The sequence below is a fragment of the Legionella sp. 39-23 genome (genome assembly GCF_001897665.1).
Lineage (GTDB): Bacteria > Pseudomonadota > Gammaproteobacteria > Legionellales > Legionellaceae > Legionella > Legionella steelei.
In genome coordinates this window covers 173,015-230,685 of sequence record NZ_MKTO01000038.1, presented here as the reverse complement: position 1 = coordinate 230,685, position 57,671 = coordinate 173,015, and the positions used below count along the sequence as shown (strand labels likewise).

The window sequence follows — 57,671 nt, the reverse complement described above, 5'->3', positions numbered from 1 at the left end:
TGCCGATCTCTTTAACATCGCACAAGAGATTGGTGTCGAGAATCCTTCGCGTATGCGCAAACAAGAAATTATTTTTGCCATTCTTAAGGCCCACGCCTTAAAGGGTGAAGACATTCACGGTGATGGTGTTTTAGAAGTCCTGACTGATGGTTTTGGTTTCTTGCGTTCTGCCGACGGTTCTTATTTGGCAGGCCCTGATGATATTTATGTATCACCCAGTCAAATCAGACGTTTTGGTTTGCGTTCCGGAGATACGATTTCAGGTAAAATCCGTCCTCCCAAAGACAGCGAACGTTATTTTGCTTTGTTGAAAGTTGATGAAATCAATTATGATTCACCTGATAGTGCTAAACGGAAAATTTTATTTGAAAACCTTACTCCTTTATTTGCAACAGAGCGCTTGGTTATGGAGCAAGGAAATGGCAGCACTGAAGATTTGACGGCGCGAGTTGTTGATTTATGTGCTCCTTTCGGTCGAGGACAACGTGGTTTGATTGTTTCTCCACCCAAAGCAGGTAAAACATTAATGCTGCAAAACATCGCACGTTCTATAGAAAAAAATTATCCTGAATGTTACCTGATTGTCTTATTGATTGATGAGCGTCCTGAAGAGGTGACTGAAATGCAACGCTCGGTAAAAGGGGAAGTGGTTGCCAGTACCTTTGATGAGCCTGCTAACCGTCATGTGCAAGTTGCCGAAATGGTTATTGAAAAAGCTAAGCGTTTGGTTGAGCACAAGCGTGATGTGGTCATTTTACTTGACTCGATTACGCGTTTGGCTCGAGCGTACAACACGGTGATTCCTTCATCTGGTAAAGTACTCACCGGGGGGGTTGATGCCAATGCATTGCAAAGACCTAAGCGTTTATATGGTGCTGCACGTAATATAGAAGAAGGCGGTAGCTTGACCATTATTGCTACGGCACTGGTAGACACAGGCTCTAAAATGGATGAAGTGATTTACGAAGAATTCAAGGGAACCGGTAATATGGAAATCCATTTGAGTCGTAATATTTCTGAACGTCGTGTTTTCCCTGCAATTAACATTAACCGTTCAGGTACACGTCGTGAGGATCTGTTATTAAGCCCAGAAGACCTACAACGCACTTGGATATTGCGCAAAATTCTGCAATCTATGGATGAGTGTGATGCGATTGAATTCTTACTTGAGCGCATGAAGAATCATAAAACCAATGCTGAATTCTTTGATGCAATGAAACGTCAAGAGTAGCATCTGTTATAAAAATTGTAGCCTGGGTGAAGGCGCAGCCGTAACCCGGGAATGGTTGAGTTCTTTTCAAACTGCCATTTGAAACAATAAGTCAGATAAAAAACTGAATTAGCAAAGCAGTTTTTGGCTTTGAAAGAAGGTTTATTTTTTAGTTTTGGTATAAACTTTCCCCGGATTACGGCTGCGCCTTCACCCAGGCTACTCACCATCATTAAGTTAAGAGTCCCTCCCACGCTTGTGAGGAGAGGCTTAAACTTTCTTCCTTATAGGAGGAAGGGAAATTTCTTGATTCAATGGCAGCTAGGTTACTAGGGGATAATTAATGAAATACTCTGACTTAAGAGATTTTATTGCACAACTCGAATCGCGTGATTTATTAAAACGCATATCCTATCCTGTATCACCTTATCTTGAAATGACGGCAGTCAGTGATCGAGTGCTCCGTGCTGGCGGTCCTGCGCTTCTTTTTACGAATACTCCAAACCATCACATGCCAGTTTTAACTAATTTATTTGGTACTGTTGAACGTGTGGCTATGGGCATGGGTGAAGACAGCATTAGTGCCTTGCGTGAGGTGGGTAAATTATTGGCTGCTTTAAAGGAGCCGGATCCCCCCAAGGGATTTAAAGATGCTTTTAATAAACTCCCATTGTTAAAGCAGGCATTGAATATGGCACCAAAATATGTGAGTGGTGCAGAGTGTCAAAATCATGTTTGGGAAAAAGATGAGGTTGATCTTACCTCGTTACCGATTCAAACCTGCTGGCCTAAAGATGCTGCTCCATTAATTACCTGGGGACTCGTAACGACCAAGGGACCTCAGCAAACGCGTGAAAATATGGGGATATACCGTCAGCAATTGTTGAGCAAAAATCAATTGATTATGCGTTGGCTCTCCCATCGAGGAGGGGCATTGGATTATCAAGCATGGCAAAAAGCTTATCCAGGCGAGCGTTTCCCTATTGCAGTGACTCTTGGAGCAGATCCCGCAACAATACTTGCAGCAGTTACACCTGTCCCTGATACTTTGTCTGAATATGCTTTTGCAGGATTATTACGCGGCCAACGTACCCGTTTAACACGGTGTATTGGCAATGATCTGCATGTCCCTGCGAGTGCTGAGATCATTTTGGAGGGTTATTTAGAGCCTGGAGTTGAGGCGCCTGAAGGACCTTATGGCGATCACACTGGCTATTATAATGAAGTACAATCGTTTCCAGTGTTTACTGTGGAACGCATGACCCATCGAGATAATCCTATTTATCATAGTACGTATACTGGTCGTCCGCCCGATGAGCCTGCCATTTTAGGTGTAGCATTAAATGAGGTGTTTATTCCCTTATTGCAGAAACAGTTCCCAGAAATTGTTGATTTCTATTTGCCGCCGGAAGGATGTTCTTATCGTTTGGCGGTAGTTACTATGAAGAAGCAGTATCCTGGGCATGCGAAGCGAATTATGATGGCGGTGTGGTCATTCCTAAGGCAATTTATGTATACCAAATTTGTGATCGTCTGTGATGATGACATTGACGCGCGCAACTGGCAGGATGTAATTTGGGCGATGACGACACGTATGGACCCTGCACGAGATACGGTGATGATGGAAAATACTCCAATTGATTATCTGGATTTTGCTTCACCAGTTTCCGGGTTAGGCTCAAAAATAGGAATGGATGCAACCAATAAATGGCCAGGAGAAACGCAAAGAGAATGGGGAGAGCCCATTGTGATGGATGAAGAGATCTTAAAAAAGGTCAATGGTTATTGGTCTTCTTTGGGGTTAGATAAATGAAGGAACGAACGATCAAAGCGCTTGTCGAAGATATTTCGCCGTTGACAGATAGCATTATGCGCTTGGTTTTAACACCAGAAAACTATTTAGCTTATCAAGCAGGACAATACTTACAAATTGTTTTTGGTGAAGAAGCGTTTAGCTATTCTATTGCTAATGCACCATTAGGCTCTCACAAATATGAACTGCATATTCGCCATAGTTTAGATAACCCTTATAATCAGCGATTATTTGCCCATATTAAAAAGTATGGTTCGGTGAATATTCGGTTGCCTTTTGGCACATGTTCCATTGAACATTTGCATCCGCAACGCCCTATATTATTTATCGCAGGCGGTACTGGGTTTGCGCCTGTAAAAGCAATGATAGAGCACTTATTATCAACATCGGATGTCCGACCTTTCGAACTGTTTTGGGGGGCTCGCTTGCAAAATGATTTATATATGGATGAAAAGGTAACGAGTTGGCAAACACACGTGAGTCGTTTTAACTATTTTTCTTCTGTATCGGAGGATAATAGTGTGCCTCTTGTTTCCTTTGTACTTGCCAAGCATCCACATGATCTTGGTGCCTGGCAAATAGTCATTAGTGGACCTTTTGATATGGTGTACAGTACACGTGATGCATTAGTAAATAATGGTGTTTCACCGGCTCATTTATTTTCAGATGCATTTAGTTTTGAAGCAAAATAAGGAAGTATTCTATGGAGACTTTGTACCAGGTTCTAGGACTTATTGGTGCCGGATTGATTATTTTCATTTTATACCGCACGATAAAAGGAAAACCCGAGCAATTTAGTAAAGAAAGTTTAAATAAAAGTTTTTTTACGATGGGCGTCTTGGCACTTGTTTTGATTGGCTTTATTGCACTACTCATTTTAATTTTAAGAAATACATAGATTGTAGCCTGGCTGCAAGCAACCAGGCTACGCATTGTATTGCGTCTAATGTGAAGGCGTTGCCTTACGATAATGTCCTTCATTTTCTTTTAAATAAAAGGCAACATGTGGATTGTTGATGGGCACTCGACTGGTGTCCGCAATCAGCATACATTCTTCCACATAAGTAATTTGACTGCTGTCATCAACCAATAAACGATACCAAGGATTTCGCGTAGCAAATTCACGTTTATGTGCTTGCGGATTATAACGACCGGAAGCCTGAAATAGCGGATCAACGTCCACTACAATTGCTCTGTAGCGGCTGTGTTTATGAATGACTAAATCCCCAATATTGAATTGTGCAATTTTATCCATATAAGCCTCTTTGTTGGGCATCTTGAACAATATATCGGTAGAAATCAAATAAGCTTGAAGGTTATGGGAGACGGCAAGGAAGAAAATAAAATAATTGCGCGCGATCGCCTGTTGTATTCCTGTGCCCATCGCATAGTCAGCTAAAATTGTTCATATTTCTCGTGGATTAAAGACTCTATTCAGTATGTTCTTTAATAACGATGGCGAACATTTTTATTAACATAAATAGAACGAGTAACACAGCGAACAAACTGGCAAGTTCATAAAAAACTTTAGGGTAGGCTGGACTATCTGGTGTAATAGGTTGAGTCGTGCGTATTAAGCTATTTTCAGACGTATGCATATTCCACAGAACATATACTTGTTGCGTCATATCAAATTCTGCTTGGGCAAATTTTAAGAGTAGTTTTTTTTCTTCCCAAATATTATCGTGTACCGGCATTTCAGGTTGTTTTTTTATTTGCTGTAATTCCCATGCCGCAGCAATTAATTTTTTTTTGGCTAAATCTAATCGTTTTTGAATTAACTGCTTTTGGGCCTCTGCCCCTTCTTGTTCAATTCTATGAAACAAATTGCTTGTTTGCTGCATGATGGCATCAAGTAGCATTTTGGCTTCTTGCGCAGAAAAAGCACGTACAGTAACGGTTAATTCATTAGTAATTGGATTAATATTGGTTATTACTTTTTTATTGTAGTAATTAAGCAGTTCATTTTGAGATGCATTTGTTTTTAAGCGGGATAAAAAATCAATATGATGAGCGCTATAACGATTTTTTATTTCCACCATCTTTTGTAATTGTAAAAGTAAATTAAGCGAATGAATGTATTCTTCCAGTAAAAAAATACTGGTTTCTTTTGGTTTTGAGTTAAATTGGATATTTTTATTAAAAAAACTACTTAGTCTATTAATAGGGACCAGTTTATTATTTTGTTTGAATAAAATACCGGCGCTGGATTCATACTCTGGTGATTTGATAAATTCCAGGTAAGTTGCTGTAGATACCCATGGAGCAAGCACGACAAGGAAAAATAATACATTTTTACGAAGCCACGAAGTGAGGTAATGAAAATGAATTTTTTTTAAGCGTTGATATATCAAGAAAATTACGGCAGCTTTATTATAAGATTTTGATTTATCAATCGGTTGCAAACACTCCATTCTTTTAGCCCTTTCTAGTATAAGGTATTAATCATTTCTTAATTGGTTTTTAATTTGTTGGTTGAGTGGCCGCCAGATGTTAAACATATAAAAATGTGAGGTTATTAATCAATGTACTTACAAATACCTTGAAATTTTAATGTTCCATAATTTCTATCATCAGTTTATTACGAAAAACAGTATACATCCCTAAGCCTAGAGTCATCGAGATGGTAGCACATTTAAATAGGTAAAAAACATCACCAAATGTATTGTACTCTAGAGCGCTGTTAGAAAAGCATTCTCTGGATATAGTAATAAATTGAAACATAGGATTCAGCGCAAAATAGATTTTATATTGTTCAGGAAGCATCTGGGCACTAAAGAAAATGCCCGAAAATAGATACATAATGCGCATAAAGGTTTTAACTGTTTTTTTCACATATTTTATAAAAAAAGCGGATACCGCTATAAATAATCCTAGTCCTGCGATAAAAAGAACATAGAGCGCAACCGCAGTTAGCCAACGTAAGGGATCTTGTATTTGCCAACCGATCCCGAGCAAGGAGAATACTAAAAGAGTGCTACAAAAAACTAATCCCATAATCCCCAGCTCGGTAATAAGTAAAGCAAAAACAGGATCTAGGGGTTTAATCTGCCTGAAAAAAAATAGCCCTCTATTTTCCGCAATGATTATGGAGCAAGAATTAAATATATTATAGGTAAACAACCAGGGGATAGTGCCTAATAAAATGAATGTTGCTAGTGATAAGTTGTTATAAATTTCCTGATTACGAAATACTCTAATCATAGTCCACACTAGAACATGTACCCCAGGCTCTAAAAAAATACCTAATAAATCAAATATTCGTTTGTTACTGGCATTCATTGTAAAACGTTGCTGAAGATTACGAATAATTAAGGCGTACACCGATGATTTCATTACTGCCCAAGAGGTTTTGTTGCGAGTAGAAAGATTGGAGCTGATCATTGCGAGTCATTTTCGTCAGTTGCTGTAATGCCTTATGATACCTATTGCTCGACTCATTTTCTATTTTAATTAGGTTATGCCAGCTTACTATCGAGATCGTGAGAAGCAAGATGTTCTGCAAGACACAATTTTTCTATATAAAGGTTAAGGATTTTGCCAGTGTCGAGATGGATGTCTGATTATTCATCGTATATACTACCTCGTTTATTAGGCTAAACTGATTTAAAAAAGCCGGATTATATGGATTTTTCCACTAACATCGAGACATTTTTATCTGACAATATATCGGATACGGTATTCATCCAAAAAGCCTATTACTATCTTTTAGGCAGAGAACCAGATCCTCACGGAATGCAGCATTATCTTTCTTTGCTTCATGATGGCGCAGATAGGATGTCGATCTTGTCTTCTTTACGTTTTTCTGCGGAGGGTAAGAGAAGATATAAAAGAATCAAACAGTTTGATCAAGCCATCATACGTTATAAACGGCGCTCTCGCATTCGACGTTTAATCATTCGTTTAATAGGACGGAAAAAAAAGAGTCCTTCCACTAATATTCAACCGCTGTTATCAGCACGGGAACAAGTAATTTATTTACAACTTCAACAGGCACTTCATTCAAACAGGGAGTAGTTATTATAAATGCGCATTGTATTGGATTTGCAAGGGGCACAAACAGCGAGCAGCATCCGTGGTCTTGGTCGTTACTCACTTTCACTTGCTAGGGCAATTGCCCAGAATCCTCGTGGGCATGAAATAATCATAGCACTTAATGGCCACTTTGAAAAAACAATTGAACCTATACGTGGCTTATTTTCTGGAATACTTCCTCAAAAAAATATTCAAGTTTGGACTCCTCCCGTTTATCCTGCTTCTAGTGACAATTCTCTATTACAACAAAAAATATCGGCACACATTTATGAAGCATTTTTGGCTAATTTAGCCCCTGATTTAATTCATTTTCTCAGTTTCTTTGAAGGATATGGTAATCCGGCTACAACCAGTATTGATCAGTTTATTTCTGTATGCCCTATCGTAGTGAGCCTACATGATTTAATCCCTTTAATTTATACTCAGGATTATTTAGAGCCTAATACACACTATAAAGAATTTTATCTGCGTAAAATAGAACAGTTTAAACAAGCAACAGCATGGTTTGCAGTATCTAATTCAGCGGCACATGAAGGCGAATCACTATTAAAATTAGACAAAGAAAAAATAGTTAATACTTATGAAGGTTGTGACTCCATTTTTAAAAAAATAACGATTCCTCACGTTGAAGAGACAATTCTGCGTAAAAAATTTCATTTGGCTCAAGCGTTCATCATGTGTGCCGGTGCAACAGATGTACGTAAAAACCATTTAAGTTTAATCAAGGCATATGCGAAGTTACCTGCGCTGCTTCGTAAACAGCACCAACTCGCGATTGTTGGGGATTTGCCTGAACATGATAAAACAACCTTTTTAAAGCTTGCCAAAACTTGTGGTTTAAAAGAGCATGAATGTGTCATCACCGGCAAGGTTACTGATCTTGAGATGGCCAAGCTTTATAACCTATGCCATTTATTTGTTTTTCCTTCGTGGCATGAAGGATTTGGACTGCCGGTATTAGAGGCAATGAGTTGTGGTGCAGCAGTTATTGGTTCTAATACCTCAAGCATACCGGAGTTAATTAATGATGCAGACGCTTTGTTCAATCCTTTTGATGAATTAGCGATTACCAATAAAATGGAGGAAGTACTTACTAATGAATCCTTTAGATTATCGTTGATTGAAAATGGATTAACACAAGCGCAATTATTTTCATGGGATAAAAGTGCTCAATGTGCTGTGACGGAGTATGAAAAAATCCATGCCATGATGCTAGAAAAAAAACAGCCATTAAACGTCGGGAGTAAATCTCGTCCTCGATTAGCATTTGTATCTCCTTTGCCTCCGGAAAAGACGGGTATTGCTGATTACTCTACGTCATTACTGTCAGTTTTAGCGTGTTACTATGATATTCATGTAATCGTCGAACAAAAAAAGGTCGATTCGGCGATAAAAGCAAAGTTTCCAGTACATGATGCGGCTTGGTTTATGAAGCATTCTAAAGAGTTTGACCGCATAGTCTATCAGTTTGGTAATTCACCATTTCATCAATACATGCTTTTTTTGTTAAAAAAAGCCCCAGGAATTGTAGTACTGCATGATTTTTTCTTGAGTGAGTTGTTTGCTTGGGACACTGCAAAAGATGAGAGTGCTTGGTTACAAACTCTTTATCAGGCTCATGGTTATTTGGCTTTAAATTGTCACTTAGCACAGAAAAACATTAAGAAAAAATATCCTCTTAATCTCAGTGTATTACAACAAGCACAAGGAATAATTGTTCATAGTGAACATGCACGCCAATTGGCGAATCAATGGTTCCCTAAAAATAAAACTGCTCATTGGGCGGTCATTCCTCATTTCGCAGCGCCTCAATCTGCACCGGTAAATCGTATCCAATCACGGGCGTTCTTAGGTCTAGAAATGAATGAGTTGGTGATCTGTAGTTTTGGATTTATTGCACCAACTAAACTGCATCAGCAAATAATAGAAGCCTGGAGTCATTCAACTTTAGCACGGAATAAAACGTGTAAATTGATTTTTGTGGGCGAAAATCATGGTGGTAACTACGGTAGCAATTTATTGCAAATGATAAAGCAATCACCCAATGCAGAAAATATTCTTATAACAGGATGGGTTGATAAAGCGATCTTTGAGCATTATTTGGCCGCTGCAGATATAGGAATACAATTGCGAACTGATTCTCGAGGAGAGACTTCCGGCGCTACCCTTTATTGTATGAGTTATGGGATCCCCACCATTATTAATAAGCATGGTTCAATGGGAGAGTTCCCAGATGACGCATTCTGGGCTTTGCCTGATGAGTTTACCAAAGAACAACTCGTCGAGGCATTAGAGCGATTGCACGATGATCTCGATTTACGGATCAGTTTAGGAAAAAATGCGCGAAACATTAGTGAAACTCAGTATGCTCTTAATCTGTGCGCTAAACAATATGAGACGGCGATAGAGGGTTTTTACAAAAAATCAAAAGCCAATACTCCTCAATTAATTCAATCATTAGTACATATTGAGCCAGGTAATTTTTTTATGGATCCTCAAGAGGAGCTAGCTGTTGTGCGTTCAATAGCACAAAATAGTTCTTTACCTGTTGCCAGTAAACTATTATTTCTTGATATTTCAGGAACAGTTGGTACGCAACTAAAAACAGGCATAGAACGGGTATCCCTTGCTTTAACCCGCACACTTATTTTGTCTCCTCATTCAGGATATCGAGTAGAACCGGTATATTTAAGTAATCAAAATGGTCAATGGCATTATCGGTATGCACGTCAGTATACAGCGACGCTTTTGGGATTACCTGCTCATACCTTTGTTGATGATATTGTTGATTTTAATAAAGATGATATTTTGTTAGGGCTGGATCTGGATCGAGATAAAGTGATTCAGGCTAGTCAACAGGGTTTATACCGTCAATTAAGAAATTGGGGATTATCCGTTTATTTTATTATCCACGATTTATTGCCTATTTTACTTGAGCAACATTTTCCACCAAATACATATGAGACTCACTTTTTATGGCTAAAAGCAGTAGCACAATTGGATGGCGCCATCTGTATTTCAAAGACCGTGATGAGTGAGATGCAGCAGTGGCTTGAAGTGAATCAGCCAGAACGTTACCTTGCTTTTAAACTGGCATATTCTTATTCTGGGGCTAATTTTGCGAACCCTTTGGCCACCTTATCGATACCTAATGGCCAATCTTCAATAGTCGATACAGTCAATTCTCAACCTGCTTTTTTAATGGTGGGAACAGTTGAGCCACGCAAAGGACATTTACAAGTAATCGAGGCCTTTAGTTTATTATGGCAACAAGGCTATGAGGTGAATTTAATTATTATTGGTGCAGAAGGCTGGTTAGATTTACCAGATAATCAACGGCGTACTATCCCTCATATTGTTCATGTCTTAAATACGCATCCAGAAAATGGGAGACGGTTATTTTGGTTTAAGAGCGTAAGCGATGAGGCATTGCAAGAAATGTATCAACATGCTTCCTGTTATATTGCTGCAAGTGAGGGAGAGGGGTTTGGTTTACCTTTAATGGAGGCTGCAAGCTATCACCTTCCAATTTTAGCTCGAGCAATTGCGGTATTCAAAGAAATTTTGGGAGACAATGCGACTTATTTTGAGACGCGAGACAGTCAGAAACTAGCTAAAGTTATCATCAATTGGCTCGATGAATTTGATAAAGGATCATGCCCTACGCCACAATTGCTCAAAAGCCTTACTTGGGAAGAAAGTGCCAAAAATTTACTAGAAATACTAGGAGGTGATCAATGGCCAATCCGCTGGATGCCAAGACCGATAACCAAGGTGCATGATGTACAGGAAGAAACAGTCAGTTGAGTATATGTAATCTATTTTAAACGGCGAGCTCATGATTAATACCGATGCTAATAATGCAAAAGAGTATATAAGAACTTTATATCGAGGCGTGCTTCATAGGGAGCCAGATGCGGAAGGTTTTAACAATTGGCTACATCAGCTAAATTCGGGAGCTATGCAGCCCTATGAAATTTTTGAATGTTTTTTAGCTTCGGATGAAAAAAAAATGTTAGCCAGTAAGCTTGCTGGGGCTAATTATCATGTTCCTGATGAGCTCATGATAACTTCTTATCCTATCAATCGAGTTCTTTGTATTGGTTCTTGTCTTATCGAATCATGGATTAACATCATTGCTCATGTCGGAGGCGGGACGGTTTGTGATCATATTTTGTATAATAATGTTGCCGAATTGCCTGAACAACCACCAGTGCCAATCGATGAATATAATTTTCAAGTGATTCAGATACCGTTAAGATCCGTTTTACCAGAGACTGCTTTTTGGGGCTTGGACTATACCACAGAAGAGCCTTTTCAGGCTTTATTTGCAGAAACGAAACAAAGAGTAATTTATTTTCTGCAAGCCGCATTGCGCTGGAATGTGCAGTATGGATTATTAACTTTTGTATGTAATTTTCTTACACCACAACAAAATCCTATGGGAAGACTATTTCCGCGTCATGATTATCGTAATATGCTTTATTTTATTGAACAGCTAAATGTTTTTTTGTCACGAGAATTGTGTTCTTACCAACAGGTATATTTTCTGGATATCAATCAAATTTCTTTTATTCATGGACAAAAAAACGCTCGAGATGATGTGTTGTGGTTATCAGTACATAGTTCTATCTTATCTGATTGGGACTATCAGTTTGATCAAGATAGAGTTCAACCAATACAGCCAGCGAGTTATTCATTTATCACCAGACAAAAAGAATATATTGAAGCAATCTGGTTGGAACTGGTTGCCATGTATCGTTCAATCCGACAAGCTGATGCAATTAAATTAGTGGTTTTTGATCTGGATAATACGCTTTGGCGAGGCGTTGTTGCAGAAAGCGAGCAAAAGGGGTATTTAACTTTGGAAGGCTGGCCACTTGGCCTGATTGAAGCAATTCATGTGTTAAAAAAGCGAGGTATTTTGCTGGCCATAATTAGTAAGAATGACGAACAGCATATCCGTATGCTCTGGCCGGAAATTATGGGTGGCTTAATTGATTTAGATAGTTTTGCTTCCATCAAAATCAATTGGAATTCTAAAGTAAATAATATGCAAGAGATTCTTAATGAGCTTAATTTACTTCCGGCCAATGTTCTTTTTATCGATGATAACCATGTTGAGCGGGCGCATATTAGGAATAGTTTCCCAGAAGTTCGTCTATTAGGTGATAATCCCTATTTGATTCGACGAGTTTTATTGTGGAGCCCTGAGCTGCAGGTTGCCCAATTGACGAAGGAGTCTGCGCGTCGCACAGAAATGGTGCAAGCGCAAATGCAAAGAGCACGGGATCATCAAAAACTATCCCGGTCTGAGTTTTTATCATCATTGAATATCCAAATAACTCAGAATAAAATTCACACTACAAATCATCAACGCTTCTCTAGAGTTCTCGAACTTTTAAATAAAACGAATCAATTTAATACAACCGGTCAGCGTTGGACTCATGAGCAATGTGTGGCGCATTTTTCCTCTGGGGGGGTAATTTATTTTTTTGACGTTGCTGATAAATATTCTAATTATGGTTTGGTGGTTGTGGTCATTCTTGCTCACTCTTCTATAAAACAAATGGTTATGAGTTGTCGCGTCATTGGCTTGGATATTGAATTGGCAGTAATTAACTCAATTTGTCATGAATTATGGAATGATGGCTATGTTGATGTTGATGCCGCGTTTGTTGAAACAAAAACGAACCTCCCAGCACGAAATCTTTATAAACAATGTGGGTTTATTGCTCATGGCACGATTTGGCGCAAGCAGCTGCATGAACATATCGCTGAACATATACCTGTGTGCCGCGAAATCTAAAATCAGACACCAAGACTTGTTATTATTGGCAAGCATAGTAATATCATTGGCATTCTTTGGCCATACTCGATCGTTGTGCACAATTTATTGACCCGACTCAATTTGCTACGTAGTTCTTTTAAAGAAATGCAATTTTATGTGACGTTCCGCGTGCATTGGCGAAAAATTGAAATTACAACAGCAAAATATAGGCATTGGCTTCGTCGATTGGGGAGAAATTTATTTTGGATTCTAACCCATCGTTTTTATATTAAAAAAAATCAAAAAAAATCGTTATCTTTACTACGCCTCATGAATAACTCATCCCAAGAAGCAGTGATAGATAAAACTAAAGTGCAACGAGTTTTAGATGATCTTACAAAAAATACTGCTTCAATAAATATGGGTTCGCCAGTGTTATTGGCGCATTTGCAAAGGTATGTTAGCGATGCAACCGTTTTGCACGATGCACCGCAATTATTCATTGATATATCTGAGTTAGTTAAAAAAGATTATGCAACGGGCATTCAACGCGTAGTCCGCTCTATTTTAATTCATTGGCTTTTAACTCCCCCTTCAGGGTGGCGGGTACAGCCGGTGTACGCCACTAAATATGATGGCTATTTATATGCTCATCACTTTACGATAAAACTATTGGGAAGCGATAAATTTTTTTTAAAAGATACTCCTATAGCCTATCGTGCGGGAGATATTTTTTTAGGATTGGATCTTTGTTATGAAATAGTGATCGCGCAACAGAACTTTTATCAAAAACTGCGAGCATGTGACGTTAAAACCTGCTTTTTAGTCCACGATTTATTACCGGTTTTAATGCCACATTATTTTCCTAATGTAGCAAGCAAGTTATATCGAGATTGGCTTGAGGTAATTGTTAGCAGTAATGGTCTTTTTTGTGTCTCGCAAAGTACGGCCCAAGCGTTAGAAGAATGGATAACAAACAATAAACTAAAGCCAAGGGGTAGCGCGCCGATCTCTTGGTTCCATCTGGGGTCTGATCTACAAAATTCGGTACCAAGTTTGGGATTGCCTGCAGATGCAGAATTATTTCTTAAACAACTACAGCAGCATGTGAGCTTTTTGCTTGTTGCGACTTTGGAACCACGAAAAGGCCATAAGCAAACCCTGGATGCTTTTGAGTTGTTATGGCAACAAGGTCATTCTATTAATTTAATTTTAGTGGGCAAAACCGGTTGGATGATGAACTCTTTTGTAGCACGCATCAAGTCTCATCCTCAATACGGCATTCATTTATTCTGGATAGACAATGCGAGCGACCAATATGTGCAACAATTATATGAGGCTGCTACGTGTCTACTTTTTCCTTCAGAAGGGGAGGGATTCGGTCTACCAATAATTGAAGCGGCTAATTATGGATTACCTATTTTGGCGCGTAACCTCCCAGTATTTAGAGAGATTGCGGGCGAATATGCTCACTATTTTAGTGGTTATAAGGCTGCTGAGCTCGCGGAAGCGATAAGTAATTGGATACGGCTTTACCAACAGGGGTTAGTAACCGACTCATCAGCAATGCCCAGATTAACTTGGGCGGAAAGTTCTGCTCAATTATTAGCCCGTATTAACCCTGGCGATTATATAAATCAATAGCGTCATCTATCCGATGATAAACAGATAATTGTTGCTTATTAAGATAGATGGCCTGATTACAAAACTGTTTCACAGTTTCCATATCGTGTGACACCATAATAATGCCTTTATCTGCAGCTTTATCTTTAAAAACATCTAAACATTTTTGTCTAAAATAAGAATCACCTACAGCTAAAGTTTCATCGATTACATAATAATCAAAATCAAAAGCCATGGACATGCCAAAGGCTAATCGTGAAGCCATTCCTGAACTATAAGTTGAAACCAGCATGTCAAAATAATTGCCCACCTCAGCAAAATCTTCAACAAATTTTATTTTTAATTCTTGCTCTGCAGAACTACAAGAAAAAAGGCGACATATAAAGCGAATATTCTCTCGCCCTGTTAAGTTATTAATAAATCCGCTGCTTAAACCAATTGGCCAAGAAATAGTACCAGAGCGCGTGATTGCTCCCTCGTTAGGCCGTTCCACATCACATAACAAACGTAATAAAGTAGATTTTCCTGCCCCGTTGGGACCGAGCACAGCAAGCTTATCTCCAAAATTCAAAGTAAAGGATAATTTTTCAAAAAGGGTGTTACGCTTGCCGTGTACTTTATAATATTTAGTAATATTATCTACAATAATCATTTTGCCTGCTCATTATATAATGTAATAACAACAAAAATTCTTTTGCCAAAACGTGTTTTTATCACAGTTAAGTTTATAAGGTGACTTAATCCAGTCCTCAAGCGCATGAGAGGATTCTACTTTATTAATTATTGCGGTAATAGTCTGTCTTAACTCTTTACGCGATACCTAATCAACTAAAAAAGGATAGTGTAAATGATTTGACCTAACACTTGGCGCGTTTTGTCTTATCTGTTCTGATGGCTCTGTTACCAACATTCCGAAAATAAAATAACTGTGAGGGGGCGCTCATTATGGTGATGCCGTCGCTCAGTTGGATTGTTAAAATATTCCATGATAGAATTTTAATTACATTAATTTTCAACTTTATCCTTATGAATTTTATCAAATTTTCTTGCACTGCTGCTCTGCTTGCAACCAGTTCTTTGTTAGCTGCAGCAGCTGCCCCTACTGTAGGATGGACTGGCTTTTATGCTGGCATTAATGGTGGTTATGCCAATGCGCATAATAAAGTACGCACACATGTTTCTACGCTGCGCACCTTACCCTTGCCCATTGCTTCTCCTACACTAGGAGCGTCTACTTCGGTAACTGCAGGCACATTTTCTTTATCACCAACGTATCAAGACTTTATCGGTGGCGGACAGGTTGGATATTTGTACTCTTTGAATCATTTTGTTCTGGGGGTAGAAACGGATATTCAAGGCATAACTCCTGGAACTAAAACAAGTTCTGCACACCAAATTGTTCCCATTCCTAGAGCTACCACGTCAAAAATAGAGTCAAATTTGGCTTTAACTCAGGATATTGATTATTTAGGAACAGTACGTGGACGCTTAGGCATTCTAGCTACCCCTTCCTTGCTTTTCGCGGCAACAGGCGGTTATGCCTACGGGGGAACTCGTTTGGATGCTGAGCTTGCTCAGAATTATCTGGGAACGGCAAATAATTTAGTAAAACGATTTACCAGTGATGTGCATTCCTCTTCGACACGGAGTGGTTGGACTGTAGGGGGGACTTTAGAATGGCGTTATCAAGGGCAGTGGAGTACGAAATTAGAATATTTGTACTATGACTTAGGCTCCAAAACATATAACGCAACTCCTCTAGTCAGTATGATTAATGGGGGACCCAATGCCGGGGATGCATTTTTTGTTAATGCCGTAAGTGCTACCTCGCAATTCAATGGCCACGTAGTTCGTTTAGGTATTAACCACTTATTTGCGTGACGCTTATTTACGTGCCCGAAAAAAGCATGAAGGTCGGGCCTTGGCCCGACAATATAATTGTTGCAAATTGGTCTTGCTGCTCCACTTCAATGCGCGGAAAATTTTTTAATTGTGCCATTCAGGATTCGACCGAAAATGGTCCAGCTCAATCGAGTTTATCCCCTTTGCAGCATAGGCTTGCTGAACTGCTGTCCATGTTTCATCATATGCATTCACACTTGGAATAATGAGATAATGGACACAGGGATCAAGCACACATACTTTTTCGCCTGCTTCGATCAAGCCTTCGGCAGCTTGTTGAACGCAAATATTTCCGCAAATTCCCGTAATCATCAGCTCGTTGTATGCTTGATTTTGAAAAAACTGGAGAAAAGACAGCGCACACTCATCATAAATAGGATTTGTTGCATTTAAAAAGCATGGATCACTTAAATCAATTCCCTCTTTCAGTTTCATTCCTGCGGTAGGCGCAGAGAAATTGATTTTAGCAAAGCGATAGATTGGGATTTTTCCTTGCAAGCGCTGTAGCCGCTCTTCGATGGGCTGTGAAATAGCTGCACCTATGGTACCGGTCACACAATGTAACCCATATTGATTCGCTTCTGGATTAGCTTGCTGTAATTCATTATATTCAATATGCAGGGCTCGCTGAGTATGTATTTTCCCATAACTTTGCATCATTATCTGCGCGTCGATGCTGTCCATAGTTCGTTGTGCCACATGCGCATCTTGCGTGGTAATAATCTCGATTTGACGGCAAAGTATGGGGCGATTTGCAATAAGTTCGGCGAGCGCATCAAGTAATGCCATATTACGAACCAGCGTAGTTTCGCCACCCGGGGCATATAAAGCAAAACCTTGCAGTACGAAGTCATTTTGTATATCGACTAAAATAATGGCTAATTTTTTAGTTTCACTTAGTTTTTCGCGGACAACTTTTTTTAATTCTTCTTTTAGCCAAGGATCTGATTTACTGTATTGCTGTTTGATTTCATGAAAATGAGACGAGACATGTTGACGTAATAATTCTTGTGTCTGAAGATGTGCTACCAGCCTTAATTCATTGGACATATTCATCTTATCTTAAATAAGAAAATTAAGCTGAATGATACAAATATAAACGGTTTATTTCTATTCTATGATGAGAATTTTATATTCAATGGATGTAGTTGCAATAGCTGTCATTCCCGTCTACACGGGAATGACATGAAACTTAATGGCAGTGCCGCTACACCTAGCCGCTTACGGTATTGAATAGGTTTCTTATATCTTCCAGAGCCTCATCCGCAGGAGCTTCGCTTTCTTTTTGCGTCTCAGCCTCATCACAGAAAAAGATTGCTCTTTTGATTACCTCATTTGAATAAATCAATTTACCTGTTGTAACCAGGTTAAACACAAAGCTGGCGATAATCACAGGCCAAGATTTATGTTCACTCATGACATCATCATGACTGTGTAAGCGTGCTTTAAATTTCATTTCAAATTTTTGATATGCCTCTTTTTCTGGCATCCCAGTGCGATTTTGATAAATAAAGTGCTCGATATCATTTCTAAGATCCGCAGCAAGCTGTTTCATGATTCCATTTTCATGTTCAGGCAAGGTTTCTGCATAAGCTTCTATATCCGTAATGTTTTTATATAAACGGCGCATTTTCAGAGCATATTGCCGATGTCGTTCATCTTTTCTTTGTAAAGTTGACAGTGCTTGTGTCGCTTGTTGATGAAGATTTTCTACAGCTTCGGGTTTAGAATCTGCATCCATGAGCATCACTACAATTCGATTAAGGACTGCCTGCATTTTGACACCAGGAAATTTATCCATGCTCGTAGTAATTTTGTCAAGCACTGCGTCGTTGTTGCCGTTCTCTACATATGTCTTTAATAGTCCATTTTCTTCATTAACCAGTTCACCAATGAATATATCGCGGTTATCCTTATCTTCAGAAGTAAAAAAATCTTTAACCAGATACTGATCTTCACGTTCCTTCTGATACGTTTTAAGCATTTGCATCACGGTGGTGGTAAGGGTTCCGCGTTGTGCCATTGCCTGTTGCTTCGCTACGTTCTCTTGCATTGCCAGGTTTTCTTGTATGTCTGGCCGTTGTGCGGGTATTTGTGGTTCTTGCTGTCTTGCTAATTCTTGTTGGCTTTCTAGTTGTTGTCTTAGTAGCTCTTGTTGTCGTGCTAAATTCTGCTGTCTTTCCAGTTCTTCTTGCTGCTCTATTTCCCCAATTTGTCGCTCAAGCTCTGCTGCTTGCTCTGTAAGCTCTTTAATTGTAACGCTATCTATTTGCGTTATCTGCTGGCTCAGTTGCATTACCGTTGTGGCAAGTTTTTCTTTTTCCTCATAATTGCTGGTTAGTTTTAATTGATGAGTCCCTAATGCTCTTGAAGCCGAGGAAAACTCCCTTAAACTCTGCTCGTCAACACTAAGAGGGTATACAAGACTAGCCAGTTTTTTGGAAACGGCGTCTGATAAATTACGTCTATCTGTAGAATCCAAGGTCCAAGTATATTTGTCTAGAGTTTCTCCGAGCAGTTCCAGTAAAAGAGCAAAGCCTTTATTTTGAGCGGATGCAGAACCTGATACACCCGATTGATTTACAAGTCTTGTAACTTCCTCTTTGCTATATCCGGTTTTTAGATGTTTTGCGACACTTTTCAGTAATTCATTGAATTTACTTGTTTTATTATAAAGACTTTTAGTACGTTCTTCCTCTACACTTAAAGTAGCCATTTGTTTTTGGGCATAGTCTAAGACTGCTTGCTTGTCTTCCAGATTCAACCTGTTTGATGGGCCTGCTTTTATCTGCACCAATTGTAAAGCTAAGGGTATTCCCTGCTCTATGATGCTTTTATTGTCGTGATTAAGGGCGGCTATGGCCTCTTCGTTTTCACGTTTTGTTTTTTGTAATTGAGCACCATACTCTCTTTGTAATTTAATTTGTTCTTGTTTTGCTTGATATTGGCGTTTTAATTCTTTTTTTTCTAACATTTTACATCCACATGCTTAAATTATGAGCGGGCGATTATAAAGCACAATGATTGATTGGTCATTAAGCGGGCATCTAATTTATTTAAAAAAATGCGCAGTGGGCTAAATTAAATAAATGGCGAGAATAATTCCTGCCTCATAAAGCAAGCAAAGTGGTACGGCGAGTATGATTTGCGAAAAAACATCGGGGGGAGTTAGTAACATGCCTACAATAAAAGCAGCAACAATGACATAAGGTCTGATTTTTTTGAGTGTCATCACTTCAATGATTTTTAAGCGCACTAAGACAAAACAAATCAACGGTACCTGAAAGCAAAGTCCAAAGATCATGAGCATTCTAGTGATGAAATCCAATGCATAGGTCATATCAGGCATGTAGCGCACTCCTTTAGGCAAGGCGTGGGCAAAAAAATGAAACATAAATGGCAGTACCAAATAAAAACAAAACAACACCCCAGCAAGAAACAGTAAGAGGCTGAAGATTAGAGCAATACGCAGTGTCGTTTGTTCTCTTCGATAAAGGCCTGGACTAATAAAACGCCAAAATTGAAATAAAGCAATGGGGGCGCTTAGTAATATTGCTGCATCCGCAGCGAGCTTGAGTGGGGTAAATACGGGTGAGGTGACTTGCGTAGCAATTAAGCCCTCTTGCGATGAAAGCGTATGCAATAGTGGGCTAACTAAGGCCTGAAATAAATCATTTGCCCAAAAAAAGAAAATAAAAAATAAGCTGCCAAACCAAATTAGAGTTTGTAATCCACGACGGCGTAATTCTATGAGATGATTGAGCATGAGTTTTTTTTATGTATATTAATTTCCCTTCTCCCCATGGGGAGAAGGTGCCTGCTAGGGTGGATGAGGGCGTTTTTAAGCCTCAGCAAGCTCTTTGTTTTTAACGCCAATTTTTTCGGGTCTGATTTCTCTTAAACGATTAAACTGATCAACAAAAACCACGGTTGGAACTAGACTGGCGCAGTCTTCTTCCAATACTTGACTAAAAGAGGCAATAATAATTAAATCTCCAGGAGTTACCAGATGTGCCGCAGCGCCATTAACGCAAATTTCCGTAGATCCCGGTCTGCCAGTAATGGCATAAGTCTCAAAGCGAGTGCCGGCAGTAATGTTCCATACATTGACGGCTTCATAAGGCAATATATTTGCTGCTTTAAGAAGTTCTGGAGAAATCGTAATGCTTCCTTCATAGTCCAAATCGGCTTCTGTGACACAAGCACGATGAATTTTTGATTTTAACATTTTTCTATAAGCCATAATTATTCCAGCCTTGTTCATAGTGGCCGAATTTTACACCAAATTGATAAGTTTATGCTATACCCAAGAAACGCAAAAAAAGTGATAGGCTAAAAATAGCATTTTGGATTTTCTTGGGTATATCAATTTGCGCTTGGATTTTACAACCTATTATGAACGGAGTTATGGAAAACCAGGATTCTGCTTTGCTTGCCTAGGCTACTTTTTATTGGGGATGCACGGTATAATTAGCTTTTTACTTTATGGGATGAACTAAGGTGAGGCATAGCCCACGCAAGCGGTTTGGCCAGAATTTTCTACAAAATCGGCACATCATTGATGACATTGTACGAGCAATTAATCCGCAAGCAGAAGATAATATGCTGGAAATTGGTCCAGGCTTGGGTGCGTTAACTGAACCATTGTTGCGGCGTTTAAATCATTTAACCGCTGTCGAAATCGATACCGATTTACAGAAATATCTTGCAGAACTGGCTATTGCGCAGGGGAAATTGCGTTTGGTTGCCGCTGATGCATTAACCCTTGATTACAGCCAATTTGGCTCCCAACTCCGTGTGGTAGGTAATTTACCCTATAATATTTCCACACCTTTGTTAATCCATTTATTACGTTTTACATCATCTATAGAAGACATGCATTTTATGTTGCAAAAGGAAGTGGTAGAGCGTATCGCAGCAGAGCCGGGTAGTAAGGCCTATGGCCGCTTAACGGTGATGCTGCAATATCATTGTGCTGTGGATTATTTGTTTGATGTTCCCCCGGAAGCATTTGATCCACGGCCCAAAGTAGATTCTGCGGTGGTCCGTCTTATACCCCATCGCGTTTCTCCCTTTGAAGAAGTTTCTAAAGCGCAGTTGGAGCGGCTAGTGGCTAGTGCATTTGCTATGCGCCGAAAAACGCTTAATAACAATTTAAAGGGGATAATAACGGCTGAGCAATTGAGCACTTTGGGAATTGATGGAAGTAAAAGACCAGAACAAATTTCTATTTCGGAATATGTTCAACTAGCGAAATTTATTTCCAAATAGTGTAAAATTAATCATCATGGACATAATTTTTCAATTTGGAGTTATTAAATTATTATGGAGATGGCCTTGTTTCACCGTCAACGTCAGCGTAAGGGTTCTTTGTCCTCACAAGGTAAATCCTTAAAAGATTTAACCCGCATTGTGAATGCGAATCTTATTTTATCAGAAGATAAACGGCAGACATTGCTCAAAAAAATTAGAATGTTATCTGGTCTGGAAACTGCGCGCTATGATAGTTTGTGCGGCATGCTGATTAATAATTTAGCCAGTTATTGTCAAAACCTACCTGAAACATCAAATAGTTATTATTCACAGCAAGGTGGACTCATCGATTATGCGCTAAACCGTACCGAAGCGGCACTGAGTCTTTTTCAGGAGTTCATGCTGCAGGATCAGCCTGATTTATTATCTGAAGAACAAAAGCTTTGGCAATATGCGCTTTTTTCCGCAGCAATTCTTCAAGGTATAGGCAAATTGTTTGTTGATTACCGTGTTAGTTTTTATGACGCGAACCGTCAATTTTTAAAAGAATGGAATCCTTTGCTGGAGAATATGAGTAATACCGGCGTTTATTACTTTTACGAGTTTGAAAAAGAGCCCGAAATAGAATTTCGACGTCGCCTCAATTTATTGTTGGCAAGAGCCCTTATGCCAGCCAGTGGATTTGCCTGGTTAGCATCTAATCCGGAAGTTCTCTCGGTATGGCTTGCTTTATTAAATGAAGATGAGCGTTCGGCCGGGACTTTAGGTGCCATTTTAATTCGTGCAGAAGCGATTGCCATCCAGCGTTATTTACTTGAGTTTATGGTGAGGGGCACTGCGGCTCATAGCGGGGGTCGTTACCGTGCAGGTACTTTTTCTGGTGGTCAGCCTGAAAGTTTATTAGAAAAAGAACAAGCAATGGGGATGGAATTTATCCAATGGATGATAAAAGCCTTGGATGAAGGCCGAATTATGATTAATAAAGCGCCATTGTTTATGGTGCCTGGTGGTATGCTAATGTGTGCGGAAATGTATCAATTATTCGTACGTGAACATCCTGAATATAAAAATTGGCAAGCGGCCCAAAATGGATTCTTATCCTTAGGCTTACATACTCGTGCTGCTGATGGTGGTGTGCTCAGCCGATTTGAAACAAAAAATCAAATGGAAACCGGAATTGTATTTTCTAAGTATGCTTTAGCTTTACCAGAATCAGTAAAAGTAATGCAAATGAATACCGGAAAAGTAGAATCTATGTCTGCCACGGAATTGATTCATAAAGCACAATTTAGCAGTCAGTTTACCCAGCAACAAAGCCGTGGGTTGACTAATTCATTGCAAAAATTGGATGCGGCAGGGAAATGGCAAGACGTTGACCATGATGGACATACGCATAGGCCAGGAGCAAAAAACGGTGCCTGATTATGCAATTGGTGATGTGCAAGGTTGTTATGAACCTTTACAACGGTTATTGGAACTCATAGATTTTGACGATAAAACAGATCGCCTATGGTTTGTTGGTGATTTGGTGAATCGAGGCCCAGAATCTTTGGCTGTCTTACGTTTTGTGAGTTCTTTACCCGTTACACCCCGCATCACCCTTGGCAATCATGATTTACACCTGCTTGCTTCGCTCTTTGGTGGTAGACCATGGCAAGGACATGATGATACTTTGCAGGAAGTAATGCATGCTGCAGATGCTGAAGTTCTAGGGCATTGGTTAAGAAAACAATCCATTTTATATTATTCCCCAGAGCTGCATGTGCTTATGTGTCATGCGGGAATTTGTCCTTTGTGGGACTTGCCACAGGCGGTACAGCTTGCCAAGGAGCTTGAAGAAGTACTTGCTGGTGAACATTATCGCGATTTTTTGTCGCAGATGTATGGCAATCAACCCAATATATGGTCTGATGGTCTCAGGGGAAGTGACAGACTGCGGGTGATTACTAATTATTTTACACGTATGCGTTTTTGCGATGCACAAGGGCAGCTTGAGTTGAGTTATAAAGGAACTATTGCTCAGGCGCCCGCAAATCTTTATCCTTGGTATGAGGTACCGCATCGTAAAGAACTTGATGTCGATCTTGTTTTTGGACATTGGGCCGCTTTAATGGGGCAATGTCCTAATCCTAAAATTCATGCAATAGATACCGGATGTCTTTGGGGTGGCCAATTAACTGCATTACGCTTGCAGGATATGCAGCGATTTGCAGTCTGGAATAAAAAATGATGTTACTAAAAAATGTGCACTCCATCGCTGCATCTTTCAGGTCACGGTATGTTTTGGGGAACAGAAAGGGCATTACGTTTTTCTTAGTTTGCCTCCTCTTAGGCTTTAATGCCTGGTCAATTCCAGTTAATGACGATTTACAAGTAAAACAAGCGGAAGAGCGGCTGCAGCAAGCAATAAAAAATCCTGAATTTATGTTACATAACTGGATAGAGCTCCCCACTTCTCCTGCCGCACGTAATAAAAAAGTTCATCATTTGAGTCTAAGGGATGCGATTTTATTGGCTTTACGTTACAACCCCAATATTCAAAATGTGGAACTGGATCGCATTGTGCAACGTTATCAATTGCGCCTGGCGCACAATCAGTTTGAATTACAATATGCTTTAGGTGCTTCGGGCGTGTTGCAAAAAAGCAAGTTCAATGGTGTGGGTACCGATACCACGCATACTCTGCTCGCCAGCCCCGAATTTAATTTGAAAACAAAACTCGGTACTGAAGCCAATTTATCGATAAATAATAACGTCTCTGAAAATAATAATTACAATCCTACCTTGAATTTTTCCTTGACCCAGCCCCTATTGCGGGGGTTTGGGAAATCAGTCAACGAGGCAGCACTTTTAGATGCAGAAGATAATGAGTGGTTAAACAAATTAAACTTACAACAGTCAGTGGCAGATCAGATCACACAAGTCCTTATGGCTTATCGCATGCTTATTTTGAGTGGGAATAATTTACAAAATCAGCGTTTGCAGCTAAAAGAGGCCAAAAAGTCTTATGAAATTAATGAGAAAAAAATAAAAGCGGGGCAATTAGAACCGACTGGTAATATTCAGCAATCCTATCAAATCGAGTCATTAAGTTTAATGGTGGAACAGGCGGAAAATGATTTTCAAACGGCATCGCAGGATCTTTTACAGACCATAGGCCTTGACCCAGAAATGCACATCTCAGTTCCTAGCGATGTTGTTTTAGAAAAACTCACAGTACCTAATTTACAGCAATCTATTGATCAAGCTTTAAGCCATAATACGATTTATTTAGCACAAAAAATGACATTGCGGGCTGATGAGCGTGCCTATAAAGTAGCTAAGAATCAACAACTCTGGCAATTGGATGTGTCAGCCAATGTGCAAAGTGGGGTTGTGAATGATGTGACCGGCGTTAATGGAGGTATTAGTGGGATTTATAATGGAAATAACCTCACTGAGGCTGCTCGTTTGACCCTAACTGTGCCTTTGCATGATATTGGTCGGCGCAGCCAATTAATTAACGCTAAAGTGCGCTTGGAAAAAGACCGTTTAAATTTACTTGCTACAAAACGCGCTTTAATAACGAATATAACCAATACGATTAACAACATAAATAGTTTGGCAAAACGTTATCAACTGGCGCTAAAACAAGTGAAGCTGGCAGAGCAATCGTATGCATTGGAGAAGAAAAAACAACAGGCAGGCATATCCAGTGCGTTGGATGTAAATAACACGCAAAATCAGCTGATTCAAGCGCAGTCTGGGTTAATCAATGCAAAAATTGCATATCTCAATCAGATATCTAATCTGCAAAAGACTTTGGGAACAACGTTGGAGCATTGGCAAATTAAATTAAGGTATGGTGGATGAATAGGTATCTCAACAAGTCAAAACTTATAATTTTATTATTGATAGGATTTCTTTTATGTTCATGTGGGCATCGTGAAAAGCAAAAAACGGTCGCATTACACCAGTATAAAGTTACAGAACAAACCATGCATAAGACCTTGCATTTTACCGGAACGGTTCAGCCTTTGCATGAAGATACAATTGCCAGTCCAATTGAAGCTGTGGTTGAAACAATGAATTTTCATTATGGGCAGTTGGTTAAAAAAGGCGATATCATTTTAACGCTTAACTCAACTGAGTTACAAAGGCAATTTAATGACACTTTAACTGAATATTTAAAAGCTAAAGACAGTTATACCATAGCAAAGGCCAAATTTGTTGGAACTCAGGATTTATGGGATGCAGGCTTATTATCCAAAAATAACTACATGAGTGAAAAATCCAATGTGGATACTGGTCGGGTTACCTTAATGCAAACCACGCGTAAGTTGACGGAAATGTTGGAAAAACTTGATGAAAATGGCCCCAAAAATCTATCTGCTTTAAGTTTGGCTGATTTCGATAAGATAAAAAACATTTTGGCCGCAAATCATAATATGATTCGTTTAAAAGCACCCAATGATGGAGTATTGCTGTACCCACCTAAAGCCGGTGAGGATAAAAGTGCGCGAGTTACTGTAGGAACTACCGTAAAGCCGGGCCAAGTTATTGGTTTAATTGGTGACTTATCTGGGATCCACGTCGAAATTGATGTCCCAGAAATTGACATCACTCAGATTCAAACTGGCATGAATGCTACAGTAAGCGGTGTTGCATTTGGTAAATATCAATTAAAAGGACAGTTGGTTACCGTGAATGCACAAGCGTCAACGAGCAATGGGCTGCCTTTTTTTACCGCAGTAGTTGAGGTTAGAAACTTAACTCCCGAACAACAACGTTGGATCAAAGTAGGTATGAGTGCATCCATAGAATTAAGCGTAGATAATGGCAAACAGCTGCTGATACCTATTGCTGCCATAAAACGTGAAAAAGGCCAAAGCATCGTGCAGCTACAAACTAAGCCAGGTACTAGTGAAAAGCGCGTGATTACAACAGGCGCTGCGCAAGCAGATTTAGTGGTTGTCGAGACCGGCTTAAAGGTCGGTGATGTGGTGGTTTATGAGTGATCTCGTTATAAGTCGCGATAAAAACGCTGTTTCTGAGTTAGACGGGGATATGCGTGCTCTGAAACAACGTTTAAATCCTGCATTGAAACCGCTGGATGGGCGTCATGCAACCAAGACTCAGCAGCCATTAATGGCGCTGTCTAATATGATTAAAACCTACCACTTAGAGGGAATCAGCACGACGATTTTAAAAGAAATATCGCTTACCGTATATGAAGGCGATTTATTGGCTATAGTCGGTGCCTCTGGTTCAGGCAAGTCGACTTTGATGAATATTATGGGCCTTCTGGATAAAGCAGATTCTGGCACTTATTTATTGAAAAATCGTAATGTTGCTGCATTGACTGACGATGAATTAGCCGAGTTACGCAATCAAAACATTGGATTTGTTTTCCAACAATTCAATTTATTGCCAAGATTTAGTGCCATGCAAAATGTGGCATTGCCATTAGTTTATCGCGGTGTGGGCGCTGCAGAAATTAAGGAACGAGTTCTTGTTGCCCTAGAGCGCGTAGGGATGCATCAATATGCACAGCACCGACCCACACAATTATCAGGTGGACAACAACAACGTGTTGCGATTGCTCGTGCTTTGGTAACGGAACCACAAGTGATTTTGGCGGATGAACCTACCGGTGCTCTTGATTCACGTACCGGTAATGAAGTAATGAATTTATTTTTAAGTTTGCATGCTCAGGGACGTAGTATCATTATGATTACCCATGATGAGCAGGTTGCTGCATTGTGTCAGAGAAAAATCACTCTTGTGGATGGTTTTGTGATGGCGGAGACTGCATCATGAATTTTGCTGGACATTGTCAGCAAGCCTTAGTTAATTTGACCGCTGCCAAATTACGTTCTTTTTTAGCTGTTTTAGGCATTTTGGTGGGTACTGCTGCGGTTGTTGCTTTAATTAGTAGTGGTCAGCTTGCTACGGAAAAAGCATTAGCGCAATTCAAGGCCTTAGGTACCGATTTATTGGCGGTTGCTGTTTATCCAAAAACGACTGACAAATCCGGAAGCATGGAATCAATTTCTGCGGCGCAATGGGAACAATTACCTGAACGCATACCCTCTATTATTGATATGGCGCCCTATAGTACAGCGTATCAACCTTTAAGTTTTCAGGGAAAACAAATGCAAGGAGCGGTCATTGGCGCGAATGAGCATTTGGCGAAAATTGTGCATATTAAGTTAGCGGCCGGCCATTTTGTTTCTTTTGTTGAATCTTATGAACATTATTGTGTGATTGGTGCGGGTTTGGCACGGCAAATTCAAGAGATCAGTTTTGATGATCCCATAGGCAAGCAATTACGTATAGGACAATCCTTATATACGATCATCGGTGTGGCTGAGCCTTGGAAAGAAAATGGCTTTTTTAATGAAGATGTCAATCAGGCTGCCATTATTCCTTTGGCAGGAATTAATCTCGTCAGTAAGGATGCGAAGGTAAATAATGTGGTGTTGGAGTTGAAACCTGATAGCCCTATAGATGAGGTGATTGAGGAAATAAAACAAATTGTTGGTTCGATAGCCCCCAAGCTGAGTGTTTTCTCGCGTAGTGCCAAACAAATTATTGCCAGTATGGAAAATCAAGGGCACATTTTTACCTTATTGCTAGGGGTCATTGGTGGCATTTCATTGCTGGTTGGTGGCATTGGGGTGATGAATGTCATGTTGGTTTCAGTCAGTGAGCGAAAAAAAGAAATTGGTATCCGTAAAGCAGTTGGTGCCAAAAATAGTGAGATTCAAGCGCTATTTTTAGTCGAATCAGTCATGCTTTCTTTACTGGGTGGTATTCTTGGCGTGCTTTTAGGGCTAACTTTTACACGTATTTTGGCCTATTTTAGTGATTGGAATTTTTCAATCTATCTTCTTCCGCCGATAGCGGGTTTTTTAGTTTCGGCCGCCACTGGAATTTTCTTTGGTTTTTATCCCGCACGACGCGCTGCAAAATTAGAACCGGTAGTTTCTTTGCGTAGCGAGTAATGCTTGAGCGTTATGTTCGTAGCCTGGTTAGCGTAACGAAACCCGGGGAAGAATGGGTTGCCAAACTAGGTTCCGTTACGCAGCATCCAGGCTACATGTACACAATTTATCTCTCTATTGCACTGAATTTATAAGTAACTTATGATGAAAAATTCTTTTTATCATTAAATGGACTTGCATATGGTTAAAAAAATTTTGTGGGTGCTGGTCTTAACATCAGGTTTTATTTCTTTTTCTTTTGCTGATTCTGCCTCGCCACAAACTGCGTCTTCAAATAATGCCCAAGTCCCTTCAAGTTATATGCCGGTAGTGATTCACGAGACTTTTGCGAGTATTTTGCAGCGCATGAGTAGCGCCAAAGAGGCGATCAACACGCGTCAACAAGAACTGTTAAAACGGCGTTATGACTTGAGTAATAACCCGTCTAAAACGGTGACGATGTCTGGCGGTAAACCGATACAAGAAGGTGTTCGCGTGAAGCTTGCGGAAGGGGTTACTTGGGACCAGCTCGCGAAAATGAGTCCTGATGATATTAAGAAAAAAGGCCTATTCCCGCAAGGATTTTTACCGCTACCGCACCCCAATCATCCTGAAGGAGGGATGTTATTTCCCAAATTTGTTATTGATGAAATTAAGAAACAAGAAGATCGCGATCTGACCCGTTTTGATTTGGATTTTGATATTCCGGATCATTTTTTACCTCCTTACCCTGCACCGATTTTTCTGACAACAAGGCCCGATCTTGGTGATGTATCACAAGGTAAAGTGGTCACACTCGAAAACTATTATGAATTATTTAATGGGATATTGAATCCGAAACAAATCGAGGGATTACGTTTATTACTTACGCCCTTCCCACAACAGCAGTTTAACCAAACCGAAGACCGTCGTTCCGTAAGACCAAGTCGTGGCGTGGCGTGTTTTGATTGTCATACCAATGGGCATACGAACAAAGCAACGCATTTGGCAGGTGATGCTAGACCTCAAGAATTTCGTCATCGCATCGATACTCCCACCTTACGCGGTGTGAATATTCAAAGATTGTTCGGCTCCCAACGTGCATTAAAAACGATTGAGGACTTTACGGAGTTTGAGCAACGAGCAGCTTATTTTGATGGTGATCCTGTTATTGCCACTAAAAAAGGAGTCAATATTCTGGAGCGCGGTAGTCAAGTTCACTTCATGGCGGAATTCCAAGAACTTCTGGATTTTCCTCCTGCACCTAAATTGAATTGGGAAGGTAAACTGGACCCCGCCAAAGCAAGTCCTGCAGAATTACGTGGGCAAGAATTATTCTTTGGCAAAGCAAAATGTTCCACTTGCCATACACCACCGTACTATACTGATAACACCATGCATAACTTACAGACAGAAAAATTCTACCAGCCACAGTTGATTAACGGTATAAAAGCAGTTGGCGATGGACCAATCAAAACATTTCCTCTACGAGGAGTAAAAGATTCTCCACCATATTTACACGATGGTCGCTTGTTAACTCTGGCAGATACAGTTGAGTTTTTTAACTTAGTCTTGCAATTGCAGTTAACTAAAGACGAAAAAGCTGATTTAACAGCATTTATGGAAGCGTTGTAATACTCAAGGTATAATCGCTTAACTTGGTAGCCTGGGATACGTAGCCTTGGCTACACCCAGGCTACAATAAATGTCAAAACTACGGTTTTAAGATAAATGGTCTATCTTATATTAAGATGGCAGTTGATAACTAAAAAATCAGGGGGAAGGGCTATGAAAAAATGGGGACTTGCGATTATCGCATGTGTTCTAGTACATCATGCTGCCTTTGCACAACAGAATTGGAGTAGTTGGGTTGCAGAAGTCAGAACAGAGGCCTTGCAAAAAGGGATTTCACCAGAGATTTTTGATGAAGCCTTTGCAGGGATCCATGAGCCAAGCCATCAAATTAAAGGGCTTTTACGTTCGCAGCCAGAACATCGCCTTACCTTTATGAAGTACCGCAGCACACGCGTCGATCCCTATAGAATTACTATAGGACGCAAGGAATATAAAAAGAATCAGGCAGTATTGGAAGCAGTAGCCAAACAATATGGGGTAAATCCTTGCTTTATCGTCTCATTTTGGGGAATGGAAACGAGCTATGGTACTTATATGGGGAATTTTCCCGTTGTGAAAGCTTTAGCGACGCTTGCTTATGACTCCAATCGTAAAGATTTTTTCCGTAAAGAGTTATTTATTGCGTTACGTATTCTGAATGAAGGACACGTTAGTTTGACTGACTTCAAAGGGGAGTGGGCTGGCGCCTCTGGGCAGCCACAATTTTTACCTTCGAGTTGGGTTAAATATGCTGTGGATTATGATGGCGATGGTCGAAAAGACATTTGGAGAAGCAAACCCGACGTATTTGCTTCAATTGCAAATTACATGAAGCAAAATGGATGGCAAACCGGAGAGCCATGGGCAATCCAAGTCAAGTTACCGCGTAAATTTGATATGGCAATGGAGGGTAAAACCATTGTCAAACCTGTGAGTGATTGGAATGCTATGGGGGTGCGAACAGAAGATGGTAAACCGTTACCTTATCAAAATCTGCAAGGTAGTATCGTGCAACCATTAGGTGGGCCAACCTTCTTAACCTTCCCTAATTACAAGATGATTTTGCATTATAATAATTCCATTTATTATGCAGGGGCGGTGGGTTATTTAGCAGACAAAATTTGTCAAGCGCAACCAAGGTAAGCTATGGACGATTATCTAGATAAAACAGCCAGTTTGACTCCTTTAGCAAAAAGGATAATTTGCGATAAAGCCACAGAGTATCCTCACACTGGGTCTTATAATTCGGTTATGACTATCGGCACTTATTTGTGCCGACGCTGTGGTTTGGCCTTATTTCGTGGGTCAAGTCAATTCAGCTCAGGGTGTGGCTGGCCTAGTTTTGATGATAACATCGTCCATGCAGTGAAACAGATTCCAGATAGCGATGGCAGGCGTATGGAAATACTCTGCTCGCGTTGCGATGCCCATTTAGGGCATGTCTTTACTGGCGAATATTTTACGCAAAAGAATTTGCGTCATTGCGTTAATTCAGCCTCCATTGATTTTGTAGCATCCAACCTGGTTTTAGATACTGAAGAAGCGATTGTGGCTGGTGGATGTTTTTGGGGCGTGGATCATTTTTTAAAGCAAATCCCCGGCGTTCTTCGCGTTGAGGCGGGCTATACTGGGGGTATTACTACAGAACCAAGTTATGAGCAGGTGTGTCAAGGTGATACAGGGCATTACGAAGCCGTACGGGTTATCTATGATAAGGCCAAGACCGATTACCATCAGGTTCTGAAACGCTTTTTTGAAATTCATGATCCTACACAAAAATCGGGACAAGGTCCTGATATAGGCCAGCAATATCAAAGTGCTGTATTTTATTACAATCAAGAACAATTAGAAGAAGCGGAAACCTTAATGCAAATGCTGCAAAAAAGAGGTTATCAAGTGGCTACCCGTCTTTTTCCAGTACAAACATTTTGGCCGGCAGAAGAATACCATCAGGATTATTATGCCAAACATCATAAAGCCCCTTATTGTCATCAACCAGTAAATCGTTTTGACTAAGATTGTATGGTGGAAAGGAGTAGCAAATGGAGTTTACTTTTCGCATTGCTAAGAAAAAAGACAAAGAAGAAATCTTTTTTTTAGTAAACAAATTGGCGGAACATGAGCGCAAAAAACCGGAAGAAGTCAATTTGACTCTAGATAAAATAGAGTCTCATGGTTTTGGGCGAACGAGGTATTTTTATGTCTTACTGGCTGAATATAAGGAAAAGCCAGCTGGTTATGCCTTATTTTTCTTTTCCTACTGCGCCTCAGAAGCAGCCCCCATTCTTTATGTCGAAGAGCTATTTGTAGATGAACTCTATCGTAACCATGGCTTGGGTTCTGCATTGTTGTCAAATCTTGCCCACATAGCAATCGAGAAAGAATGTTGTCGCATGGAAGGACATACAATGACCTGGAATAAGAAAGGAATTGAGTTCTTTGAATTTATAGGGGCATCTCCGCGAACCGATTTGCTGCAGTTTCGGTTAGCAGGCGAGCATTTGCAAAAATTGGCAGCACAAAAATAGAGGTATTTATTTTTTCAATTTGCTCATAACGATACCTAAGAAAGGAAATGCCAACAATTGAATTGCAATGGAGAAGATAACCAGTGCAGAAATGGAAATGTCATAGAGTACACCCATAGCCACACTCCCCAAAAACCAAAAAATGCCAAATCCGGTATTGAACACTCCATAAGCTGAACCTCGTTTTTCTTTGGGTATCATGCCCGCAACTATAGCCCGCATCAGTGATTCATGAGCACATACACCAATGCTCCATAAAATAACTCCTGATAAAGCCAGACTGGCATTGCCCAAAAAGACTAAAGGTGCAAAAAAGCACGATAAAAAAGAAACGATAACTAAAATAATAAAACCATAACGATCATAAAGATGGCCAAGTAATGGAGCACTTACTATGTTAAATCCTTTTGCTATTGCATAAGAAATTGGGATCCATAGTGGAGATAAAAGACCTGTTTTTTGAAAATGATAGGCGATTAAAGGAAAATCGGCATAGCCTGCTGCTATGAGTGCTGCTCCAGATAAATACAACCAAAAAGCGGTATTCATACCCATGCCCGCCACTTCAAGTGTATCGTGGTGTACCTCTAAATCCTGAGGGCGTGGATAGAGCCAGCGTGCGAGCAATAAAGTACTTAAGGCACATAATGCGGGGATTAAGAGTAAGGCAAAGCAATACTGATAGCCTATTTTAAAATAAAGTGCCAGGGCAAGAATCAAAGGACCTAACATCGCACCTGTTTGATCCAATGCTTCATGTAAGCCAAAAGCCCAACCCATTCCTTTTTGGTGTCCTGCATGAGCTAGCATTGCATCACGAGCCGGGGTACGAATTCCTTTACCTATACGCTCAGTAACAATCAAGGTGGCAGCAAACCACCATTGGTCTGTTATTGCTAACAAGGGGACGGCTAATAAATTAAGGGTATAACCTAAAATAGTAATGGTCCAATACTTGTGTGTGCGATCAGTAAGATAACCTGAAACCATACGGAGTACATAACCCAATAACTCTCCAAAACCTGATACAAAGCCAACTACAGCAGCATTGGCCCCTAATAATGCTAAGTATGGGCCGGTGATACTGCGCGCTCCTTCATAAGTCATATCTGCAAAGAGACTTACAATACCCGTAAGAATAATGAATTTAAGGGCTGCATCTTGAGATAAATTTTTTTGAAGACTCATGAGTTTGTCTCTATAAAGTCATTATCTTGTAGCCTGAGCGAAAGCGAAGCTGTAACCCGGGGCAATATGGTTACGGCTGCTTAATCTTTTTCTACGCCCCTCAGTCAAGTGGGAGATGTAGGATAAGTGTCAATGCTTATACTCAGATTACAATTCATAAATCTATTATAAGCTTCTTAACGAGTATTTAAATATATATGTTCAAATCCTACGATGATGCATTTTTGTTGTTGTGTGTGCTCCTACAATCTTGCATATAAATCCAGATTTCATGAGGCTACAATGAGATACACTCATTGCATGTAAGTAGCTTACAGCCTTTATATGGAAATCATTCGCTAAAATGATTAATTATGGCAAAAAAATATCATAAAAATTAAACAATAAGATTTAAAATAAATCTGTTGTAGCCTCAAAACAATTTCGTTAGTGTAAGTACAGTGGTTGCATTATCCACTTTCTCTGACGCATAACTAAAATTTAGGATGATTGTTCCTTTTTATACTGCTCATCTGCTTCTTTGGCTTTACGCTGATTTTCTTGCAATTGCAGTACATCAAGTTGCTGTTGCCAGAGTGCCACAGCCTGTGCTTTAAGTTGATGAAACTTTCTTACTAGTAATCCTAAATGTGTTGCCAGCATCGGAAGCTTCTTAGGCCCAAATACAATGAAAGCAACAATCAAAATGACAAGAAGCTCACCGCCGCTCATGAGAGTTTATTATCCTCTTTTGCGGGCTCATTGCTTTGTTCTTCATTCAAAGCTTTGCGGAAGTTTCGAATAGCTTCACCAAGATCAGTACCTATGGTTTTCAATTTGGAGGTGCCAAAAAGAGCAATGATAATGACTAGAATTAATAATAAAGACAGAGGGCTAATACCACTTAATCCCATGTTAGTTCCTCGCGTTACGGTTAATAAGTACAAACAGCCCCGTTAGAATGGCTCCAGTTAGAGTAAGCGGAGCGAGCTGTTTGTGATGGATAAGATGCAAATAGTCTAAGAGGCTAACTAAAAGGAAAGAAAGCCCCGCACCAAGTGCAATGCTGTTCCATTGTACTGCTGGTTTTTCATTTTCTGGCTGCGCGTTGGCGCGTTCTTTATTTATTATTAATTCTTCTTTTTTAAGCTCTAGATAATCAAAAAGCAGTTTGGGCATGTGCGGTAACTGTTCTGCAAAGAAGGGTAGATTCTGTTTTAATTGGTTGAGAAATGCTTTGGGGCCTATTTGATCTTTTACCCATTTTGCAAGAAAAGGTTTAGCAGTAGCCCATAAATCCAATTCAGGATAGAGTTGACGTCCTAGCCCTTCTACAGCCAGCAAGGTTTTTTGCAATAAAATGAGTTGTGGTTGTACTTCCATATGGAAGCGTCGTGCAACCTGAAAAAGACGCAATACCACTTGTGCAAATGAAATATCTTTTAAGGGCCGTTCAAAAATGGGTTCGCATACCGTACGAATGCCGCTTTCGAACTCTTCAACACGCGTATCACGCGCAACCCATCCGGACTCAACATGCAATTCGGCGACTCGTCGGTAATCTCGATTAAAAAAGGCCAAAAGATTTTCAGCTAAGTAGCGCTTATCGTTATTATTTAAAGTGCCCATGATGCCAAAGTCTATACATATATATTGTGGCTCTTTGGGATTTTTATAGGAGACAAAAATATTCCCTGGATGCATGTCTGCATGAAAAAAGCAGTCACGAAATACTTGCGTAAAGAAAATTTCTACGCCACGTTCAGCAAGCTTTTTTATATCTACTCCGTGTGCTTCTAAACTTTTAATATCTGATACCGGGATGCCATGAATTCGCTCTAGTACCATTACATTGGGGCGAGAATAGTCCCAATATATTTCTGGAATGTACAAAATGGGTGAATTTTCAAAGTTTCGTCTTAATTGCGCCGCATTTGCGGCTTCTCTTGATAAGTCCAGCTCATCAAGTAGCGTGTGTTCAAATTCTGTGACAATTTCCTTAGGTTTTAAGCGTCTAATTTCAGGCCAGTAGCGATCTGCCCATTTGGCTATAGTATGCATAATGCTCAAGTCTTGCTCAATAATGCGGCGCATATTAGGTCGCAGAACTTTGACAATCACGTCTTCACCAGTTTTCAGGGTTGCTGCATGGACTTGCGCCATAGACGCTGATGCAAGGGGAATGGGATCAAATTCTGCAAAGACTTCGTAGGGAGATAAGCCATAGGCTTTTTCAATAATAGCCATTGCTTGTTCGCTGGGAAATGGAGGTACTTTATCTTGTAATTTACTCAGCTCAAGAGCGATATCTAGAGGCAAAATATCGGGGCGAGTGGAAAGTGCTTGCCCAAATTTGATGAAAATAGGCCCAAGCTCTTCCAATGATTTACGCAGGGCTTCGCCATGTGTCAAATGTTCTTTGCGAAACCAATTCCAAGGATTTAAATAAACAATGAAGCGCAGCGGTGCAAACAATCTTAATGATACGACCACATTATCCAGCCCGTTTTTCGCTAGGATGTAGTTGATATGAATAAGACGAATGAGTTTTTTAATTGATTTCATAGCGGCTTATTAGTTGATTGACATGGGCTTGTAGGCGTTCAACGCGTAAGGATAACTCATCGACTTCTGCAAAAAAATCTTCCAATTCATATTTTGTAGGAATGACGCGTAGCTCTTCTTGGAGGTATTCGGACATATTCTGGCGCATGGACTCATCAATTTTCTTTTTGAATGATAATCCCTTACGCACAAAAGAACCAATTTGATGTGCCACCACATCGCCGGTAAAATGAGCCAGATGGCCTTCCCAATCAATGTCCATTTCATCAAATAGCTTTTTTACTTGCTGCCCTAATTCCGTGTCTCCAGTCATGCGGATTTTATCATTAAATAAAGAGCGAGCTTTCGATGCGGGCAATAAACTGAGACGGATTAAACCCAAAGGATTGCTGTGAATTACGGTGTCTGCCTCTTTGTCGCAGCGATCAAGCAAAATGATTTCGCCATCTTTAAATAGAATGAAAAAATTAACATTTAAAGGGCTGATTATCATTTCAAGCGTTTTGTTATCAAGCGATTTTAGCTTGACTGGCATTTGTTCATCCAGTTTGGTGGCTTTATTAATGGCTATTTGAAGCGCTTTTAAGGAGTATTTTTTTAACATAATGCACTCAATATTTATAGGCAATGTGCAAGGCAACTATGCCTCCACTGAGATTGTCATAGTGGCAGTCTTCAAATCCCGCACACTCAATCATTTCCTTTAGTTTCGTCTGATCTGGATGCATGCGTATGGATTCAGCAAGGTATTGATAACTGGATTTGTCCTGCGCAATAAATGCTCCTATTTTAGGTAAAATATTAAACGAATACCAGTCATAAATTGGTTTTAAGCCAGGAAATGTCGGCGTGGAAAATTCAAGAATCATCACTTTCCCGCCGGGCTTGCATACACGATACATGGAGCGCAGGGCTTCTTCTTTATCGGTGACGTTTCGCAAACCAAAACCCATGGTAATACAATGAAAACTATTATCAGCAAAAGGAAGGCATTGGGCATTACCTTGTACGTAATCAATATTTTTGTATAACCCTTCGTCCAATAAACGATCACGCCCTACATGCAGCATGGCCGAATTAATGTCTGTAAGAACAACACGGCCTGTTTCCCCAACTTTCTTGCATAATAATCGTGTCAAATCGCCACTTCCCCCTGCTAAGTCTAAGACAGACTGGCCTGGATGTACTTGGCTTAAGGCAACAGTATAACGTTTCCATAGATGATGAATTCCTAAAGACATTAAGTCATTCATCACATCATAGTTTTTTGCTACAGAATGAAAAACTTCAGCTACTTTTTTCTCTTTTTCACCCCAGGAAACCGTAGAGTAACCAAAATGGGTTGTTTTTTCTTTATCAGTCATACAGAGAGCATAGATTTGTTATTTAATGCACCATATTAACTGATCTTTACTAAGATACCCAGCCCTGTGTCGTTTTTGACGTGGAAAAAAGTGTGAATTGAATGTCACAGAACATGGACAGTATATTTCTATTTTGATAATCAATAAAAAATATCTAAAATTAAATATATTTTTATTGATAAACAATAGCTATTGGTTATAATTCTTGCTAATTATTACTTACAGGATATTGACCATGCAAAAAATAAAAAACACAAGCCATGTACTTTATTTATTATTTCGTACTCTTTGTTGGCTTATTCCATTAGCGACCACATTCTTGATCCTCTTAAAATTTGATTGGATGTGTCATATAGGGGCTTGGTCTTCGGTGATTTCTGCTGAACAAATTCGTGATCCGGCTCATTTTTCTTGGCTGCATCGCTGTATCCTGTTGGCCATTGAATGGATGCCGATGACCATTACAATTTTAATTTGCCATAAGCTGGCTAAATTATTCAGACTTTTTGAACAAGGATATTTATTTGAAGAGGAAAATATCAAGCTGATTAAACATGTAAGTATTTATATGATTGTGGGTGAACTGGTGCAGTTGTTTTATCAGCCATTAATGACCGCAGCACTCACCTTTACTAATCCTAAAGGAGAACGTTTTGCTAGTATTACCTTGAACTCAGCAAATGCATCCACTTTAATTACGGCGTTTATTATTTTGGTGGCCTCCTGGATTATTCAAGAAGCCCATCAACTAAAATCTGAAACGCAATTAACAATCTAAGGAAGGTACTCGTGTCTATTATTGTTAATTTGGATGTGATGATGGCAAAGCGCAAGTGCAGGCTGAAGGAACTGGCTGAGGCAATAGGCATTACTGAAGCGAATTTGTCTATTTTAAAAAATGGTAAAGCGAAAGCGATACGCTTTGCAACACTGGAGGCGATTTGTGCTTATCTAAATTGTCAGCCTGGAGATATCCTTGAATATCAAATGGAGCAGCACGATGACATCCGGTAGCCGGTTGCTTGCAACCGGGAATGGAGTCATCTCTTCTTAATGGCTGAATTATTCAATCCTGGTTGCAAGCAACCAAGCTACAATGTGGTGATAAGTAAACTAACTCAAAGGCTTGCTAATGCTTGTAGGTAATGAATTTCATTGGGAGGAATATTATTTTTTTGCGCAAGCCACATGCATTCGGCTAATTGCTCCATCATTAAATGTTCTACTTCTAAAGAATCATTATATTTTTTGATTAAATTTTTATAGATGTCGTGAATGCCGGCAGGTCGATCAGTAACTATTTGTTCTCTGATTGCAAGATGAAGTCCCATATGCAGGAATGGATTGGGGGCTCCTGATTCTGGGAAATAAGATTGTTGCTGAAATTTTTCCTGATTTTCTAGTATCTTATGGTATTCAGGATGGGCTAATATCACTTGTACAATCTCATTTTCTAAAGGTGACAACAATTTTTTATGTTGGTATTTTTCCCAACTGGAAAAAAACATTTGTCGCGTTTCTTGGATGGTATCGCCGTAAAACATGTATTGCTCATATTCATGAAAGCTTGAGTTTAACTGAAGTGAGTTGGAACAACAATGGGATCTCTTTATAAACGCGACTGCCTTATTGATGCGGCGCGTGCGCACAATCCAGTCATTCTTACGCTCTTCCAGGCACTTCACTTGCTGGTTGACATGGATAAGGGGTTATGAGATATTCACGCTGCGAGGTTGGACTTGCTATGTGTCATTCCACTGGGTCAATTGGCGACACACTGATTGGCCCTTTCTACTAAATCGATTTTCCAATCATCTCTGAAATTAAGCTTAAACAATCTGTACCCAGTTTAATCCCTATCAAGGCCATTAATACACCACTAAGTAGCTCAATTCCTTTCCACACATTCGCTTTAGTTAATACATCTGAAAAATATCGCGCGGTAAATGTTAATGAACTAAACCAAATAAAACTTGAAGTAAGCACACCTAATAAGAAAATATGTTCCTGATGGGGGTATCCACTACTGCCGCCACCAATAATGACTAGAGAATCAATAATCGCATGGGGATTCAGTATACTAAACCCTAAAGCGAGGAGAATGATTTGAGCTCTGGTACGTGGTTGATAGGTGCTTTCTGTATTTTTTTCTGACTTTGAAAATGCATTGGTTAACGCTTTTGCAGAATAAAAAAGTAAAAATCCTGTACCTAGCAGCATCATCCAGATTTGTAGAACGGGACGTACGAGCAACAATTCATGCAAGCCGGCAATACTCGAACAAATTAAAATTAAATCACAGATAAAGCATATGACAGCGGAAAGAATGGCGTGATTTTTTAGGGCGCCTTGTTTAATCAAAAAGACGTTTTGCGGCCCTAGAGCGATAATTAAGGATAAACCTAAAAGCAAACCATCAAGATAAACAAACATAATCACAATATAAAAATAATTAAAGATAGCGATTATAACATTGCAACTTATGCGTTGTGGAGTATAAAATGCGACGATTACTCTATCTCCGCAAGAGAAGCGTACAAAATAAGAACAAATAGGAGGGGGCGTGGGCTCTTTGTTACTAAGAAGGCTAATTGTCACAACTTTGACAGTGCTTGGCATGGCGGGTCAATTATTACATGCAGAAAATGCTGCACCTGCTCAAGAGAAATTACAAGTTCATGATGGATATTATCCGGTTTATCCACCAACTGCCCCAGCTACGGGCGAACAGCAAGATTTAATTCAGCGTGGAGAATACTTATCAAAGGTAGGCGATTGTATTTCCTGTCATACTAATGTTAAAGCAGGCACTCCCGCTTATGCAGGTGGACTTCCTATCGAAACTCCTTTCGGGACATTTTATAGCCCTAATATTACTCCGGATAAAGAAACTGGGATCGGTAACTGGACGGAGAAAGATTTTATCCGTGCGGTTAAAGAAGGCCGTGATCCTAAAGGTAGAAACTATTTTCCAGTATTCCCTTATATTTATTTTTCTAAAATTTCGGATGAAGACGCGCGTGCTCTATACGCGTATTTTATGAGCTTGCCTCCGGTTAATTTAAAGAACAAATCATTACCGTTCCCCTTTAATGTACCAGGAGCTCGCTTTTCTCTTTGGGGATGGAACTTATTATTCTTCTTCCCTGAAGGACATGGGTTTCAATATGAAAAAGGCAGGTCTCCCGAGTGGAATCGTGGCAAATACATTGTTGATGGTTTAGGCCATTGCAGTATGTGTCATACCCCTTTAAATCCATTTGGTGCGCCAAAGAACAAATATTATCTAACGGGTGGCTTTATTAATGGGTATTGGGCACCAAACATTACCAAGTATGGATTAGAAACCGCAACGCATGAACAAGTTGCTGATGTGTTTAAATTAGATAAACTGATAAATAATGCGGGTCCAGTGGCTGGTCCTATGTCTGAAGTAAATCATAACAGCATGATGTATTTAACTGATGCGGATAGGATGGCTGTTGCTACGTATCTTAAAACGGTAGTGAGTGAAGAACCTTTAGGCTTACCTGGCTCATCTGAGCGGCCTTCGCTCGATCGAGGAAAACAAGTTTATTTCACCGCTTGTGTTATTTGTCACCAAGAAGGTGTGATGGGTGCTCCCTTAATGGGGAATGCCGCGGGTTGGTATGAGCGATTAAAATCAAGTGGTTTAACGGGATTATATCACCATGCAATTAGTGGATTTAACTCAATGCCGGTAAAGGGTGCTTGTGTGACCTGCTCCGATAATGACATTATTTCTGCTGTTGATTACCTATTAAACGAGTCATTGACGCGTACTGAGTTAGAAAATCTTAAGTCAGGCGGTACCGAGAAATATCCTGCAAGCGGAGAAGCTGTTTACAACGACAATTGTGCTGTTTGTCATAACGAAGGGAAAAACGGTGCGCCTAAAATTGGCGATAAAGACGCGTGGAAACCCTTACTTGCAAAAAATATGGATGTACTGATTGAGAATACTGTACGCGGAAAAGGTCATCCGAAAAACGGAGGCTGCAAGCAATGTACTACGAATGAAGTCATTGAAGCGGTGAAGTATATGGTCAGTAAATCTAAAACCGAAGGAAACTACTCGTTGTGGTAGTGTAGTATCAAAGCCCCTCTCCAGCCGTGAGGGGCACAAATTAAAAACGTATAAACACTAAATTGAAGCTAGGTAGTCTAGCTATTGACAAGGCGAGGAATGGGGATGTTAAACAGGTTGAAGATCTGTAGATTATTAACAATACTTGGTGCCTGGGTTGCGAGCCAACCAATATTCGCTGCTGCGGATTTCTGGCAGTTAAATATGTACGAAGGGGTAACACCAATCAGTCGGGATGCGTACTATCTGCACATGGTTTGTATGGCAGTATGTGCCATTATCGGGATTGTTGTCTTCGGTGTGATGATTTATTCCATGATCCACCATCGAAAATCCAAAGGTTATAAGGCGGCAACATTTCATGATAATCCTCGATTAGAAATAGTCTGGTCGCTTATTCCTTTCTTGATTCTCGTTGGACTTGCAGTACCTGCAACACGTGTTTTAATCCGCATGGATGATACAAGACAATCAGAAATAACTGTAAAAGTAGTTGGTTATCAATGGCGATGGCAGTATGAGTATCTGGATCAGGGAATAAGCTTTTTTAGTACCTTATCTACACCTTTTGCCCAAATTCAAAATAAAGAGGAAAAGAGCGAATGGTACTTATTGGAAGTAGATAAGCCATTGGTTTTACCAGTGAATAAGAAAATTCGCTTTTTGGTTACTTCAAATGATGTGGTCCATTCATGGTGGGTACCTGAATTGGGTATTAAACGCGATGCGATACCCGGCTTCATGTATGAGGCATGGGCTACAATACAAAAACCAGGAACCTATAGAGGCCAGTGTGCTGAACTTTGTGGTGTCAACCATGGATTTATGCCCATAGTTGTTGAAGCAGTAAGCCAGGAAGATTTTGATAAATGGGTTGCTGCACAAACCAAATCACAAGATCAATACGATAAAGCAGAAGCGAATGCTGCCGCACAGAAAACAATGCCACGCGATCAGTTGCTTGCTCTTGGAAAACAAAGATATGAACAATTCTGTTCTCCATGTCATAGACCGGACGGAAAGGGTATTCCGCCAATGTATCCTGCACTCCGAGGCAGTTCGGTAGCAACGGGTCATCCTATTTCACGACATATAGATACAATACTACATGGTATTCCTGGCACGGCGATGCAGCCCTATAAGGATCAGCTTAACGATGAAGAAATCGCTGCGATTGCGACTTATGAGCGTAATGCCTGGGAAAATAATACTAATGACGTAATCCAAGCTGCGGAAGTTGCGGCACAACGTCAAAAAGCCAATCAACAACCAACCATGGTTAATAAAGTTCAAGCTGGAGGTTTGCAATGAGTAGTTATACATTAGCACACGATGAAAAACATGACGATCATGGTCCTGAACAAGGCAAGGGCGTCTTCGGATTTATAAAACGCTGGTTGTTTACTACAAACCACAAAGACATAGGTACACTTTATTTGTGGCTTGCAATGATCAGCTTCTTTTTAGCTGGCGGCATGGCGCTGCTTATTCGTGCAGAATTATTTCAGCCAGGCCATCGCTTTGTTGATCCTAACTTCTTTAACCAAATGACAACACTGCATGGCTTAATCATGTTATTCGGTGTGGTTATGCCGGCATTTACAGGAATGGCTAACTGGCAAATTCCTATGATGATTGGTGCTCCAGATATGGCTTTACCGCGGTTGAATAACTGGAGTTTCTGGATTTTACCATTTGCGTTTACATTATTATTGTCAACTACGTTTCATGCTGGAGGGGGCCCCAACTTTGGTTGGACTATGTATGCACCTCTATCTACCAAATACGCGCCGCCCAGTACCGATTTTATGATTTTCTCAATCCATATGATGGGTATTTCCTCTATTATGGGTTCAATCAATATTATCGCAACCATATTAAATTTACGTGCACCTGGTATGACTTTGATGAAGATGCCAATGTTCGTATGGACCTGGTTAATCACTGCCTTTTTATTGATTGCGATTATGCCCGTATTGGCTGGGGCAGTAACCATGATGTTGGCTGACCGCCATTTTGGTACCAGCTTCTTTGATGCTGCAGGTGGTGGTGATCCCATCCTCTTCCAACACGTATTTTGGTTTTTTGGACATCCCGAAGTATATGTTCTTGTACTCCCGGCGTTTGGTGTTATCTCCGAAGTGATTCCTACCTTTAGTCGTAAACCTTTGTTCGGCTACTATTTTATGGTTTATGCGACAGTCAGTATTGCTGTCTTGTCCTTTATTGTTTGGGCGCACCATATGTTTACAACTGGTATACCCTTGGGCGCGGAATTATTTTTTATGTATACCACGATGCTTATTGCGGTTCCCACAGGGATTAAAGTGTTTAACTGGGTAAGTACTATGTTCAGAGGCTCTATGACCTTTGAAACGCCAATGTTGTTCGCCTTAGCCTTCGTCTTTCTATTTACTATAGGAGGATTTACTGGTTTGATGTTGGCATTGGTACCTGCAGACTTCCAGTATCAGGATAGTTATTTCGTAGTGGCACATTTCCATTATGTGTTGGTTCCTGGCGTAATTTTCGCCTTATTTTCTGCAACATACTATTGGCTGCCCAAGTGGACAGGGCATATGTATAGTGAGTGCTTAGGTAAATGGCATTTTTGGTTATCTGTTATTTCGGTGAACGTGGCGTTTTTCCCCATGCACTTTTTAGGACTCGCCGGTATGCCAAGAAGGATTCCAGATTATGCTTTGCAATTTGCCAATTTTAACATGGTCTCTTCGGTCGGAGCCTTTATTTTTGGTTTTACGCAACTACTGTTTTTATATAATGTGATTGCTACGGTGAGAAAGAAAGGGACTAAAAAAGACCTTGCAGCTGGAAGAGCTTGGGAAGGTGCATATGGTTTAGAATGGACATTACCTTCTCCACCGCCATATCACACATTTACAACTCCACCCAAGTTGGATTTATAGGCTCGTTGTATGAAGAATGAGAAAGGCCATAAGAGGTTAATGGTTATTTTAGCTGGCCTTGTGCTAGGTATGTTCGCTTTTGGTTTTGCATTAGTGCCCATTTATAATAGTTTGTGTAAAACATTGGGCATTAATGGTAAAACAAATCCTGAGGCAGTAGCTTATGATGCAACTAAGGCCAAAGTTGATAAAAATAGAGAAATAACAGTCGAGTTTGTTGCTACAAATAATAGTGGTGTGCCATGGGCATTTTATCCTAAGACCCGCAAAATAAAGGTACATCCTGGCGAAATAGCAAAACTTGCATTTTATGCAGAAAATAAAACGGATCATCCGATGACAGTGCAAGCTGTACCCAGTGTTACTCCCGGTATTGCTGCTAAGTATCTGAAAAAAACCGAATGTTTTTGCTTTACTCGGCAATCGTTAAACGGACATGAAGCCATGAATATGCCGTTACTTTTTCATTTGGATACTGATTTACCCGAAAAAGTGCATACAGTGACATTGTCTTATACTTTATTTGATGTAACCGATAAAGGTTAGATGTAAGATTGCAAACTTTGCGTGGATAATCTGTCAAAGTCTATACGATAATGCAGAAAATCACTGTGACGTATTGGGCGGTTTGATTGGATTAGATTCTCTCCCTGAGAGCGTTTTAAAGATTATTGATACAGGAGATAAAAATATAATGGGAGCACATGGTACTTATTATGTCCCTAAGCCAAGCCATTGGCCTTTGGTTGCATCATGTGGGCTAACTACTATGCTTGTAGGTGCGGCATCTTGGCTTCACCATGATTGGTATGGGCCCTACATATTCACTATTGGCATGGGAATTATGATTTTCATGTTGTTTGGTTGGTTCGGCCAGGTAATTTATGAGAACTCAAAAGGAGTCTATGACCTACAGGTTGACCGCTCGTTTCGCTGGGGTATGTGCTGGTTTATTTTTTCTGAGATTTGTTTTTTCGGTGCATTTTTTGGCGCTTTGTTTTATACCCGATTTTGGGTTGTCCCTCTTATAGGTGGCCATGTACATCCAATAACTCACTTTACTTTATGGCCAGATTTTATTTCTACTTGGCCTTTATTAGATAACCCAAGCAATAAAGTTTTTGCTGGAGCTGAGGAAGCAATGGGCGCTTGGGGCTTAGCAGCAGTGAACACGCTTATTTTATTAACCTCGGGGGTTACTATCACCTGGGCACATTGGGCTTTAAAATTACAAAAGCAAAAGCAATTAATTATTGGAATGGTTTTAACTATTGCTCTAGGTATCACGTTTTTGATCTTGCAAGGTTATGAATACCATGAAGCTTATACTAAGATGAATTTGACTTTATCTGCAGGTATTTATGGGACGACTTTTTTCATGCTCACTGGATTTCACGGTCTCCACGTTACCTTAGGTACGATCATGTTGATTGTTATCACGGTTCGCTGCAAGTTGGGCCATTTTACCCCAGAACGGCATTTTGCATTCGAAGGTGTCGCTTGGTACTGGCACTTTGTGGATGTGGTTTGGCTATTCTTGTTTGTTTTTGTTTACTGGCTATAAGAATCGATATTTTTCCGAGCTACGTACCGTGCTTTATGCACGGTACTCAATCGAGACTGGGCCGTTAAAACCCCTAGTCGTCAAACTACGAAATTAAATCAAAAGCAGGCGGGCTCTTGACCCAACGGCCCGTGAGCGGTCCTTTTTAACAATCCCGCTTACATTTTTTTGCTATTTTTGACCGTGATACCATGAATAAGCTACTCACAGCCAGGTGCTGCCGCATTAACTAGCCTTCTTCAAAAAAACAACTTTAAGATTAAATTTAGAGCCGAGTATTAATTAACAGGCCAGGTTGAAATTGGATTTCTTGGATAGATAATTGATAAGTAAAAAAAGAGTGAGCAAATTTGATTTCCTCAATAATTGCTTGGCCACGAAAGTGCTTGGCAAAAAAGGAAACCTCAATGTCTTTTTCAATATATTCATCACATTTTAGCTCTAATTTTTTATCAGACAAACTAAGCAGTTGGCCTACAAATTCATCTTCGCCAATTTTCATTAGAATGTAAACGGGTTGAACAGGCTGTATTAACATTGCAGTCTCCGAGCAATACAACCAGCTTATATCTATAAGTGTAGCTTAATATAAATTTCTTTTTTAATTCGCGGTGATAAAGTATTCGTGCCAAACTCAATTACTAGACTATTTAAAATCAAGCTTTGTCTACACTGCTGCACTGAGAGGAGGGATAACCTAGGTCACACTAGGTTATCGTGCTGATAAGAATAACAAAATTATTGTTGTGTGCGACTTAATTGATCGATGATAAGCTGCAAACGATGTTCATTCTCATAGTGAATGACTAACGAACCTTTGCCTGCTTTTCCTGGTTTAAGCTTAATCGCGGTTTGCAAATGTTGCTCCAGACTACTCAACTGATCGTGATATGTATGGGAATGGTCTATATGTGGTTGTTGCTCTTTTATTTTTCCAGATTTAATACGTTCAACTAACTTTTCCGTTTCCCGTACAGATAGATTTTTCGCAACAATTAGCTGAGCAACTTGATTTTGTTGTTCTTCATCTAACATTAACAAGGCGCGTGCATGTCCCATATCGAGATCACCATGCTCTAAAAGTTTTTTAACACCAGCTGATAAAGCCAATAATCGCAAGTAATTACTGACTGCAGTTCTAGACTTACACAAAAGATCCGCAACTTGTTGATGCGTTAAAGAAAACTCATGAGTCAGTCTATGCATCGCGCGTGCTTGATCCATTGCATTGAGATCTTCACGTTGCAAATTTTCAACTAAAGCCATGGCCATAGCTGTTTCATCATCAACTTGTTTTAAAATAACAGGAACTTCCGTAAGTCCTGCTAGTTGGCTGGCACGCCAACGACGTTCACCCGCGATAATTTCATAGAGACCGCTACTCAACTCGCGAACTAACAGAGGCTGCAGCAAACCCTGTTTCTTAATAGATTGAGCAAGCTCCATCAGCGAGGCTTCTTCCATTTCACCACGGGGTTGGTATTTCCCTGGTTGCAAACAATCCACTGAAAGCTTCAGACTTTCAGCTTGTGGCTTCTCATTTAAAAGAGCGCTACTTGATTGGCTCAATAAAGCGGATAAATTACGTCCTAAACTACTACGTTTTACTGTCATAAATTACCCCATTTAACCTACTACAGTCTGTTTATTAATTAACTCGGAAGCAAGGACCATGTAGGCTGCTGCACCGGGTGATGTTTTATCATATTGTAAGGCTGGCAACCCATGGCTCGGTGCTTCAGCAAGTCTGACATTACGTGGTACGACGGTTCTATAAACTTTAGTTGGAAAGTGTTCCATGAGCTGTTTTGATACTTCAGAACACAATCGATTACGCGCATCGTACATGGTTCGTAGTACGCCCTCAAGATGCAAACGTGGATTTACTGATGCTTTAACTTGTTCAATGGTTGAAAGCAAAGCCGCCAAGCCTTCCAATGCGTAGTATTCACATTGCATAGGGATAAGTACCGAGTCAGCCGCTACAAAAGCATTGATTGTTAGCGTATTTAGGGCTGGTGGGCAATCGATTAAGACAAAGTCATAATTATTTTGAATCAGCTGTAATGCTTTATACAAAAATGTTTCACGATGATTGCGCTCCATGAGACTCACTTCCGCAACGGTTAAATCATCGTTTCCAGGAATTAGATCATAACCGCATGTAGTGGAAAGACACGCTTGTTCGGCAAGGCAATCATGTAATAAAACATCATTGGTCGTATGTACCAGCTGACTTTTATCAACACCACTACCCATGGTTGCATTACCTTGCGGGTCCAGGTCAATCAGTAAAACCTGTTGTCGATTTGCTGCTAAAGAAGCAGCTAAATTAATAGCAGTAGTAGTTTTGCCTACGCCACCTTTTTGGTTGGCAATGGCTATAACTTTTGCCATGATTTATTCCTTGGTTAAACCTGAATTAGCGGCAAACTAGAGCTTACTTTCTACTATCTTGGCCAAACTACCGGATTTTTGTGCTTCAATACTCACATACTTCGTGTATGCAGCGTTTCGATGCTCGAAAATTGGGGCCATTTTGGCTCGAGAGAGTTAATGTAAACCTAGTCCCACTTTATTCTTAGGTTAATTTTCAATAATGACGCAACAGCGCTCGCCTTCAACCCCTGCGACAGTATAGTGCTGCACTGTGCAGTTTTGCTTTATCTCATTTAATTCTGTATCAGGAGAACGCCCTTTCATTGCTAACCAGATTCCTTCATTAGCAATAAGATGTTGCGTCCACTGAATCATTTGTTCAAGGCTACTAAAAGCTCGACTTAATACTGTATCAAAACCTTGAGTTGGGTGGTAGTTTTCGACTCTAAATTGTACAACTTCAACATTTTTTAAATTGAGCTGTCGTTTTACTTCCTGTAGGAAACGTGTTTTTTTTCCGTTAGAGTCCAATAAAACAAAATTAAGCTCGGGTCTGGCCAAAGCAAGGGGAATACCTGGTAAACCTGGGCCGGTTCCTACATCAATAATTTGCGTACCTTTAAGCCAAGGTAAAATCGCCAAACTATCCAATATATGCTTACCCACCATAGATTCAAGATCACGAATTGCAGTGAGATTATAAGCCAAATTCCACTTATTAAGTAAGACTAAATAATCAGCTAAAGAGGCTGTAAGTGCCTGCAAATCAAATTGCTGCAAGCCTTCTTCAAGCTGTGATTGTATTTTTGCTCTAGATTCCTTCATACCTCAATTCGCTGTTTTTTTAAATGGACTAAAAGGAGCGACAAGGCAGCAGGAGTAACACCCGAAATACGTCCAGCCTGAGCCAAAGTGGCAGGTCTTATTTTTGTTAGTTTTTGGATAACTTCATTCGATAATCCAGTCACTTCGCTGTAATCTAACGACTCAGGTAACACGGTGTTTTCATGTTTACGCATTTTTTCTATATCGAGTTGTTGTCGTTCAATATACCCTGCATATTTGTTTTGAATTTCTATCTGTTCACTAACCTCAGCGGATAATTCAGGTAAGTTTAAATCATCGAGCATTAATAAATGTTGATAATTGATTTCAGGACGCTTAAGAAACTCCGAGGCTCTATGGTCATGCTGCATCGGATTGTGCAGGACATCTTTTAAAGGCTCATTATGCCCTACACGAACCCAAGTTTGATGTAACAATGCTTGTGTGGATTCTATGGCTTCAGTTTTGCTAGAGAAATGTTGCCAACGCTCTTCACCGACTAAACCTAACTCTCGGCCTTTAGCCGTTAAGCGTAAATCCGCATTGTCTTCACGTAAAAGTAGGCGATATTCGGCACGAGAAGTAAACATTCTATAAGGTTCTTGGGTACCACAGGTGATGAGATCATCAATCAACACCCCTATATACGCTTCATCACGTCGGGGACACCAAAGTTCTTTTTCCTGAACCTGAAGGGCAGCATTCATTCCGGCAATGATTCCTTGTGCGGCAGCTTCTTCATAGCCGGTGGTACCATTGATTTGGCCTGCGAAAAATAAATTGGGAATTGGTTTCGTCTGCAAGAATGAGGTTAATCCACGAGGGTCAAAATAATCATATTCAATGGCATACCCTGGGCGTGTGATATGGGCATGCTCAAAACCTTTAATCGTACGCACAAATTGAACTTGAACTTCAAAGGGAAGACTTGTAGAAATACCATTAGGATAGATTTCTTCGGTGGTTAACCCTTCAGGCTCGACAAAGATTTGATGCGATAGTTTATCCGCAAAACGAACAATTTTATCCTCAATAGAAGGGCAATAACGAGGACCTACACCTTCAATAACCCCTGCGTACATGGGAGATTGATGCAGATTATTGCGAATAATATCGTGTGTGGCTTCTGTTGTATGGGTAATATGGCAAGACACTTGTTGTGGATGATCACTGACATGTCCCATATATGAAAAAACAGGGATGGGCGTATCACCTGGTTGCTCTGTCATTTGGCTGTAATCTAAAGAACGGCGATCAATTCGTGGTGGCGTCCCCGTTTTTAAGCGGCCAACTGGTAAATCAAGATCACGCAAGCTTTTTGCTAAAGCAATCGCAGGGGGATCACCTGCTCGACCGCCAGCATATTGGCTCATGCCTACGTGAATTTTACCTCCCAAAAAGGTGCCAACAGTTAATACCACCGCACGAGCTTTTAAGGTAAGGCCCATTTGTGTAACCACAGCTGTTACTCGACCACCTTCGATCAGTAAATCATCAACTGCTTGCTGAAATAGAGTTAGATTTTCTTGGGTTTGCAGTTGCTCTCTGATGGCTTGACGATAAAGCACACGGTCAGCTTGTGCACGAGTAGCACGCACGGCGGGTCCCTTGGAGGCATTAAGCGTTCGAAATTGAATTCCTGCTCTATCAGCTGCTTTTGCCATCGCTCCATCTAAGGCATCAATCTCTTTGACCAAGTGTCCTTTTCCTATTCCACCTATGGCAGGATTACACGACATTTGCCCGAGCAAATCCATGTTATGAGTCAGTAATAATGTTTGCGCACCCATTCGTGCTGCTACAAGAGCCGCTTCTGTGCCCGCATGCCCGCCACCTACAACAATAACATCATATATTTTTTCAAGATTCATGACTGATCAATATTTGTGTAACAAAAAGAGGAATTATACACTTTTTTATTAATTGTCCCAATATTAAGAGTATTTGTCCGCGTTTCTAATTAAAAAGGCTAAAACGATTTACCCTTGGACATGTTGAATGTTAACGATTCTTTTCCTGTTCAGCCTTATATCATAATTAATTGGTATAATGTAAAAGGGTGGAGCAATTTTTATTGAGGAAGCAATGTTCTTTAAAACTGATATTGAAACATTTGAACATCTGGAAGCAGATTCCGTAGAACAATTAAGGAAAAAGTTAAAGGTTATGAAAGGCATTAAAGCATCAAAAAAGTCGATTGCTTTAGCCATATTACGCATGCTTCCATTTGCAAGTAAATTCATTGATTCCCTAGGGGGCGCTGGTGGCGCGATTAATCGTTTGGTCGAGGTTAAAGGCCTTGTAAATAATGCGACAACTGCAGCAGCTGAAAGTTTTCAAATTATTAAATTACTGACAAGTACCACGGATTTTATTGTGATCCCAATTATTTATTTTGGTGCTTATATAACCAATCAAAAAGTGCCTTTCACTTTGTCGCGTAATGCACGCTTTGTGTATGCAACAGTTCTTTTGGGCCTTGCAATAACTGCTTTGGCTTTCCCTCCTTCCGCGCCTATTATTGCTTTGGTGACCGCACTTGGTGCATTGGGTTTGAGTGTAATTACTTTGGCCAAACTTTATTATAAACGTTATGAAGTTGAAGAGCAGTTGACAAAAATAAAGAGGGAAATTGAGGGACAAAAAAATCTGGTGGATTATTTAATTGACCATTTAGAACAATTAGAAGCAGACGCCAAAAAGGCCAAGGAAGACGGAAAAATAGAAGAGTACCAAGCCTTAATATCTAAAATCGAAAGTGAAAGAAATGACATTAAAGGCCAGTTAAATTCTTTACAAGAATTATATAATAATCAAGTAAGTTGCGAACAAAAACTAGCAAAGTTGGGTACAACGGCTGTGTTGGATAAATCAGTAGCTATCGCTTTTGCCTCTCTGGCACTCATTGGTACAGTGGTCAGCCTCATAGCTCCTCCAGTAGGGGTTGCAATACTCGCGGTAACCGCTTCTTTGGCAGTTGCTTATACGATTGGCCGACTTATCTATCCTGCACTGAAGTTTCTTGTAAATAAAATAGCCAATTATGTCACAAGAAAATCTGAATCTGCTCAAGAAGATAGCGAGGGTTTAGGAGAGAAAGATGCCCTGAGTGAATCAGAGTCCGAATCTGAAAGTTCGGCCCAGAGAATTAAAAAAGATATGCCTGATATAATGAAAGTGGCGAACCGATTAAAAGACACAGTAGCGGGTGACCCTAATATCCCTCAAGAGACCCAAACAGAACAAGCCACTCAAAAGCTTATTCTCCAAAAAAGAAGCTCTAAAAAAAATAAAGAAGATGTAGAACAGGATGAGCGGGAGGATGAATATCCAAAAATTTAATACAATGAAATGAGTTACCGTCATCCTAAGGTGTTTACGACGGAGGATCTCCTGATTTGAGCACCCATTTTGTTTGTCATGATAAACATACAGCACGGGTAGGCTGGGTTGTTACGCCTGAGGTATCCTCACCTTGGATCCCCTCTCCACCGCGCCTGCGTAGGGGAGAGGGTTAGGGTGAGGGAGATTTTTGCTATGTGTTGCAAATCAAGCCGGATTAATAGGCGGTAGGTTGTTCTTATCTTCTTTCTTATTGGTATTTTTTTTCATTTGCTGAATGCTACGCCACAATTCATCCCCACGCCACAAGGTTTTTTCTTTGCTTTTGTATAATACTTGCGACAAAATTTGTATTTGTTTTTTAAACGGCACATCCGTAGTAAGACGGGTTAAATCCGTTAGATTTAATATGGGGGCATCGGGCCATTGCAAGCTTGCCCATTTTAATAATGCATCACGTGCGCGTTGAGGATTTCCTTGTGTGCAGGCTTTATGAAGTTCGTTTAATGCCGTTTTGTATTGACCTTTGCCAGTATTTTTATTACGTTTTTGCCAAGCCCATAGGGCTATAGTAAACAGCCAGGCACAAGCAAAAAGTGCTGCAACTATCCAGGCCCATGTGATTTGGGTTGGCGAAGTAGATTCACTCGTTAGCTGTGCGGGTTGGGCAGCATGTTCATTTTTGCGTACAGCAGGTTGTTTTGTGTCTGTCGCCGGGGCGGTGTTTGTGGATATTACTTCAAATGTTTTTGCAGGCAAGGAAGCTACTTCTTCTTTTCCTGTTTCGGTATTGAACCAAGGGAGTTTTAATTCCGGGATTGTTATTTTTCCTGCTTTATTGAATAAATAAGTCACTTTAATTTCAGTACGGCCAATCAATTCTCCCTGAGTTATCCGATTTTTATCTTTCCCTTTCTCTGGGTAAATACTAAGCCCATCTGTTTTAGCAAACTTGAGTGTGGGTAATAGTTGTGCGGGAATACCCACACCTTCAATAATTACAGTACGAATTAATGTGTTACCTTGATTAATGGTTTGATCCAAATGTTCATATTGTTCAAATAATTTAACGCCTTTAGCGGGCAACCATATTTTACTTGAATACTCTTTAGGTATTGGTTGTACATTAAGACTAATTGTTTTGGCCGTAGCTTGAACTCGTTCGGGGTTAAACTCATAGAGCAATGCGCTAAACACGGGTGGTTTAATTTTTAAAGCCCCACTTTTTTGAGGGAAAATGGCATAATTTTGTTCTTCGGCAATATAGGTCACTCCATTTTTTTGTATCTGAGAGCGTTTGTTCTCTCCCAAGGGAATCAGTAATGCATTTTCTACTTGTGGGTGTTGGTAATTATGGTCTAAAAAATTTTTGGAATAGTATAAAGTTACTTTATAAATAACTTGTTGATTTACGTAAGGATTTTTTTTATTAACTTGGGCTGTTAAATAAAGAGCCTGATTTTGCTGTGGGGTCGCAGAATTGTCACTGGGAGTACTTTGTGGCGCGGTACCTGGGCGTACATCAATAGTTAATGGTTTGGTATATTCTCCACCAATTCTAATCGCTGGGATTGTTAATTTGCCTTCTTTTTTTGGTTTTAATGTGACAGTCCATTCGCTAGATGATTGTGCTTGCCCATTGATAATTACATAATTCATGCTGCGTTCAGTGCCAAGAATCATGAAGTTCTTCTGCAATGGGCTCAGATCAGGAATTCCCCCGTTTTGTGCATTATCTTGAGTCAGGACTAATCTGAATGAATCATCAATACCGATTTGCGACGGATCAATCTGCACTTGTGCTTCAGCATAAACTAGAGTACTGAATAAATAAAAAAAACCAATAATTATTAATTTCTTCATTAATACCACCCACGTTCTCTTCGTAAATGATCACGTAAGAATTTCTCTCGCATTAATCCACCAGGATCATCTGGAATCAAACGTAACCACTGTTCTTTAGCTTGTTGCTTTTCCCGCTCTGCTTCAGACTGAGCTTCGCTGTTTTGTTGATCTTTGTTTTGTTGATCTTTGTTTTGTTGATCTTTGTTTTGCTGATCTTTGTTTTGTTGATCTTTGTTTTGCTGATCTTTGTTTTGCTGATCTTTGTTTTGCTGATCTTTGTTTTGTTGATCTTTGTTTTGCTGATCTTTGTTTTGCTGATCTTTGTTTTGTTGATCTTTGTTTTGTTGATCTTTGTTTTGCTGATCTTTGTTTTGTTGATCTTTGTTTTGTTGATCTTTGTTTTGCTGATCTTTGTTTTGCTGATCTTTGTTTTGCTGATCTTTGTTTTGCTGATCTTTGTTTTGTTGATCTTTGTTTTGTTGATCTTTGTTTTGTTGATCTTTGTTTTGTTGATCTTTGTTTTGGTTCTGTTCTTTATCTTTCTTCAAAAGATCTTCGACTAACTTACGATTATAAAGCGCATCCTGATTTTTGGGATTGAGTGCCAATGCCTTGTTGTAGGCTTTAATTGCTTCTTCATATTGTCCCATATGCGCTAAAGCATTGCCTTGGTTATAATAGCCTTGTTCATTGTTTAATTCTTGATACAACGCGGCAGCTTTTTGGTAATCTCCGTCACGATATGCCGCCGTCGCAGCCCAAGCACTACCCGTAAATGTTTCCTTGGCTTGTTTGAATTGATTTTTTGACATTAAGTCTCGTCCTTGCTGATCCGGTGTTGACCATAGGTCTTGCCAATTAAAAGCATGAGTGTTTAAAGGCAAAAATGAAATGAATAAAAGAATAAAGTAACGCATCATACAGCCATCCTCTGTATCCAACCACGTCGAAATACAGGCAAAAGCATCAGCAACGCGGGGATTAAAAACCAACGTCCTTCATCACGCCAAAGTGGTATGTCTTCGTCTTTACTTAAAGCAAATTGTTGATTATTACTTGCATTAAGCCATTGATCTAAGTCGGTTGCGTCTGGAGTATATTGTACCAATTGTCCTTCACCTGCATCGGCAAAACGACCAAACAGTGGATTGAGATTCTTATCCGCTTTAACTGGCATAATCGAAGAGTAAATGCCTGAATCAGCTAATTTTTTTGCCAGGGCAATTGCAGCATCCGAAGGAGTATCGGCAGTTAATACCAAAATTTGTCCTTGGTTATAACCTGCTTGTTTGATTAAGTTGCTGGCTTCGCTCAAGGCACTATCAAGATTTTGTCCCGTTACAGGCATGACATCTGGAGTGAGAGAGGAAAGTAAGGAGGAAATAGTTTGCCCATCATCAGTAAGTGGCGAAACCACAAAAGGTTCACTGGTAAAGGCCACAAGACCAAATTGGCCTACATCTTTATGCGCAAATAAATCATGCAACTTGAATTTTGCGCGACTTAGTCGATTGGGTGATAAATCGTTAGCCATCATATTGTCTGACATATCTAAAACTAAAACTCTGGGTTGTATTGGTTTGTAGGTTGCTACGGGGAGTTTATACCAGGCAGGACCCGCGATGCTCACAATCATAAATAGAATACTTATAAACAGACAGAGCATAGAGCTCATGCGTCGTCCTTGTCCTTTTTTTTGCAGGAGATGGCTGAGTAGATGAGAATCGCAAATTTCTGACCAGGCATGTAATTGAGGTTTTTGTCGCCATAAAACCACAATCAATCCTAATAAAGGTAAAATCATTAAAAACCACCAAGGCCTTAAAAAATGAAAATCTGCGATCATGATTTTAATGCCTCCTGAGCGGCTGCTACTGAGCGTACTTTCATGGTCAGATTTGTTTTTCTAATCAGCCAAGAGAAACAAAGTAGTAAGGCTGCACCAATAAACCATGGATAATATTCTTTTTGCGGACGAACAGTTTCTTGTTCCTGGGTTACTGCTTCTAATTTGTTAATTGTTTTATAGATAGAATGTAATGTTTTAGTATCTGTAGCACGGAAATAACGGCCTCCAGTCATGTCCGACATTTTTTGTAGAGTCTCCTCATCCAAATCGGCAGAAGCATTTTGCATTATAAAATCACCAACTAAGGCTCTTGATTCTGCTTCAGATCCTAAGCCAATGGTATAGATCTTAATTCCTTCATCTTTAGCTAATTCTGCTGCTTTTAGCGGCGCAAGGACGCCTGAATTATTTGCTCCATCCGTCAATAAAATAAGAATTCTTCCTTCTTTAGGTACATCATCCAAGCGTTTTACCGCAAGGCCAACGGCATCGCCAATGGATGTAGTTCTCCCTGCAAGCCCTGCTGTGGCATCTTCTAGGCGTAAAAGAATGGTCTGTCGGTCATAAGTGAGTGGTGTTTGTAAGTAGGCGTGTGTTCCGAAAAGAATCAGACCAATTTTGTCTCCAGAACGATCGCGTACAAATTGCTCAGCAGCACTTTTTACTACACTTAAACGACTTGCCGGGCGTCCATGCAGGAGCATATCGGGGATTTCCATACTGGCAGATAAATCTAAAGCCAACATGATGTTAAACCCTTCACGGGCAATGGGTTTGGGGGCGCCAATCCAGCGTGGTCCTGCTAAAGCAACTACCAATAATAACCACACTATAGCCGGAATGATTAGCGAATATTGTGCAGAAACAGAACGTTTTTCTTGATCCGCTATAGGGAGCATCGCTGCAAAGAACGGTACTTTTAATGCAGAGGGCAATTGTACTTTGGCTCTAGGGATTAAAAACCAGAAGATCAAGGGCAAAGGTAAAAGTACTAAAATCCAAGGATTGACTAATTCGAACATGGCACCCTCCTTTGTTTAATCC

54 protein-coding genes (2 of these 54 running past the window's edge) are annotated in these 57,671 nt (G+C 40.0%); 29 read left to right on the top strand and 25 right to left on the bottom strand.

Annotated features, from left to right (window positions below):
- From rho to BGO44_RS14875, 4 genes are all read left to right on the top strand, one after another.
- Positions 1-1,231, top strand: partial view of a transcription termination factor Rho gene (rho, locus tag BGO44_RS14890; protein ID WP_019232746.1) — the 3' portion only. The gene continues 32 nt to the left of window position 1, outside the view; only the last 1,231 of its 1,263 coding nucleotides appear in the window; its start codon lies off the left edge, out of view; the stop codon is at positions 1,229-1,231.
- A 322-nt stretch (positions 1,232-1,553) separates the two neighbouring features.
- The gene (gene ubiD / locus BGO44_RS14885) at positions 1,554-3,023 is read left to right on the top strand and encodes a 4-hydroxy-3-polyprenylbenzoate decarboxylase (RefSeq protein ID WP_058511465.1); all 1,470 of its coding nucleotides are present in this window, start codon (positions 1,554-1,556) and stop codon (positions 3,021-3,023) included.
- Positions 3,020-3,715 (top strand): NAD(P)H-flavin reductase, encoded by a 696-nt coding sequence (locus BGO44_RS14880; protein ID WP_273198698.1) that lies wholly within the window; start codon positions 3,020-3,022, stop codon positions 3,713-3,715. The genes ubiD and BGO44_RS14880 overlap by 4 nt, the downstream gene beginning before the upstream one ends.
- A gap of 11 nt (positions 3,716-3,726) precedes the next feature.
- The gene (locus tag BGO44_RS14875) at positions 3,727-3,921 is read left to right on the top strand and encodes a hypothetical protein (RefSeq protein WP_058511467.1); all 195 of its coding nucleotides are present in this window, start codon (positions 3,727-3,729) and stop codon (positions 3,919-3,921) included.
- A gap of 45 nt (positions 3,922-3,966) precedes the next feature.
- On the opposite strand, the gene hspQ is transcribed toward BGO44_RS14875, so the two are convergent.
- The 3 genes from hspQ to BGO44_RS14860 all read right to left on the bottom strand — a co-directional run bounded on the left by hspQ (position 3,967) and on the right by BGO44_RS14860 (position 6,407).
- Positions 3,967-4,278 (bottom strand): heat shock protein HspQ, encoded by a 312-nt coding sequence (gene hspQ / locus BGO44_RS14870; protein ID WP_058511742.1) that lies wholly within the window; start codon positions 4,276-4,278, stop codon positions 3,967-3,969.
- A gap of 175 nt (positions 4,279-4,453) precedes the next feature.
- Entirely contained in the window at positions 4,454-5,437 is a 984-nt protein-coding gene (locus BGO44_RS14865; protein ID WP_058511468.1) for a hypothetical protein, read from the bottom strand.
- Positions 5,438-5,573: 136 nt separating this feature from the next.
- The gene (locus tag BGO44_RS14860; RefSeq protein WP_058511469.1) at positions 5,574-6,407 is read right to left on the bottom strand and encodes an ABC transporter permease; all 834 of its coding nucleotides are present in this window, start codon (positions 6,405-6,407) and stop codon (positions 5,574-5,576) included.
- Between the two features lie 240 nt (positions 6,408-6,647).
- Between BGO44_RS14860 and BGO44_RS14855 the strand changes: the two genes are divergently transcribed.
- The 4 genes from BGO44_RS14855 to BGO44_RS14840 all read left to right on the top strand — a co-directional run bounded on the left by BGO44_RS14855 (position 6,648) and on the right by BGO44_RS14840 (position 14,472).
- Complete coding sequence (locus BGO44_RS14855; protein WP_058511470.1) at positions 6,648-7,040, top strand: DUF4214 domain-containing protein; 393 nt, start codon at positions 6,648-6,650, stop codon at positions 7,038-7,040.
- Between the two features lie 9 nt (positions 7,041-7,049).
- Complete coding sequence (locus BGO44_RS14850) at positions 7,050-10,865, top strand: glycosyltransferase (RefSeq protein ID WP_273198699.1); 3,816 nt, start codon at positions 7,050-7,052, stop codon at positions 10,863-10,865.
- Between the two features lie 31 nt (positions 10,866-10,896).
- Positions 10,897-12,867 (top strand): HAD-IIIC family phosphatase, encoded by a 1,971-nt coding sequence (locus BGO44_RS14845; RefSeq protein WP_273198701.1) that lies wholly within the window; start codon positions 10,897-10,899, stop codon positions 12,865-12,867.
- Between the two features lie 75 nt (positions 12,868-12,942).
- Entirely contained in the window at positions 12,943-14,472 is a 1,530-nt protein-coding gene (locus BGO44_RS14840; protein ID WP_273198703.1) for a glycosyltransferase family 4 protein, read from the top strand.
- On the opposite strand, the gene BGO44_RS14835 is transcribed toward BGO44_RS14840, so the two are convergent.
- Positions 14,444-15,103: an ABC transporter ATP-binding protein gene (locus BGO44_RS14835; RefSeq protein WP_058511474.1), complete on the bottom strand. Its 660-nt coding sequence runs from the start codon at positions 15,101-15,103 to the stop codon at positions 14,444-14,446. The two genes, BGO44_RS14840 and BGO44_RS14835, sit on opposite strands and share 29 nt — an antisense overlap.
- Before the next feature lie 374 nt (positions 15,104-15,477).
- Between BGO44_RS14835 and BGO44_RS14830 the strand changes: the two genes are divergently transcribed.
- Positions 15,478-16,332 carry an outer membrane protein gene (locus BGO44_RS14830; RefSeq protein ID WP_273198704.1) on the top strand — a complete coding sequence of 285 codons (855 nt, stop codon included), beginning with the start codon at positions 15,478-15,480 and terminating at the stop codon, positions 16,330-16,332.
- A gap of 105 nt (positions 16,333-16,437) precedes the next feature.
- On the opposite strand, the gene BGO44_RS14825 is transcribed toward BGO44_RS14830, so the two are convergent.
- The 4 genes from BGO44_RS14825 to panD all read right to left on the bottom strand — a co-directional run bounded on the left by BGO44_RS14825 (position 16,438) and on the right by panD (position 20,596).
- Positions 16,438-17,403: a cysteine hydrolase family protein gene (locus tag BGO44_RS14825; RefSeq protein WP_273198705.1), complete on the bottom strand. Its 966-nt coding sequence runs from the start codon at positions 17,401-17,403 to the stop codon at positions 16,438-16,440.
- A 163-nt stretch (positions 17,404-17,566) separates the two neighbouring features.
- Positions 17,567-19,327, bottom strand: coding sequence for a Rad50 family protein (locus tag BGO44_RS14820; RefSeq protein WP_273198706.1), 1,761 nt, complete (start codon positions 19,325-19,327; stop codon positions 17,567-17,569).
- A 102-nt stretch (positions 19,328-19,429) separates the two neighbouring features.
- Positions 19,430-20,119, bottom strand: coding sequence for a twin-arginine translocase subunit TatC (tatC, locus tag BGO44_RS14815; protein WP_058511478.1), 690 nt, complete (start codon positions 20,117-20,119; stop codon positions 19,430-19,432).
- A 75-nt stretch (positions 20,120-20,194) separates the two neighbouring features.
- The gene (panD, locus tag BGO44_RS14810; RefSeq protein ID WP_058511479.1) at positions 20,195-20,596 is read right to left on the bottom strand and encodes an aspartate 1-decarboxylase; all 402 of its coding nucleotides are present in this window, start codon (positions 20,594-20,596) and stop codon (positions 20,195-20,197) included.
- Positions 20,597-20,853: 257 nt separating this feature from the next.
- Here panD and rsmA point away from each other — a divergent pair, with 257 nt between their 5' ends.
- The 11 genes from rsmA to BGO44_RS14755 all read left to right on the top strand — a co-directional run bounded on the left by rsmA (position 20,854) and on the right by BGO44_RS14755 (position 32,692).
- Entirely contained in the window at positions 20,854-21,624 is a 771-nt protein-coding gene (rsmA, locus tag BGO44_RS14805; RefSeq protein ID WP_273198708.1) for a 16S rRNA (adenine(1518)-N(6)/adenine(1519)-N(6))-dimethyltransferase RsmA, read from the top strand.
- Between the two features lie 54 nt (positions 21,625-21,678).
- The gene (locus tag BGO44_RS14800; protein ID WP_273198709.1) at positions 21,679-23,028 is read left to right on the top strand and encodes a TraI domain-containing protein; all 1,350 of its coding nucleotides are present in this window, start codon (positions 21,679-21,681) and stop codon (positions 23,026-23,028) included.
- Positions 23,021-23,836, top strand: coding sequence for a symmetrical bis(5'-nucleosyl)-tetraphosphatase (locus BGO44_RS14795; RefSeq protein ID WP_058511482.1), 816 nt, complete (start codon positions 23,021-23,023; stop codon positions 23,834-23,836). The genes BGO44_RS14800 and BGO44_RS14795 overlap by 8 nt, the downstream gene beginning before the upstream one ends.
- A complete protein-coding gene (locus BGO44_RS14790; protein WP_058511483.1) occupies positions 23,833-25,458 on the top strand; it encodes a TolC family protein in 1,626 nt (541 codons plus the stop codon). The genes BGO44_RS14795 and BGO44_RS14790 overlap by 4 nt, the downstream gene beginning before the upstream one ends.
- Positions 25,455-26,603, top strand: a complete 1,149-nt coding sequence (locus BGO44_RS14785) for an efflux RND transporter periplasmic adaptor subunit (protein ID WP_273198711.1) — start codon at positions 25,455-25,457, stop codon at positions 26,601-26,603. The genes BGO44_RS14790 and BGO44_RS14785 overlap by 4 nt, the downstream gene beginning before the upstream one ends.
- A gap of 130 nt (positions 26,604-26,733) precedes the next feature.
- Entirely contained in the window at positions 26,734-27,405 is a 672-nt protein-coding gene (locus BGO44_RS14780; protein WP_273198786.1) for an ABC transporter ATP-binding protein, read from the top strand.
- On the top strand, positions 27,402-28,592 hold the full coding sequence (locus tag BGO44_RS14775) for an ABC transporter permease (protein ID WP_058511485.1): 1,191 nt from the start codon (positions 27,402-27,404) through the stop codon (positions 28,590-28,592). Before BGO44_RS14780 ends, BGO44_RS14775 begins: the two co-directional genes overlap by 4 nt.
- Positions 28,593-28,772: 180 nt before the next feature.
- Positions 28,773-30,185 (top strand): cytochrome B6, encoded by a 1,413-nt coding sequence (locus tag BGO44_RS14770; protein ID WP_273198713.1) that lies wholly within the window; start codon positions 28,773-28,775, stop codon positions 30,183-30,185.
- A gap of 153 nt (positions 30,186-30,338) precedes the next feature.
- Positions 30,339-31,307 (top strand): lytic murein transglycosylase, encoded by a 969-nt coding sequence (locus BGO44_RS14765; protein ID WP_058511487.1) that lies wholly within the window; start codon positions 30,339-30,341, stop codon positions 31,305-31,307.
- A gap of 3 nt (positions 31,308-31,310) precedes the next feature.
- Entirely contained in the window at positions 31,311-32,180 is an 870-nt protein-coding gene (locus BGO44_RS14760; RefSeq protein WP_058511488.1) for a bifunctional methionine sulfoxide reductase B/A protein, read from the top strand.
- A 26-nt stretch (positions 32,181-32,206) separates the two neighbouring features.
- Positions 32,207-32,692 (top strand): GNAT family N-acetyltransferase, encoded by a 486-nt coding sequence (locus BGO44_RS14755; protein ID WP_273198714.1) that lies wholly within the window; start codon positions 32,207-32,209, stop codon positions 32,690-32,692.
- A 6-nt stretch (positions 32,693-32,698) separates the two neighbouring features.
- Here the strand turns inward: BGO44_RS14755 and BGO44_RS14750 are convergent, their stop codons facing one another.
- The 6 genes from BGO44_RS14750 to ubiE all read right to left on the bottom strand — a co-directional run bounded on the left by BGO44_RS14750 (position 32,699) and on the right by ubiE (position 37,788).
- The gene (locus BGO44_RS14750; RefSeq protein WP_058511490.1) at positions 32,699-33,880 is read right to left on the bottom strand and encodes an MFS transporter; all 1,182 of its coding nucleotides are present in this window, start codon (positions 33,878-33,880) and stop codon (positions 32,699-32,701) included.
- Positions 33,881-34,360: 480 nt separating this feature from the next.
- Positions 34,361-34,591, bottom strand: coding sequence for a Sec-independent protein translocase subunit TatA/TatB (locus BGO44_RS14745; protein WP_058511491.1), 231 nt, complete (start codon positions 34,589-34,591; stop codon positions 34,361-34,363).
- Positions 34,588-34,773 carry a twin-arginine translocase TatA/TatE family subunit gene (gene tatA / locus BGO44_RS14740; RefSeq protein WP_058511492.1) on the bottom strand — a complete coding sequence of 62 codons (186 nt, stop codon included), beginning with the start codon at positions 34,771-34,773 and terminating at the stop codon, positions 34,588-34,590. Before tatA ends, BGO44_RS14745 begins: the two co-directional genes overlap by 4 nt.
- A 1-nt stretch (position 34,774) precedes the next feature.
- Positions 34,775-36,424 (bottom strand): ubiquinone biosynthesis regulatory protein kinase UbiB, encoded by a 1,650-nt coding sequence (gene ubiB / locus BGO44_RS14735; RefSeq protein ID WP_058511493.1) that lies wholly within the window; start codon positions 36,422-36,424, stop codon positions 34,775-34,777.
- On the bottom strand, positions 36,411-37,028 hold the full coding sequence (locus BGO44_RS14730; protein ID WP_058511494.1) for a ubiquinone biosynthesis accessory factor UbiJ: 618 nt from the start codon (positions 37,026-37,028) through the stop codon (positions 36,411-36,413). Before BGO44_RS14730 ends, ubiB begins: the two co-directional genes overlap by 14 nt.
- 7 nt (positions 37,029-37,035) lie before the next feature.
- Entirely contained in the window at positions 37,036-37,788 is a 753-nt protein-coding gene (gene ubiE, locus BGO44_RS14725) for a bifunctional demethylmenaquinone methyltransferase/2-methoxy-6-polyprenyl-1,4-benzoquinol methylase UbiE (protein WP_058511495.1), read from the bottom strand.
- Between the two features lie 235 nt (positions 37,789-38,023).
- Between ubiE and BGO44_RS14720 the strand changes: the two genes are divergently transcribed.
- Both BGO44_RS14720 and BGO44_RS14715 read left to right on the top strand, forming a co-directional pair.
- Positions 38,024-38,566, top strand: coding sequence for a DUF2975 domain-containing protein (locus BGO44_RS14720; protein ID WP_058511496.1), 543 nt, complete (start codon positions 38,024-38,026; stop codon positions 38,564-38,566).
- Between the two features lie 11 nt (positions 38,567-38,577).
- Positions 38,578-38,802, top strand: a complete 225-nt coding sequence (locus BGO44_RS14715; protein ID WP_058511497.1) for a helix-turn-helix domain-containing protein — start codon at positions 38,578-38,580, stop codon at positions 38,800-38,802.
- A gap of 104 nt (positions 38,803-38,906) precedes the next feature.
- On the opposite strand, the gene BGO44_RS14710 is transcribed toward BGO44_RS14715, so the two are convergent.
- Positions 38,907-39,332 carry a DUF1841 family protein gene (locus BGO44_RS14710; RefSeq protein WP_058511498.1) on the bottom strand — a complete coding sequence of 142 codons (426 nt, stop codon included), beginning with the start codon at positions 39,330-39,332 and terminating at the stop codon, positions 38,907-38,909.
- A gap of 250 nt (positions 39,333-39,582) precedes the next feature.
- A complete protein-coding gene (locus BGO44_RS14705; protein ID WP_273198715.1) occupies positions 39,583-40,221 on the bottom strand; it encodes a LysE/ArgO family amino acid transporter in 639 nt (212 codons plus the stop codon).
- Positions 40,222-40,351: 130 nt separating this feature from the next.
- Here BGO44_RS14705 and BGO44_RS14700 point away from each other — a divergent pair, with 130 nt between their 5' ends.
- From BGO44_RS14700 to BGO44_RS14680, 5 genes are all read left to right on the top strand, one after another.
- A complete protein-coding gene (locus BGO44_RS14700; RefSeq protein WP_058511500.1) occupies positions 40,352-41,896 on the top strand; it encodes a c-type cytochrome in 1,545 nt (514 codons plus the stop codon).
- Between the two features lie 105 nt (positions 41,897-42,001).
- Entirely contained in the window at positions 42,002-43,207 is a 1,206-nt protein-coding gene (gene coxB, locus BGO44_RS14695; RefSeq protein ID WP_273198716.1) for a cytochrome c oxidase subunit II, read from the top strand.
- Positions 43,204-44,823 carry a cytochrome c oxidase subunit I gene (gene ctaD / locus BGO44_RS14690; RefSeq protein ID WP_058511501.1) on the top strand — a complete coding sequence of 540 codons (1,620 nt, stop codon included), beginning with the start codon at positions 43,204-43,206 and terminating at the stop codon, positions 44,821-44,823. The genes coxB and ctaD overlap by 4 nt, the downstream gene beginning before the upstream one ends.
- A gap of 9 nt (positions 44,824-44,832) precedes the next feature.
- On the top strand, positions 44,833-45,369 hold the full coding sequence (locus BGO44_RS14685) for a cytochrome c oxidase assembly protein (RefSeq protein WP_058511502.1): 537 nt from the start codon (positions 44,833-44,835) through the stop codon (positions 45,367-45,369).
- Positions 45,370-45,517: 148 nt separating this feature from the next.
- The gene (locus BGO44_RS14680; protein WP_273198718.1) at positions 45,518-46,387 is read left to right on the top strand and encodes a cytochrome c oxidase subunit 3; all 870 of its coding nucleotides are present in this window, start codon (positions 45,518-45,520) and stop codon (positions 46,385-46,387) included.
- Positions 46,388-46,652: 265 nt separating this feature from the next.
- Here the strand turns inward: BGO44_RS14680 and BGO44_RS14675 are convergent, their stop codons facing one another.
- The 5 genes from BGO44_RS14675 to mnmG all read right to left on the bottom strand — a co-directional run bounded on the left by BGO44_RS14675 (position 46,653) and on the right by mnmG (position 51,462).
- Positions 46,653-46,925, bottom strand: a complete 273-nt coding sequence (locus tag BGO44_RS14675; RefSeq protein WP_058511504.1) for a hypothetical protein — start codon at positions 46,923-46,925, stop codon at positions 46,653-46,655.
- A 200-nt stretch (positions 46,926-47,125) separates the two neighbouring features.
- On the bottom strand, positions 47,126-48,001 hold the full coding sequence (locus BGO44_RS14670; RefSeq protein WP_273198719.1) for a ParB/RepB/Spo0J family partition protein: 876 nt from the start codon (positions 47,999-48,001) through the stop codon (positions 47,126-47,128).
- Positions 48,002-48,013: 12 nt separating this feature from the next.
- Positions 48,014-48,784 (bottom strand): ParA family protein, encoded by a 771-nt coding sequence (locus tag BGO44_RS14665; RefSeq protein ID WP_058511506.1) that lies wholly within the window; start codon positions 48,782-48,784, stop codon positions 48,014-48,016.
- Between the two features lie 189 nt (positions 48,785-48,973).
- Positions 48,974-49,591, bottom strand: coding sequence for a 16S rRNA (guanine(527)-N(7))-methyltransferase RsmG (rsmG, locus tag BGO44_RS14660; RefSeq protein WP_058511507.1), 618 nt, complete (start codon positions 49,589-49,591; stop codon positions 48,974-48,976).
- Positions 49,588-51,462: a tRNA uridine-5-carboxymethylaminomethyl(34) synthesis enzyme MnmG gene (gene mnmG / locus BGO44_RS14655; RefSeq protein WP_273198721.1), complete on the bottom strand. Its 1,875-nt coding sequence runs from the start codon at positions 51,460-51,462 to the stop codon at positions 49,588-49,590. Before mnmG ends, rsmG begins: the two co-directional genes overlap by 4 nt.
- Before the next feature lie 214 nt (positions 51,463-51,676).
- On the opposite strand from mnmG, the gene BGO44_RS14650 reads away from it, so the two are divergent.
- On the top strand, positions 51,677-52,933 hold the full coding sequence (locus BGO44_RS14650) for a hypothetical protein (RefSeq protein WP_273198722.1): 1,257 nt from the start codon (positions 51,677-51,679) through the stop codon (positions 52,931-52,933).
- Positions 52,934-53,140: 207 nt separating this feature from the next.
- Here the strand turns inward: BGO44_RS14650 and BGO44_RS14645 are convergent, their stop codons facing one another.
- Complete coding sequence (locus tag BGO44_RS14645) at positions 53,141-54,796, bottom strand: protein BatD (RefSeq protein ID WP_273198724.1); 1,656 nt, start codon at positions 54,794-54,796, stop codon at positions 53,141-53,143.
- 118 nt (positions 54,797-54,914) lie between these two features.
- Between BGO44_RS14645 and BGO44_RS18620 the strand changes: the two genes are divergently transcribed.
- Positions 54,915-55,379 carry a pentapeptide repeat-containing protein gene (locus tag BGO44_RS18620; protein WP_353743540.1) on the top strand — a complete coding sequence of 155 codons (465 nt, stop codon included), beginning with the start codon at positions 54,915-54,917 and terminating at the stop codon, positions 55,377-55,379.
- A gap of 315 nt (positions 55,380-55,694) precedes the next feature.
- Here the strand turns inward: BGO44_RS18620 and BGO44_RS14635 are convergent, their stop codons facing one another.
- The 3 genes in view from BGO44_RS14635 to BGO44_RS14625 are tightly spaced (each overlapping or abutting the next) and all read right to left on the bottom strand, a layout consistent with a single transcriptional unit that may run on beyond the window.
- The gene (locus tag BGO44_RS14635) at positions 55,695-56,624 is read right to left on the bottom strand and encodes a VWA domain-containing protein (RefSeq protein ID WP_273198727.1); all 930 of its coding nucleotides are present in this window, start codon (positions 56,622-56,624) and stop codon (positions 55,695-55,697) included.
- Positions 56,621-57,649, bottom strand: coding sequence for a VWA domain-containing protein (locus tag BGO44_RS14630; RefSeq protein ID WP_058511513.1), 1,029 nt, complete (start codon positions 57,647-57,649; stop codon positions 56,621-56,623). Before BGO44_RS14630 ends, BGO44_RS14635 begins: the two co-directional genes overlap by 4 nt.
- A protein-coding gene (locus tag BGO44_RS14625; RefSeq protein ID WP_273198729.1) for a DUF4381 domain-containing protein crosses the window boundary here: on the bottom strand, positions 57,637-57,671 show its 3' portion. Its footprint extends 451 nt past the window's final position; only the last 35 of its 486 coding nucleotides appear in the window; its start codon lies off the right edge, out of view; it ends in the stop codon at positions 57,637-57,639. Before BGO44_RS14625 ends, BGO44_RS14630 begins: the two co-directional genes overlap by 13 nt.

Excerpts from the sequence above, each read along its gene's own strand:
- BGO44_RS14630 (WP_058511513.1), bottom strand. The coding sequence starts at position 57,649 with ATGTTCGAATTAGTCAATCCTTGGATTTTAGTACTTTTACCTTTGCCC.
- BGO44_RS14850 (WP_273198699.1), top strand. The coding sequence starts at position 7,050 with ATGCGCATTGTATTGGATTTGCAAGGGGCACAAACAGCGAGCAGCATC.
- panD (WP_058511479.1), bottom strand. The coding sequence starts at position 20,596 with ATGGCTTATAGAAAAATGTTAAAATCAAAAATTCATCGTGCTTGTGTC.
- BGO44_RS14680 (WP_273198718.1), top strand. The coding sequence starts at position 45,518 with ATGGGAGCACATGGTACTTATTATGTCCCTAAGCCAAGCCATTGGCCT.
- BGO44_RS14635 (WP_273198727.1), bottom strand. The coding sequence starts at position 56,624 with ATGATCGCAGATTTTCATTTTTTAAGGCCTTGGTGGTTTTTAATGATT.
- BGO44_RS14745 (WP_058511491.1), bottom strand. The coding sequence starts at position 34,591 with ATGAGCGGCGGTGAGCTTCTTGTCATTTTGATTGTTGCTTTCATTGTA.
- BGO44_RS14875 (WP_058511467.1), top strand. The coding sequence starts at position 3,727 with ATGGAGACTTTGTACCAGGTTCTAGGACTTATTGGTGCCGGATTGATT.
- BGO44_RS14670 (WP_273198719.1), bottom strand. The coding sequence starts at position 48,001 with ATGACAGTAAAACGTAGTAGTTTAGGACGTAATTTATCCGCTTTATTG.
- ubiB (WP_058511493.1), bottom strand. The coding sequence starts at position 36,424 with ATGAAATCAATTAAAAAACTCATTCGTCTTATTCATATCAACTACATC.
- hspQ (WP_058511742.1), bottom strand. The coding sequence starts at position 4,278 with ATGGATAAAATTGCACAATTCAATATTGGGGATTTAGTCATTCATAAA.
- BGO44_RS14855 (WP_058511470.1), top strand. The coding sequence starts at position 6,648 with ATGGATTTTTCCACTAACATCGAGACATTTTTATCTGACAATATATCG.
- rsmG (WP_058511507.1), bottom strand. The coding sequence starts at position 49,591 with ATGAAGGAATCTAGAGCAAAAATACAATCACAGCTTGAAGAAGGCTTG.
- BGO44_RS14645 (WP_273198724.1), bottom strand. The coding sequence starts at position 54,796 with ATGAAGAAATTAATAATTATTGGTTTTTTTTATTTATTCAGTACTCTA.
- BGO44_RS14865 (WP_058511468.1), bottom strand. The coding sequence starts at position 5,437 with ATGGAGTGTTTGCAACCGATTGATAAATCAAAATCTTATAATAAAGCT.
- BGO44_RS14790 (WP_058511483.1), top strand. The coding sequence starts at position 23,833 with ATGATGTTACTAAAAAATGTGCACTCCATCGCTGCATCTTTCAGGTCA.
- BGO44_RS14750 (WP_058511490.1), bottom strand. The coding sequence starts at position 33,880 with ATGAGTCTTCAAAAAAATTTATCTCAAGATGCAGCCCTTAAATTCATT.
- BGO44_RS14860 (WP_058511469.1), bottom strand. The coding sequence starts at position 6,407 with ATGATCAGCTCCAATCTTTCTACTCGCAACAAAACCTCTTGGGCAGTA.
- BGO44_RS14760 (WP_058511488.1), top strand. The coding sequence starts at position 31,311 with ATGGACGATTATCTAGATAAAACAGCCAGTTTGACTCCTTTAGCAAAA.
- BGO44_RS14685 (WP_058511502.1), top strand. The coding sequence starts at position 44,833 with ATGAAGAATGAGAAAGGCCATAAGAGGTTAATGGTTATTTTAGCTGGC.
- tatA (WP_058511492.1), bottom strand. The coding sequence starts at position 34,773 with ATGGGATTAAGTGGTATTAGCCCTCTGTCTTTATTATTAATTCTAGTC.
- BGO44_RS14770 (WP_273198713.1), top strand. The coding sequence starts at position 28,773 with ATGGTTAAAAAAATTTTGTGGGTGCTGGTCTTAACATCAGGTTTTATT.
- BGO44_RS14820 (WP_273198706.1), bottom strand. The coding sequence starts at position 19,327 with ATGTTAGAAAAAAAAGAATTAAAACGCCAATATCAAGCAAAACAAGAA.
- BGO44_RS14650 (WP_273198722.1), top strand. The coding sequence starts at position 51,677 with ATGTTCTTTAAAACTGATATTGAAACATTTGAACATCTGGAAGCAGAT.
- BGO44_RS14880 (WP_273198698.1), top strand. The coding sequence starts at position 3,020 with ATGAAGGAACGAACGATCAAAGCGCTTGTCGAAGATATTTCGCCGTTG.
- BGO44_RS14730 (WP_058511494.1), bottom strand. The coding sequence starts at position 37,028 with ATGTTAAAAAAATACTCCTTAAAAGCGCTTCAAATAGCCATTAATAAA.
- tatC (WP_058511478.1), bottom strand. The coding sequence starts at position 20,119 with ATGCTCAATCATCTCATAGAATTACGCCGTCGTGGATTACAAACTCTA.
- BGO44_RS14720 (WP_058511496.1), top strand. The coding sequence starts at position 38,024 with ATGCAAAAAATAAAAAACACAAGCCATGTACTTTATTTATTATTTCGT.
- BGO44_RS14775 (WP_058511485.1), top strand. The coding sequence starts at position 27,402 with ATGAATTTTGCTGGACATTGTCAGCAAGCCTTAGTTAATTTGACCGCT.
- BGO44_RS14710 (WP_058511498.1), bottom strand. The coding sequence starts at position 39,332 with ATGTTTTACGGCGATACCATCCAAGAAACGCGACAAATGTTTTTTTCC.
- BGO44_RS14705 (WP_273198715.1), bottom strand. The coding sequence starts at position 40,221 with ATGTTTGTTTATCTTGATGGTTTGCTTTTAGGTTTATCCTTAATTATC.
- BGO44_RS14755 (WP_273198714.1), top strand. The coding sequence starts at position 32,207 with ATGGAGTTTACTTTTCGCATTGCTAAGAAAAAAGACAAAGAAGAAATC.
- coxB (WP_273198716.1), top strand. The coding sequence starts at position 42,002 with ATGTTAAACAGGTTGAAGATCTGTAGATTATTAACAATACTTGGTGCC.
- BGO44_RS14785 (WP_273198711.1), top strand. The coding sequence starts at position 25,455 with ATGAATAGGTATCTCAACAAGTCAAAACTTATAATTTTATTATTGATA.
- BGO44_RS14665 (WP_058511506.1), bottom strand. The coding sequence starts at position 48,784 with ATGGCAAAAGTTATAGCCATTGCCAACCAAAAAGGTGGCGTAGGCAAA.
- BGO44_RS14780 (WP_273198786.1), top strand. The coding sequence starts at position 26,734 with ATGGCGCTGTCTAATATGATTAAAACCTACCACTTAGAGGGAATCAGC.
- ubiE (WP_058511495.1), bottom strand. The coding sequence starts at position 37,788 with ATGACTGATAAAGAAAAAACAACCCATTTTGGTTACTCTACGGTTTCC.
- BGO44_RS14825 (WP_273198705.1), bottom strand. The coding sequence starts at position 17,403 with ATGTCCAATGAATTAAGGCTGGTAGCACATCTTCAGACACAAGAATTA.
- BGO44_RS14835 (WP_058511474.1), bottom strand. The coding sequence starts at position 15,103 with ATGATTATTGTAGATAATATTACTAAATATTATAAAGTACACGGCAAG.
- BGO44_RS14800 (WP_273198709.1), top strand. The coding sequence starts at position 21,679 with ATGGAGATGGCCTTGTTTCACCGTCAACGTCAGCGTAAGGGTTCTTTG.
- BGO44_RS14765 (WP_058511487.1), top strand. The coding sequence starts at position 30,339 with ATGAAAAAATGGGGACTTGCGATTATCGCATGTGTTCTAGTACATCAT.
- mnmG (WP_273198721.1), bottom strand. The coding sequence starts at position 51,462 with ATGAATCTTGAAAAAATATATGATGTTATTGTTGTAGGTGGCGGGCAT.
- ubiD (WP_058511465.1), top strand. The coding sequence starts at position 1,554 with ATGAAATACTCTGACTTAAGAGATTTTATTGCACAACTCGAATCGCGT.
- ctaD (WP_058511501.1), top strand. The coding sequence starts at position 43,204 with ATGAGTAGTTATACATTAGCACACGATGAAAAACATGACGATCATGGT.
- BGO44_RS14830 (WP_273198704.1), top strand. The coding sequence starts at position 15,478 with ATGAATTTTATCAAATTTTCTTGCACTGCTGCTCTGCTTGCAACCAGT.
- BGO44_RS14675 (WP_058511504.1), bottom strand. The coding sequence starts at position 46,925 with ATGTTAATACAGCCTGTTCAACCCGTTTACATTCTAATGAAAATTGGC.
- BGO44_RS14845 (WP_273198701.1), top strand. The coding sequence starts at position 10,897 with ATGATTAATACCGATGCTAATAATGCAAAAGAGTATATAAGAACTTTA.